Genomic DNA, 57,671 nt, shown 5'->3' with positions numbered 1-57,671 from the left:
TCTGGAACCCGGCGCAGGGTTGCGTGAAGTCATTCGCACCGACGCCACCGGGCGCCGTATCAGCACCTTTATCGGTGACCCGTCTGCGACGTGGGCTCCGTTCCAGGCAGTCAGCCGTAAGCTCGCTGGCATTAACCAGTAATCAACCGGAGAACAATAAACATGTCGAGCGTTCTGTCAGTAAACCCAATGCAGACCACAAATGCGCGCGGTACTTTCTACACGAAATCCGATGGTCTCATTCAGGGGGTTGCGCTGGATGATCCAGCTGCGCGCTATGCATTGGCGTCCGGTACCCTCTCCAGCGATGAAGTAAAACCTCTCTGGGGCGGTCTGGCTGTCAATGAACTGGTGCTGGGAGCATCTTCAGCACCACGAGGCAGCGTTATTAAGCGGGCAACCACTCTTTCTCAGTTGGTGGGGTTCTCTGTATTCAACCAGGCACACAATGGCCTGACCACTCCGCAATCGCCAGTACCCCTTTTCCTCAGCAACATGAGCGTGTCTTTCTATCGTCTTGGTTCCGGGATGCGTGTTCCGGTCAAGGCGTCTGATGCCGTGATCTCTCTGGCCAGCGCGGGGATTTCTGTTAATCAGCCGCTGGTGTGGAACTTTGCTGAGGACTGCCTCGATGTATTCAGCACAGTAGCGGCAGATGTGGCGACCACGGAAATCACATGGACTGCACCTACTGCCAATGCTGCAGGGTTCGCTACCGCGACGACTTCCAGCGCTCATGGGCTGAAAGTGGGCGGTTATGTGGATATTACTGGCGCGGCTCCGGCTGCATATAACGGCATCGTTCAGGTGCTCAGTGTTCCTACGGCAACCACATTCACCTTTACCCCGGTTTCAGTGCCTACGGGCAATGCAACCACTCAGGGAACGGTAGGGGCGGCAAAAGTGCAGGACGTCGCCCTTCCGGTAAAAATCATCGAAATGCAGATGGGTAACAGCAAAACCGTTTCTTACGATTCGGCGACGGGCTTTGCTACCTGGAACGACAGCGGAAACGCTGCGGTAATTCTGCTGTAATCAGGAGAGGCTAAGAGATGCCAGCTATTACACCCGCTTATCAAATTGTAAATCCGTCGTACATCATGCCGGAAATGATCCTGTCCTATCAGCAGGCATCCGGCGCGTTTTCCGTTATGGCCAGCGGTAACCCGCTGGTTCGTCTGTCTGACGGTGACCAGTACGTTTACATGAAACGCCTGGATATTCGTACTCAGGTTACCTCCAGCCAGTCTGGTAATGCCAACCAATTACCCTCCGTTGCACTGGATGCACGAATGGTTAGTACGCCAACGTATATGTTCCGCGCCCGCGCCATTTACGATCATCATGATATGGCCGCTGCGGGGAACTGGGGGATTGCATTGCCGGAAGCCCAGCGTCTCGGTACCCGCCAGGCAATTTTCCAGCAACTGCGAAATGCGCTGCTGTACGGTATGAACCCAGCAGGTGGTGAAGGGGTTCTGAATACCAACGGTGCGACCACTATTAGTCTTCCGGCAGACAGTGGCGGAAACACTACCGTCCTGACTTACGATCATGGCGAAATGGCTGTATTCCTGCTGGCACAGATTCAGGCAATCCGCACCCGCACTATGCAAATGGGCCGTCCATCGCGAATGGTTATTCTTGGCCCTCAGCGTACGCTGGGTACGATGGAGATGCAGCAGATTGTTCAGTTGACCAGCTACCAGCGTCCGGGCGGTGGTACGGCGACAGTTAAAGGTACCGTCGCTGGAGTTGCAGACGATGCAGACTGCGGCATTGACTGGGCGTACGACGATACATTAATCGGAGCCGGAGCAAATGGCACTGATGCAGTAATTATCGCCATGCCTGAAGTTGAACGGCCGGAGGTAAACGCGAAAATCAACACTAACGAATTCGCTAAACTCAGCCCGTCGCTGGAAGCGACATCACTAATGCTGTGTGACATGCCTGCACCGCGAGAAATCCCAACTCCGATTGCGGGCGGTGCGATCGACGTACTTTCCGAACTGCGCTCCACTTCCGGCTGGGTGCTTCGTCCTGAGGCACTGACCATCATTTCGATGAAATACAGCAATTAATTTCCCCTCGCAGATTTCCCTGCGTACCTGGTGGTGCGCGGGGATTTTTATACCCAGGAGTACACATGAAACTGTATATCGCTAATACCACCAAACAGCGTCACGATTTCGCCTATCGCAAACCTGAAACTGGTCGTCTCGTGTATCACCCGATTAATGCTGGTTCCCAGGCTGTCGTTATTGATGGAACACGCGCAGAGATCGACCTCATTATTCAGCAGCACGCTGAGTACGGCCTGATTGATGCGACAAAAATTGACCAGAACCGTATTTATATCGGGCTGTGTTACAGCATTGATAAACCCGTGGCGTCAAAAGTGATCGAAAAAGCCATGCGGGATAACGATAGTCATCTGAATCGTGCAGCTCATGACCGCCGGCAGGCGTCTGTACTGGCAACAGACAGCGCGCTCAGTGAACAAGACAACGGCTATCGGGGAGAGTTGGAGGTGAGCGCAGAGCAACGCCTGAACGCTACGGATGATAAAGATGAAACCGAATTCGTTGATGAAACACTGGCGGTGAGTGCGGGATCCAAAAAGAAAAATAAGTGAGGAACGCCATGCCTGATCTGGCCGGATTTATCCTGTTTATTCGCAATACGATGGGCGTAAATGTCGATGATTTACCCGATGATGCCCCCGCTATTTACCTTACCTGGTCAATGTCGCTGGACTGGGTGAACCGCCAGATTGCGTGTATCAGCCCAGTTCTTTATTCGCAGGCGGTTTATAACCTCGCGGCTTCCTTCCTGATTAACTTCGGTCCCGAGGATGTTTTCGGCCCTGTACGTGAAAAACTGGGTATTAATAATTTCACTGCCGGTGTTATCAGTGCTTCCGCTGATGAGTCAACCAGCCAGACCCGCGTAGTCAGCGACGCGCTAAAAAATCTTTCTCTTGCTGACCTCCAACAACTCAAAGATCCATACGGTCGTTGGTACCTGGCAATCGCTCAGCAATATGGTGATTTGTGGGGGCTTACATGAAACTTCACCTGGGCGTGATGGATATACCCTACGAAAACGAGAATACGACCACCGGAGATGTGGCCGAAATTCTTGAGGGAAAATATCACATTATGCAGACGTTCTTTGATCGGCATGGTGAGGAGATTGCTCAACTGATGAGTAATGACCTTGCTGCAGGCCTTGAGAACTTGCTGGCAGGTGCGCCGCCTCCCTCCGACCCTTTTGCGGAATCAATGTCGCAGGTTCATCACCTTTTTGTCGCTTTTCTCGATAACGCCGAAATGAATGGTACCGAAGGTGTCCCGACAGCCCGGGCGCTTGAAGGAATCAGCAAACGTTTCAAAAACAAGAAAGGGGAGCCGCGCCCCTCTTTCATCGATACGGGAATGTTTCAGGCCTCTATGCGGGCCTGGGTAAGCGGGGTGTTGAATGCCTTCCCTCAGTGAGCTATCTCAGGCAAAAACGGAGCTTAATGCTTCGCTGGTTCAGGGGCTGGAGGATTTAAGCCGTTCGGCCTCAGTGACCTTTACAAAATATGTTCGTAAGGTGTTGCCGTTAGATGGGTTCGTTTTCTGGGTTAAGGCTTCGATTCTTGCAAATGACCCTGGTAGCGAACCCGACCTTAAAGACGTCAAAGGTTACCTGCATCTGACGACGGAAAGCATCCAGGATGAGGAGCAGCTCTACGATAAAAATGTGGTCACGTTCACAGCTCAGGCTGACATTGATCCGTTCAACGATATCGGTTCTGAGGTGCTGTACATAGGTGAGTTTTACGGCATCAAGTTTGCGTTTTCCCGGCGCTCCGGGCTGAACGAACCTGCCAATATTTACCATTACACCGGGAATGCGATTTATCCCCACATGCTGTCACAGATAGTTGACTCGCCTGACGATATTGATCTTGCGGATGTGGTGGTTTCTAACTCGTTACCGATCTGGCTCACCCTGAGCCAATTCATGCCGATGTATCCGGCAAAACTATCTTTGCAGAACCTTTCCCCGCCGTATGCAACAGTGAAGTGCAGCAACACCACGCCGATCGCAGGGAGCTTTTATCTCGATGAGCGGCAGAACCAGTATCAGCTGGTTTCTGAGGATGTGACGATCTCCATCACTGGACTGCGTAATGCCAATGTTGAGGATTTTTTGCGTTACGTTCACGACTACACCATGAGCGATACCGCTGAAATGGGGGTGATGAATATCCCGGTTGTTCAGGATGAACGCGTAACGCAGAACGAGCTGAATATCATCGCCATGCGTAAAACCATCAAATTCAAAGTTAACTACTACCAGCAGCGGATGAGGAACGTCGCCCGTAAGCTGATCACGTCTGCAATTCCGTCCATTTACGTGGAGAAATAATGTAATGGCAATTGTTAATATTAAGGTGTCGGTGAAGAACCCGCCAAAGCCGTCGAACCTGCTTAAATCCGGTGCGCTGGTCTCTACCGGCGGCACGACGCTGACGCCTGGCAGTTTTCAGCTGCTGACCTCGAAAGACGATCTGAAATCGCTCATTTCCCCGGCTAAAACTATCTCAGCCATTGTCTGGGCAACCAATACCGTTACTGTCACGCTGGTCGAATCGCATGGTTGGACTGATGGCGATGAGATTCCTGTCATTATTGCCGGGGTTGCACCGACAGGTTACAACGGGGCGTTTACAGCTACGGTGACCGACGATAAAACCCTGACCTATGCGCTGAGCTCAGATCCGGGTACGGCTACCACAATGGGGACCGTCACCGCCGTTGCTGCGGGTGAAATCCAGCAGATGAATACCACGTACTGGGCCCAGGGAACCAACCGGGCGGTATATGTTCTGGAACTGGGGGAATTGAGCGTTCCTGCTGCCGTTGCGGCGCTGAGCAACTTCATTGATGAAGATATTGCCTTGGGCAATACGTACCAGAAAATCTTCTCGTACCTTGTGCCGCGTGAGTGGGGTGATGAACCCACATTTAAAACCCTGACCGGGCTTTATACCTCCCCTGAATCAATGGTGTATTTTTTCGTTACCACGACGATTGCAACCTATGACGACTGGGTGGCGACCAAAAACAAATCTGTTTTTGCCGGGGTGGAATCGCCGGATATTCCTGCCAGTGAGTTTGCCTTGGCGGCTCCATTCCAGTCATCGCTTTCGAATGATCCTGGGTCTTCAAGCATGGTTCCTCCGATGGCCTGGCGATTCATGTACGGCGTTACTGATTACCCACCAGCCGGAAACGGTACTTTACTGAAAAAGCTGCAGAACGACAGTGTGAACTATATCGGGACAGCGGCAGAGGGTGGACTCAGCAATAAAATGCTGGTGGCTGGGCACATGCTGGATGGCAAGCCGTTCAACTACTGGTATTCCGTAGCCTGGTGCGCCATTAACCTTGAGCTGGACTTGGCGAACGAGGTGATCAATGGCTCGAACACTACCGTGAATCCACTTTATTACGACCAGAAAGGTATCGAACGACTTCAGCGACGCGGCCTTAAAACGCTTCGTTCTGGTATCAGTTATGGACTGATCCTCGGGCAGGTTATTGATACAAATCTGACGCAGGACGCTTTCAATGAGGAGTATGAGAAGGGGACCTATTCGGGTAGTGCCGTCATTAACGCAGTTCCGTTCGATAACTATACCAGTCTTAATCCATCAGCCTACGATGAGGGGGATTATGGGGGCCTGAGCGCCGTCATTACGCCGAAACGCGGCTTTGAATCCATCACGTTTAATCTCACCGTAACCAATTTTGTGGGGGCGTAATAAATGCCAAATCCATTAGTACCACAGGGATTTCTCAACCGGGTTCGCGGGGCGGTGACCGTCACCGATAACCCGGCACTGAATGTCAGCGCGTCCTATCTCGGAAAAGAGGGGATCAGCATGCGGCCAGATACGGCCGCAACGGATATTTTACCCACGCTCACCGGGACCGTTGGCAGCCAGGCACCATATCAACAGGTAACACTGACAATTCATCTGCTGAAAACACAAGGGCTGGGAGCCAGCTATCAAAAGCAGTTTGCTACCGATACCGCGCTGGGCGAAGTGGTGGTGACGCCGGACACGACTACGTTCGGCAACTACACCGTGCTGAACTGCTATCTGGTCAATTTTAACGAGTTGCAGCTCAACGGTATGGATGCGGGCTACGTGGTTACGCTGTCCGGGTACCTGATCACCAACGATAAAATGTGGGATTAATTGCCGTGAAAATTGATAAAAAACTGAATTTCGTCAGCACGATCACTCGCGACGATGGCTCTATGGTTTACCTGCACGTGGTTCCGCTTCCTTATGAAGTGGTTGAGCAAAACTGCGTGCTGCTGGGCAACCTGTTCAATAACTTTTTCACCCTTGTTGGCTCGGTTGGTGCGCCGCGTGTGGCTGCAATGATGCTACGAAAAATCATCAAATCACAGCAGGAGAAAGGGGACATTGCACCCGGTGCGCCGACGATCATCGATGATATTCAGCGTCTGACTACGGTTATCTGGAATGATAACGGGGTGTGGAAAACCTCCCCGCTGGAAGCTGCCTTTAAAAACGACCTCATTACTCCGGACGAATACCGGGAGATCGAGGGTGAAATCGTTTTTTTTATGGTGAGCTCTGCTATTCAGAAAGCGAACCTTGTGGCGGGCACGATGGGGCACGCACTCAAAATGTACAGTGGGCAACTCGTCTCATTGGGCGCTACGGCGTATCGCGATTCTTTGCTGAAGTCGAAAACGGATACTGCTACCCCGACCCCGGAAGCCCCGCAGGAACTATCACACATACCCTCCTGACCTGGGCGTCCTGTGAAGGGTTCGCCGAACTCTGCCGGGAGCTGGACTGTGGCGACTACAAAAGCCCGCTCCACTTCCGGCAGCGGTTCATTCTCGAAGAGATAAGGAAAAAGGGCTATTTCAATGGTGGCTAAATCCGTTGTTGAAATTGATGTTCAGGATGAAAAATTTCAGTCATTTCTGGAAAAATTCAACGAATATCAAAAAGCGCTTGAGGAGTTACCCGAGCAGTGGCGCGGTGCCGTTCATGGACTGAGTGAAACAGCGAAGGAAACGGAACGTGTTCGTGGCAGTACCGAGGCGATAACGCAGGCCTTCACTGACGGTGTGGCCGCAATTGCCTCCGTCAATGATGGGCTGGACAGGCTGAACGGCAATCTGGAAAAGGCCAACAAATCCCAGACGGCGCTCAACAAAAAAACCAGCGGTGTTCGTAACTTCCTGAACAAAGCCAGCAAGGATGCTAAATCCCTCGCTGGTCACATCAAGGATGCCACCACCAGCCTGTTATCCTGGGGGACAGTGCTGGGGCTATTTACCGGGCTGGCTGGCGCCGGTGGGTTATGGGGGATGAATCGCCTTGCGGGTACTGCCTCTGCACAGCGGTTTACGGCTATGGGGCTGGGTACGACCGCTGGCGGTCTTAATTCTGCCGCCATCAATTATCAGAAGGTACTGGGTAATCCTGTCGGTACACTCGGTGCTATCCGGGATTCGCAACTGGACCTCAGCAAGCGCTGGCAGTTTAACGCGATGGGTGTTAACCCCAATCAGGATCCGGCAACGTTATTGCCTCAGATGATTAAGTCTGCCCGCGATATTTTTGTGCGCAATGGCAGTACTCAGCAAGGGGCCGAGGCCTACGGTCTAACCAACTACTTCACTCTCGACGATCTGAATCGCTTTAAAAACATGAGCGATGCAGAAATCGATGCGATGACAAAACAGGCCCAGAAGGATACTCAGAGGCTACAGATTACCGATCAACAGCTGAAGCAATGGCAGGATTTCAATGTTCAGCTTGACCGCAGCAAAGTCAGTATCGGCAATACCTTTATCCGGGGGCTCGCTCCTCTGGCGCCAGAGCTGGGAAAACTGTCGGATGCATTTTCAGGTGCGATCGAAACGGTTCTGAAATCCCCGGAACTGGGAAAATGGATTGATGGCCTGTCGGAGGGGATCCGTAGCTTTGGGAATTATCTCGCCTCACCCGAATTTAAAAATGATGTAGCGGCCTTTATGACAGGTGTTGAGCGGCTGGCGACGGTTATTGGGAAGGTTATCGACTGGATAGCCGGTAAATCCGATATTTCTGTTGATGATGTGAAATCTCACTCCTCAATACTCAGTAATGAGCCAGTAACAGACACTACAACCGGGAAAAGTTATGTGAAAGGCGGTCAGAACGATCCGGCCGTCTGGTCATGGCTGAAATCAGCCGGTCGTTCGCTCAATAAAATAACAGGAACGGCACCTTCAGAGTATGACGAGTATTTTGAAGAGGCTGCTAAAAAGTACAATCTTGACCCCAAAATACTTAAGGCCACAGCCGCGGCGGAGTCATCGTGGGATCAGAATGCTAAAGGTCCGGTAACCCGTTCCGGACAACAGGCTCAGGGGTTGATGCAGGTTATGCCGGCTAATTTCCAGCCAGGAGAAAACCCATGGGATCCACGCGATAACATAATGGCTGGTGCGCGTGTTATGTCCTGGGCTAAAAGTCAGGCTGGAGGTGATACAGAAGAAATGTTGCGCTGGTACAACGGCGGCAAAAACAGGGGCAGCAAAGAGAATCGCGAATATGCAGGCCGGGTTAACGAACAATACCGGAAAATTTACGGTACTGAGATGCCAGGCTCCAGCCAGAACACTCCGGCAGCTCAGGGTATGCCTCCTCAGCGAAACGCAGAAGATACGCAGCTTTTGCGACAAATAGCAGAAAACCAGCGGCGCGGTAATTCTCAGGGGGTAGTGATTTACAACAATACGGGAGGTAGTGCCGTGGTTTCCAGCACGCAACTCGGAGGATTTGGCTGATGGCATTTACTCGCGAACTCTACAAACTCGGTTTTGAAATTTCCCCGGTGATCCTCTGTGACGGTATTGCGCAGAGCATTCCCGGAGGGATGCTACCGATTGTGGCGCTGACCCAGAGTGCCAGTTTTGTTACCGGGTTGCTGGGCGGCGCAATGGATCTCACCGACCTGGATAAGTATTTTTGCCACTGGCGAGCGGCGCAAGGTGCGACGATGATTGATTATGATATCGGTCGCTATCCTTTCGCTAACCAGGCCGTTGCCGCGAACGCGCTGCTTGCTCAGCCGCTACGCGTTACTATGTTGATGGATGCGCCCGTGAACGATAATACGGGCGCTATGACTAAACTGGTCACGCTCAGCGCGCTACAGGCTGTACTGCAGGCGCATGCGAACCTTGGCGGGACGTACATAGTTGCAACGCCAGCCATTATTTACAACAGTTGCATACTGAAGACTGTGCGAGATGTGACCGGATCTAATGATCCGTTGCCACAGCGGCAATGGTTGTGGGATTTCGAGCAACCGCTTATCACCGAAACAGGCGCAGATCAGGCTATCAACAGCTACCTGAGCAAGATTGATAATGGTGATAAAACGACGGAAAGCGCCTGGACGAATACCCTTTCTGCAATCGGTAACACTTCACTCGGTAGCAGTGTATCCGGGGCAGTCATCGGACTGATCGGTAAATTAAGTGGGGCATTTGGCCTATGAGTACAGCAATCTATCCTTTCTCAGGTAATGAGCAAAAGAGCATGATTTTTACGCCTGTGCTTGATGGTGAGGTTTATAACTGCCAGACGAAATGGAATATAGCAGCCCAGCGTTGGTATCTGAATATTACTGATAACTCTGGAAACAGACAGTTGACCATTCCTATCGTAGCGTCTCCGGTTGGGTACGATATTAATCTGCTTGTCGGAGCGTTCAATATTTCAAAAATGGTCTGGCGATACTCAAAGGGGCAAATAGAGGTCATTAACTGATGCGTTATTATGATATCCAGATTTTTACCCCTCCTGATGCAAACGGTACCCCCGGAAAACTCTTCAAACAATATTCCAGTCTGAAAAACGGTGTTTTCAACCCCGGTAATTTAATGATTGAGTTTGACCTGCTGCGGTTTGGTGAATCTACACCAAAAGGCCAGAGCACAATCACCATCTGGGGAATAAGCCCGCAGGATATGCAGCAGGCCAGGCAGAATATGTTTGGCATGACGATCAAAATGTGGGTGGGTATGTCGAAAGGGCTCCCACTGGCTAAACCGGGGCAAAAGGGACTGGTGCTTGAGGGAACCATCTGGCAGGTTCTGGGCAACTGGCAGGGAACTGAGTTGCGAATGGATCTTATCGTTACTGCGGGTGCGGTTTCGAGTGTAACGCCTGAACCGCTTGCGCCGATTAATTTAACACTTCCATGGAATAAGGGGATAAAACTCTCGGTAGCGCTTACTCAGTGTTTTCAGAATATGGGTGGGGATTATCGTTTTTCTATCAGCGTTAGCGACAGGTTAATAAATAACTACGATAGTGGAATGTTTTGTGGAAGTCTGTCTGAGCTCGCGCAGCGGTTAAATACGCTGAGTAAAAGCATTATCAAAGACAGCAATTATTCAGGTGTGGAAATTACCATGGTGAATGGTAAAGAGATCCGCGTGTTCGATAATGATTTTGACAACCACCAGGATAAAGACTCAAACAAAAGTGCATCGTACAGAAGCAAAAACCCTACACAAATAGTATTTACCGATCTGGTCGGCCAGCCGACGTGGGTGCAATTCGGTACGGTCTCCATTCCCTGTGTTATGCGTAGCGATATTCAGGTAGGGGATTACATCCGGATGCCGCCGAAAATGCGGCCGATGATCCAGGCGTCATCATATTCTCAGTTTCGCGATGATTCCGCCTTTACTGGCGACTTTCTGGTGTCATCGGTCCGTTTAATTGGAAACAGCAGGCAACCGGACGCTAACAGTTGGATCACGTTGCTCGAAGCTCACCCTACTGGAGGAGTTGCCGCATCATGAGCGTAAATCAAAAAATGAACTTTGGCGGAAATATGAATAATTTCGCCGAAAGTAAAATTGCCAATGCGATGCAGATGGCAGGTAAGGTGTTACCGGCAACCGTGGTAGCTCGGGATGGACACATGATCACCGTCTCCTTTCTTCTGCGAAACATCCCCTATGTTCTGCCTCAGCTAACGATCCCTTTGTTTGGACCAGAATATATTCGTTATCCAATGCGCAAGGGTAGCAAAGGTATCGTTATTCCTGCTGATACCTATCTGGGTGGGGCCAGTGGTCTCGGCGGTGGAACAGCTGACCTGACACCTCCGGCAAACCTCAGCGCATTGGTATTTTTGCCCATCAGCAATACGGAGTGGCAGGACGTTGATTACGACGTTCTGACTCTTTACGGACCCGAGGGGGTCACGCTTCGGGATTCTGGCAGTAACACGACTTTTCTGCTCACCCCCGAGAGCATCACCATTGTTACTCCTACACAATTTAAGGTAACGGTCGGAGGAACTGTGCTGACTCTGACAGATGGTATGTGGAGCCTGACTGGTCAGACAGGGAAGTTGCAGGATGGAGCAGCCAGCACAAGCCCGGCGATCATGCATGAGGGCTGGAAACAACTTCTGCAATGGTTGAATTCACACCGACACTCCAACGGCAACAACGGGCAGAACACCGGAGGGCCAACGTCACAATTCAACGGGAGTATTACCGAATGAGGACATACGGACGAGATAAAGACGGGAAGTGGATTACGGTCACGACAGACGAAAACGGGTTCAACGATTCGGTGTATCTCACGACGCTGGTGCAGAACCTGAGGCTGGCGCCGCAGGAGTCTCCATTCTTCGCTAATCACGGTATACCGGCTAACGGTTCAGTTATTCAGCAGATACTGCCGACCTTCTACGTTAACCGACTACAGCAGCAGTTCAGCCCGTATTTTTCCTCTCTGCAGATCGCGCTGACGGAAACCGATCCTCCGGTATACAGCATTTCTGCGATTACCAACTCAGGCTCTAAAATTGTCACGCAGGTATATGTATGAGCGATTTACCCGTTAGTTACACCATTTCTGGCCCGGTGCCTCAGACGACTGATGCGCTACGTCAGCAGGTTATCAATACGGCCACCGCACTATCGCCGGGGATAACCACAGATTTACCCGGTTCTTTGATTGATGACATGGTGGGTACCAGCGTCGGTGCGCTGGTGGTTTGTGACCAGGCTCGCGTTGATTTGATTAACTCCTGCAGTCCGTACAGCGCCAATATTCACCTGCTGGCACAGCTGGGGGCGATTTACGGCATTCCACGCGGAGAGGGTACCAATACTTCCGTTTACGTTGTCTTTATGGGGCCACCGGGGTTTCCGATCCCAAAGGGGTTCACTGTCGGCGATGGAAGTTACACCTACACGGTGCAGCGTGATACGGTGATCCCTGAGAGCGGCCAGACAGCCCCTGTGTATTGCCTGGCAACCATGGAGGGAACCTGGGCTGTTCCTGCTGGCTCCGTTAACCAGATTAAAACCTCGGTGCCGAGTGGCTACGAGGTAACCTGTACCAATCTCACTGCGGGGCTACCCGGAGCGGCAGAGCAAAACTACGCATCATATCGCGCGCAGGTTATGCAGGCTGGGATGTTCGGCGTACAGGGAACTCCAGACTGTTATCGTACCGAGCTGAAGCTGGTCTATGGTGTGCAGGAAAACCTGCTCTCGTACAGACAGGCAACCTTAGGGCGCTGGGTTGCGGTTGTCGGCGGTGGTGACCCCTATGAAGTGGCCTACGCCATTTACAAGGCAGTGCCGGATATCTCCATTCTGACCAATGATGTTTCGAACCCATCCGGCGCGCCGGTGGAGAAGAAGACCATCGCGATCACTGTTTATCCGGACGTGTATCAGGTGCCGTTTGTGGTTCCTTCCTCGCAGAACGCGACAATCCTGATCACCTGGAACACTGCCTCCACTACCTACATCGATCCGGATGGAATAGCAAAAGCGGTACAACAAAACATCGCTGACTATATCAATGCAATTGCAGTAGGACAGCCTATAAATATTTTCGAGGTTCAGGATATCTTCCTTAGTTCGGTGTCGGGTCTGGTTGCGCCTTCCCTGGTATCGATGATCGATGTTCAGGTCGGCATCAATGGCGTCATCAAGCCGCCTAGTGCAGGTTCAAGCCTTGTTTACGGTGACACGTACGCCTATTTCTCCACTTCAGCTGCTCAAATTCAGGTTAAGCAATATGCAGGCTCTAATTGAAAAGATTATTCCAGCTTATCCTTACACTCAGTATAACGACGACCCCAACATTACCGCCTTCTTTGATGCCTTTAATTCACTGGCTCAGGCCAATCTTGATTATCTGAATGCGCTAAATCTTCCGTGCTGGACCTCGCCGAGCATTACCGACGATCTGCTGGACTGGATTGCGCTGGGGATTTACGGGGAAAGTCGACCTTTACTCCAGATCTCAGAGGATGCGATTGCGCGCGGGGCGTATAACACGATTGAGTATAACGGCATCACTTATGCAGGCCTTAAAAATTACGTACCCGGTTCTGCTTCATATGTCCCTGACGATTACTTTAAGCGGATCCTGACCTGGAATTTTTACAAAGGTGACGGCTCGCATTTTTGTATTGAATGGTTGAAAAGGCGTCTTGCGCGGTTCATACACGGAGCCAACGGGATTGACCCTCCAGTTCAGGAAACTTTCGATATCAGTGTGACGCCAGATAAGGGCGTTTTTTCTATCACTATTCCGGATTACGGCGATGGTGTTGGTTATTTCCTAAAGGATGCGATCACCCAGCAACTGGTGAAACTGCCATTTATTTACACATTTACAGTAACGGTGGTTCAAAAATGATTACTGGATTCGGTAATAACGTCATTTCATCTCTGGCAGCAGATATTACTGCCGGGCAGACAACGATTCAGGTGATGCCCGGTACCGGGGCGAAATTTGCAGGCCTACTTAATTACGATTACGCCAATGCTTCTAACCCTTTGCAAACGTATGCCAAAATCACTCTGACGGATGCAAAAGAAACGGTTTTCGAAATCTGCCATCTGATTTCGGTCAATAATGATGTGTTGACGGTGGTGCGCGGGCAAGAGGGCACCACAGCGAAAGGGTGGGCACTGAATGACGTGATCGCCAACTTTGCTACCCGTGGCTCAGAAAACCAGTTCGTTCAGATTGAGCAGCTTCAGAGCGGGCATTATATTTCCGGAGTTGCAGGCGGTACCGCTAATGCGCTGACGCTGGAACTTCCGGCCACATACTTTGTGAATGGCTCTACTGACTGGACGTTGCGTACACCGATTGTCGTTTATCCAAACCAGAACAATACCGGCGCTGCAACCTTGCAACTGACGATGGGCGGGCGCGTTCTCGGTACGTTTAAGCTCTACAAAGGGAATAAAGCGGAACTGGTAGCGAACGACATCCTAAAAGATGTCGCTCTGGTGTGTTTACTGGACAATACCAAATCGTTTTTTAACGTATCAAATCCCGGTGCAATTTATGCGGGGCTGGGAACGGCGGCTTTTTGTGATGTAACGACATCAACAACGGACAAAACTCCTGGTCGTGTCCTGACTGTGGGTTATCAGGGTATAGGCGGTAATGCTGCCCCACTGATAAATGGCGATTTTAATCAACTATCCCCATCAGGATTTATTAATGGACAGACTAACGGCCCCAGTAACCCGACTCTGTATATGGGGTTTAACGTTCGTCATGCAAATGCATACCAATTTACCCTGGTTGGGCGGCAACAGCGTTATTTTGCACAATGTTGTGAAGCTGGAGTATTTAAAGGTTGGGACGAGTTCTATACAACTGCACATAAACCAACTGCTGCTGATGTCGGGGCACTGCCAATAACAGGAGGGAATTTACTCGGAGCGCTGCGCTTTTTATCCCCGGATGCAAGACCCAATACTAACTGCATGATAGCCAACGATGACGCCAGCGGCATTCTGGCCTGTCAGTACGGCTATTATCAGGACAGATTTGATATTCATTTTTATGATGAAAAAGGTGCGTTGGAATCAAATCCTGTATCCATAGGGCGTAATGGTAATACGACAGTTCTCGGGAATTTGTCAGGCCGCGCTGTTTATGAAGGTAACACTCGCGTTTATTCACCCAACAACCCGCAGCCCATAAATTTATCAGGTTATGCAACACAAAGCTGGGTGTTACAGAACTTCGTACAGAGTATCGACCTTACAGCACCTACTGAAATCGGGTTCCGGGATGGAAATGGATATACGCGAGCAACAGATGGTGCAGCCATGTACAACTTTAAAATGGTTGGTGGGAGCAGTAACGTTGGTAATTATATTATTCGCTATACAAGAAGACTTGTGAATAACGTCTGGTATGTACTTAATTAATTCAACAGGATATAAACATGCAGAGTTTTGGAAAATTCACTCCTTACACACCTGAGACAACGGAAAGACCAAGGTATATAGACGGTGAAAGCGTAATGTTTTTACATGACGAAAAAGGCAATGACTGGTATGACGTCAGAGAATTATTTGACGAATCCACCACGCTTAAAATTGGTTATGACGATGACGGAAGGGTGAAAACATTCACGACAAATATTCATGCGTTTTTTCCGGCCAATCTGAGCGCGGTGGAACTTCCTGCTACGAAGGCCAATTTATCCGTAACGCTGGGTGATGACTGGTTTTACAAGGACGGGAAATTACAGCAAATACGTGACTACCAGGCTATTGCTGTAGCAGAACGTGACAGTCGTATGACTGAGGCCACAAAACGCATCAATTGGTTGGAGGCAGCGCAGGAGGATGGCGATATCACGTCTGAGGAGGAAACTGAACTGACAGCCTTACGGACTTATCGATCTGAGCTACGCCGGCTTGATTTGAGTCATATCACCGACATAGAGTCATACGATGGAATTGAATGGCCGAAGAAACCTGAATAGCCGCACACCTTGCAGGTTTATTTGAGGCGCAGTAGTGATGGTGTACACTGCGCTTATCGGTGCATATGCTTAGGAATGAAAAATGAATAAAATTGGTATAGTGGTTTTGTTGTCATTTTTTATGATCGGTTGTAGTGCTTGGGATAAAGGTAGAGCAAAAACAGTTGAGCAAAAGCGGGATTATCTATTGGAGTATGGCCCGCAGTACGTGCCAGGTTTTTTAGTTCCTCCATCATTGGTACATCAGCCTCCTCTAAGCGTTACTGTGTTACGAACTAAACTAGTTGATAATGGCGGGGAGACAAGTGAATTTCTCCACCGATTGGTTGATAAGTGCTTTGAATCTTCAGATAGGTATTGCACTGTTAGTCTGTATTATTCTGAGAACGAAAAGATAGAGAGTAAACGGCAGAAAATAGCTAATAAAAATAAACAAACATCAGTAAAAAAAGGAGACCTTTTCTTCTGTCGAATGAGGTTCAATCAGGCTAGTGGGCCAGTTGATACAAGTCGCATGAGAGTTCGAGTAAAGGACAACGTTGATTCCGTTGGTTTCCTTTTTCCTGACGATAAGCAGATTATCTCACCAAAATTAGAAGTTATTGATTCTGACTCAGGTGAGCGATATGGACGGGCAGCTGATGGCTCCATAACCGTATCGGCTAGTTATGATGGCCATGCTTACGCAATTCAAATATTTAATACTTTACCTGTAAGTCAATTTAACGGGGCGGTGGTAACACACACTTCGGCACTCGATTTTGCAGGCAGTATTGATGTATTTGATTGTAAAAAGGTTAAATAAAGCACATCTCAATATGATCAGAACCATAGAAATATATAGACATAAATGGTGCACATTGGCCTATATTACAATGATGTTGGTTCAGTGATAACAGAGCGAGAAACAGTTATGGATGAGGAAAAACAAGCCGTTTTTGACGATGTATGCAGGGTTATTGGACGTGCAGTCGTCATGCTAAAAGAAACTAATCAGCCAGTTACCAAAAACAGCATAAACCTGATGTTGCAAGTACACTCGGATCAGAGTGATGATGCGTATCTGTCAAGAATCTATGCTGTTGCAAAAGATGTAATGGAATAGGGTAATCTGTCCGTTTTTACTGGATTAGGTTTCCTGAGCGGCGTTCTATCCCCGCATTCATGTAGTCGATAGCCTTTTGAAGCTCTTCTATGAGTGCAACCGCCCGCGTACGAGAGATACAGATAAACTGGTCAGGAAACTCTTTAATTGGCCAGTTTGGTATACAGGCCATGTTATCTGTAAATGAAGCTGACAAGTAAACTTCATTAGTAAGAAGGGAATAGCCTACTTCAAAACTGGTGAGCTCGGGTAAGCTGCTAACGTTGGATTCTCTGTTTTTCATAGAGGGCCTCGATACTGTTTTTTTATACAGTCATTATGTTGAGTAGCAGATCATCAGTCAAGAAATTGTGCATAATTCAGAAGAATATCGATGGTTGTGTTATGTATAACATATTGTTTTTCATATGATTAATGTAATGCTGTTATTCTTTTTTATTGTGTTATCGCATTGATTTTAAAAAGTTATTTTTCGGTCTTGAAAACCGGCGACCCGAAAGGGTTCTAGAGTTCGAATCTCTACGCTTCCGCCAAATACGAAACCCAAGTCGTTATGCGACTTGGGTTTTTTCTTTTCTGCCAGTATCCAGTATGCCATTACCGTCTGGCTTGCGCTGGCTCAGTTGAGCAGGCATCGGACAGGTCACACCCCTTTCATCTTGCCGCCAGAGCTCCCGGATAGTGCCGGGCGATAATGTCGTTCAGCTTATCAACCAGTTCTGCTCGTCTGAACGTAATATGAGCCGTCCCCTTCTGAAAGTATTTGATTGAAAACATCTCGTCTTCGTAACGGTTGCTGTGCCGGTTTTCATGGATATGGTCGCTCAGCCGACGGGTAACGTCAGCGCGATTGTCGGGGACAGGCTGACCATCCATAAGCATCAGCATCCGCTCAAGATCAGCTAACCGAGCGCACTGCCGGCCCCAGTTAAGCCCAAATCCTCACCGGTCAAATTTGACCAGCCCCGTCACGATGATCTTCTTCCCAAATTTACATGGGCTATTGGTCTTAAAATCCCACGATAAGCCTTTGAACACATTTATCACACCGCGCTCAAACACCTCGCCTTTATTCAGATGTAGTTGCTCAAACGTGCTCAGGATATTCTCAGCGCTATCACCGATGAGCGACTGGTCCTTATCCATCAGGAAAATCAGGGGGTGTATGCCGCGCGTAACGCCGCACTGGCGATTCACAGTGGCGAATGGGGGGTGTTCCTGGATGCCGATGATCGGATAGCCGATGGTTTTCTGCGAGAACGGTTGCACACTGCCCGGGAAGCCCATGCTGATGTCGCCGTGTTCAATGGCTGGTGTGCCGACAGCACGGGTCAGCATCACGCCCCCGTGCACCGCAGACAGCCTTGCGGCCAGTCGCTCAACGGCTGGCAGTGGATACGTCATTGAAGGGTTACTGGCACTGGGGCGCAACAAAGGCCTGGCTGCTGGTTTACTTAACTGCGTGGAATACCTGTGAACCGGACCGGTACCTGCTCAGTCTGATTTGTACCGGTTGACGTACGCAATTGAACAGCTTAAATCGCAGGGCTGGATCACTGCGGTGGTGAGTGACGGGGAGTGGGATAATGACGCTCTTCTGGTTCAGGAATACAGCGATACGGATGCTCTGCTGGTAAGGAAGTCGGCGCTGACCGCTGGATTTTCGGCTGAGGGCAAGCTGATTGCACCGATTGAATTTCTTGTGACTGGCGATTTGTCATCGTGTATGGCGGTTTCCCAGGCCCGTGCACTCCTGGCCGTCATGCTGAAGCCTGACAGGATCGCCATACAGCCCTGACATTAAATGAAACACTCTCTTTCGGGACATAAAACCGATTATGTTCCTGACGCTTTCCTTATGGCTATTGCAGTGTTTCCCACATGAAGCAAGGCTATGACTTACTGCCCCCTTTTATTTCTTTCTGATCTAAAACCATTTCCTTGAAAGCGCATTGGTGTTTTTAACTTTCTTATATTGATGTAGATCAATTCAAGATCCATTTATCAATGATTATCCGTTCATTTTAACTACTGCGACATAAATGTTTGTTTTGTGTGTTGGTAATAGTCCATTTTACTGACATTTCAGCACTATTCACTATTAACATTTAGAGGAAAATTCCTAAGAATTTACTTAAAATAGATTAAAGATCTGTAAGTTTGATATATTGTCGATCATTGTTCTATTATCGCATGTAGAGAACTTTCGTTTGAAAGATGCACGCAGCGATAAACCGAGGGATGATGAGATGGCTGATAGTTTCCAGAATGAAGTGCCAAAGGCACGTATTAATCTAAAGCTTGACCTGCATACAGGGGGAGCCAGCAAGAAAACTGAGCTCCCTCTGAAATTACTGGTGGCGGGTGACTTCAGTAATGGTCAGGAATCTGCACCACTGTCTGAGCGCAAAAAAGTTAACTTGAACAAAAATAATTTCGACTCAGTTCTTTCCGAATATTCCCCAAAAGTCAATCTGACCGTTAAAAACACGCTCGCCAGTGATGGTAGCGAAGACAATATCAGTCTGATATTCCAGAGCATGAAAGATTTCACCCCGGAGCAGGTTTCCCGACAGATCCCTCAGCTGAAGGCAATGCTTTCCATGCGTAACCTGCTTCGCGATTTAAAAGCGAACCTGCTGGACAATCAGGCTTTCCGAAAGGAGCTGGAAAAAATTCTGCTCGACCCGGCGTTAAGCGCAGAACTCCGCTCAGAGCTGTCTGCTCTGGCACCTAAACAGCCATAACGGTCACGATGATTTAACGGATTAAAAAGGAAGATGCTGATGTCTGTAAAAAATGAGAATGCGACTGGTGGCGAAAGCGTGGTGCTGGAACGTCCTGCTGCGGGCGGGGTTTATGCGTCCCTGTTTGAAAAAATCAACCTGAACCCGGTCTCTGAGCTGAGTGCGCTGGATATCTGGCAGGACGCGCAGGCGATGTCGGATGCGACTGCAGATGAACGTTTAACGGCGGGGATGCAGGTATTTCTCGAATGCCTGACGAAAGCGGGCTCAAAAGTTGAAAAACTCGATAAAAACCTTATTGACCACCATATCGCAGAGCTGGACTACCAGATTAGCCGTCAGCTGGATGCGGTAATGCATAGCGAAGAATTCCAGGCGGTGGAGAGCCTGTGGCGCGGCGTGAAATCCCTGGTCGACAAAACTGATTTCCGTCAGAACGTGAAGGTTGAACTGCTGGATATGTCCAAAGAAGACCTGCGTCAGGACTTCGAAGACAGCCCGGAAATCATCCAGAGTGGACTGTATAAACATACATACATTGATGAGTATGACACCCCGGGCGGTGAACCGATTGCCGCGCTGATTTCTGCCTACGAGTTTGATGCGTCTGCGCAGGATGTCGCTCTGCTGCGCAATATTTCAAAAGTGTCTGCCGCAGCGCATATGCCGTTTATCGGCTCTGCCGGCCCGAAATTTTTCCTCAAGGATTCAATGGAGGAAGTGGCGGCCATCAAAGATATTGGTAACTACTTTGACCGTGCGGAGTACATCAAGTGGAAATCCTTCCGCGAGACGGACGATGCCCGCTATATCGGTCTGGTGATGCCGCGTGTACTGGGTCGTCTGCCTTATGGTCCGGACACCGTGCCAGTGCGCAGCTTCAACTATGTGGAAGAAGTGAAAGGTCCGGATCACGACAAATACCTGTGGACTAACGCCTCGTTTGCGTTCGCTTCTAATATGGTTCGCAGCTTCATCAACAACGGCTGGTGTGTGCAAATCCGTGGCCCGCAGGCCGGTGGTGCCGTGCAGGATCTGCCTATTCATCTGTACGATCTGGGCACCGGCAATCAGGTCAAGATCCCGTCAGAAGTGATGATCCCGGAAACCCGCGAATTTGAATTCGCCAATCTGGGCTTCATTCCGCTGTCGTACTACAAGAACCGCGACTACAGCTGCTTCTTCTCCGCCAACTCCACCCAAAAGCCAGCGATTTACGACACCGCGGATGCGACCGCCAACAGCCGTATCAATGCCCGTCTGCCGTACATTTTCCTGCTGTCGCGTATTGCACACTACCTGAAGCTTATCCAGCGCGAAAACATCGGCACTACCAAAGATCGTCGTCTGCTGGAGCTGGAGCTCAACACCTGGGTGCGCAGTCTGGTGACCGAAATGACCGATCCGGGCGACGAGCTGCAGGCCTCTCACCCGCTGCGTGATGCAAAAGTGGTGGTGGAAGACATCGAAGACAACCCGGGCTTCTTCCGCGTGAAGCTGTACGCCGTGCCGCACTTCCAGGTGGAAGGGATGGACGTCAACCTGTCACTGGTTTCCCAGATGCCGAAAGCCAAATCGTAAGGCGAGGGGAAATCAGGGATGAAAATTTACCGCCCGCTTTGGGAGGATGGGGCCGTTCTGGCTCCGCAACAGTTCCAGCAGCAGGCCCGCTGGAGTGAACACGTTGCCGACATGGTCGCCCGGATGGGTATTTCTCATCCTTGGGGCGTGGTGGCTGCAGAATTTGATGATGCTGCACTGGCGCTCTCACGCCTGAACGCCACCCGTCTGGTGGTACGCTTTCAGGACGGTACCCTCGTGGATACCGACCTGGCTGACACGCTTCCTCCGGTCTGTGATTTGTCTGTTGCCGCCGGCAGTGAAGCTGTTAACGTGGTTGTCGCGCTGCCGCTGCTGAGCGCCAGCGGTGGCAACCTCGATAACGGTCAGGACAGCGAGCGGCCGCGTCGCTGGAAAGCTGAGCGTGTCGTTGTGCAGGAACTGGCCGGCCATGAAAGCGGGGAACTCGCGATCCTGCGCCATGCGCTGACCCTGCGTCTGTCCAGCCAGGAAAACACGGCCTGGCTGACCTGTCCGGTCGCCCGTCTGGTGCGTAATGCTCAGGGGCTGTGGAGCAGGGACCCGGCTTTTATCCCACCGATGATGTCCGTTGGGGCCAGTCCGTGGCTTACCACCGAACTGGGTGACCTGCTGGTTCGTCTGCAGGCCCGTCGGCGTCGCCTGATGGCCATGCGCCGTGAAAGCAATGAGCGGATGGCTGACTTTGCGGTCGCGGATGTCTCCCTGTTCTGGCTGCTCAATGCCCTGAACAGTGCCGAGCCGGTGCTGACGGAACTGCTTCAGACGCCTGAGCGTCACCCGGAACTGCTGTACCGCGAACTGACCCGTCTGGCCGGCAGCCTGCTGACCTTCTCACTGGAGCACGACGCCGGCGATATTCCTGCTTATCAGCACGATGCACCGGAGCGGGTATTCCCGCCGCTGCTGGCACTGCTCGACAAGCTGCTGGAGGCGAGCCTGCCGTCGCGGGTGGTGAGTATCCACCTGGAGCACCAGGATCAGATCTGGAAAGGTGCCCTGCACGATGCGCGCCTGCGCGAAGGGGCAGACTTCTATCTCTCCGTACGCTCCTCCATGCCGAACCATGAACTTCAGACGAAATTCCCGCAGTTGTGTAAAGCGGGCAGCTTTGATGACGTCTCTGATGTGGTGAACGTGGCCCTGAGCGGAATGGTTATCAAACCGCTGACCCATGTTCCGGCCGCTATCCCGTTGCGCCTTGAGAACCAGTATTTCTCGCTGGATCTGAGTACTGAGGCGGCTCGCGCAATGCTTGAGATGGGCAGCAGCACCTTCTACACCCCGCGCTCACTGGGGGATGTGAATCTTGAACTCTTTGCGGTGCTGCGCTCATGAAGAAATCCGAACTCAGCCAGATAGAACGTATTTTCTACCCGGGCTGGCTGATGGCCAGCCAGCTGCGCGGCGGCCAGGAAGTCCGGGACGGGGAAGGGCTCTATCGCCGGGCCTGCCGTCTGGTGCAGGAGGCGAAAGCGGCGCTCACGGAGGCAGGTTACAGCGACATCAGTCGTGACCATATGGTGTATGCCCTGTGTGCACTGCTTGATGAGAGCGTGATGAACCGAGGAACCACCGATGATGGTTACCTGACCTGGCGTCGTGACCCGCTGCAGGCACACTTCTTTGGCACCCTCAATGCGGGTGAGGAGCTGTGGGAACGGATCCGTAACCTGCTGAAAGAAACCGCTCCTGACGCTGCTGTCCTGACCTGCATGTACCGGACCTTGCAACTGGGGTTCGTCGGTCAGTATCGCGCCCAGGATGATGAGCGCCGGGAAGATATCGTTCGCGCGCTCGCGGAACGGGTGCCGGCTTTCACGCTGGCACAGGACGCCCCCATTGTTGCCCGGGCATCACGCCTGCGCAGTGGTCGTCGCTGGTACTGGCTGACCTGGGTTGTGGCCGCTGTCGCCCTGGTGGCGCTCTGGTTCTTCCTTTCGTCTTCGCTTACCGAGCTGGTAAGCCAGACCGTCAGGCCGGGGTAAGCGATGCGGGATGCGTACCGAAGTCTGTTAACTGCCCTGGGTGCCGTACTGGCGCTGTGGCTCATTCTGGGATTCTGGCCACTATCGACAGGCAGCCGTGTGGCTCTCAGCCTGCTGATTGTTCTGGTGTCCGGAGTGATGTTCTGGCGTCAGCGTCGGGCTGCGCAGGCGCGGGCGAGCGCTGTCCGGGAAATTGTGGATGAAAACCTGCCGCCGGAAGATTTTCAGGGGGCGGTTATCCTCGTCTGTGGTGACAACGCCCCGCTGTTTGTGTCCGGTTCCCGTCACCGGGAAACCCGGCAGGGCTGGTATCTGTGGGTGAAGGATGCGGAACAACTGCCACTTCTGGCACAGCACCTGAGCCTGGTGCGCCCGGCCCTGGTGTCACAAATCTCCGTCATGCTGGCGGTGGTACCTGAACAGCACACCTCCTGCGATGATTTTACCCAGAATCTTCGGGGCTGGCAGCGGGCTGTCGTCCAGTGCAGTGCGGCATTTGGCACTCTCCCCCCGCTGTGGACTGTGACCTGGGTATCGCCTCCTGTGGCCTGCGTGGAGGCAGAGCCCGTCTGGTTTACCACGGTCAGCCAACGGAGCGGTATTCAGGTATATCAGCCCGGTCAGGGCAATGTGTCACTGACGGGGTGGACCCGGGAGACCGACTCAGACGGGCGTCTTTCGCGTCTGAGTCAGGGCCTGTGGCTGGACAGTCTGCTTACCTGGCAGAACAGCGCGGTGACTGACCTGCTGTCGGTACGACAGGGTGAGCTGCCGGTGATGAAACCCTGTGTGCAGGGCATGTGCATGGTGCCGGTGAGCGGTATCGCGGGCAATCTCTGGCAACAGCACATCACTTCCGTGACGGCGCTGCCACCGGATGCCGTTGTCACCACAGAGCCACTGCCGCTGCCTGAACTGCTGCTGCCGGCGTTGCCACGCCGGCGTGGTGTCAGCCGCAGAATGGTGTTCTGGGGCTATGCCGGATTACTGGGCGGGATTTTTCTGGCACTTGCCATGCTCGCGTCCTGGATGAACAACCAGCGCCTTATCCGTAATGTTGGCGATCACCTTGCATTGTATCACCAACTGACGGGTGAGCCTGTTGCACCGAAATTGCGAGCACAGCAGCGGCTGCGGGCTGATGGCGCATTGCTGGACGACTGGCAGCGCCGCGGGGAGCCACTGCGCTACCGCCTGGGTCTGTATCAGGGGCTGCGCCTGGTTCCGTCCGTTGAGGCCGCCGTCAGTGACTGGGCACCTCCGACACCGCCTCCACCGATCATTAAGAAAATCATTCAGGGTCCGAAAACCCTTCGTCTCGACAGCATGTCGCTGTTCGATTCCGGTAAATCCGACCTCAAGCCGGGCTCCACCAAAATGCTGGTGACCTCCCTGGTTGGCATCAAAGCTAAACCGGGCTGGCTGATTGTGGTGTCAGGTCACACCGACAACACCGGCAACCCGAAACTGAACCAGACGCTTTCATTGAAACGTGCCGAAGCGGTACGCAACTGGATGCGTGACACCGGCGATGTGCCGGAGAGCTGTTTTGCGGTGCAGGGCTATGGCGAAAGCCGCCCGATCGCAACGAACGACACCCCGGAAGGGCGCGCACTTAACCGTCGTGTCGAAATCAGTCTGGTACCGCAGGCCGATGCCTGTCAGATACCGGGCAATCCCCAGGCGTCATCGGATGATGGCGCAGATAAAACTGTAATGGAGTAAATCACATGGCAATTCCTGTTTATCTTTGGCTGAAAGACGACGGCGGCGCGGACATTAAAGGTTCTGTGGACGTTCAGGATCGTGAAGGCAGCATCGAGGTTGTCGCTCAGGAGCATAACCTGTACATCCCGACCGACAACAACACCGGCAAGCTGACCGGTACCCGTATCCACACCCCGTTCCTGTTCACCAAGGAAATCGACTCGTCCAGCCCGTACCTGTACAAGGCTGTGACCACCGGTCAGACCCTCAAGTCTGCGGAATTCAAGTGGTACAAAATCAACGACGCGGGTCAGGAAGTGGAGTACTTCAACACCAAACTGGAAAACGTGAAAGTGGTGAAAGTGAATCCTGAAATGTATGACATCAAGGATCCTTCTAAAGAGAAGCACAACCACCTTGAGCGCATTGAACTGCGCTACGAAAAAATCACCTGGACCTACAAAGACGGCAACATCATTCATTCCGATTCCTGGAACGAACGCGCCACCGCGTAAGCCTGATGCGGACAGGGTTTCCTGTCCGCATTTTTTTTGCTGAGAGCCTGTCTGAAACGGGTTTTCAGCAAAGAAACCACAAACTGCCAGCCTGACCGTATGCGCTTTGGTCCCCTTCACGGAAAACAGCGATGGGCGGTAGCGTGTCCAGGAACCGACAAAGAGAGAGATTCATGGAAAATCCAGCCATCCTGTTACGACGTCTGAACCCTTACTGTGCCCGTGCGATGGAAGGGGCGGCTTCGCTCTGTCAGACCCGCGCCCATGCAGAAATTCTGCCTGAGCACTGGCTGCTGAAACTGCTGGAGCAGGGCGAGGGCGACCTGACGGTGCTGGCGCGCCGTTATGAGTGGGATATGGATGCACTGTGGCAGGCGTTGCTCGGCTGGCTGGATAATCAACCGCGTTCGGTTCGCAGCCGCCCGCAGCTATCCGCGGATATTCAGAAACTGCTGCAGGAAGCCTGGCTACTGGCCTCCCTCGCTGGCGAAGAACACATCCGCAGCGTGCATCTGCTGATGGCGCTGACGGAAAATCCACGACTTGCTCACTGCGACGGTCTGTGGCCATTGCTGACCCTGGGGCAGAGCCAACTGGAACGCCTGCGCCCGCTGCTCGACGCGCAGTCCGATGAACGCCCGGAAGTACAGCAGGAAGCCGAACTGGCACAGAGCCATGGTGGAGAAGTGGAGTTCGTCGGGCGTCCTGTCGGCGCGAAGGTAAAAGAGGGGGAACTGACCCCGGCGCTGCAGAGCGCGCTGGATAAATTCACGCTCGACGTCACTGCCAAAGCGAAAGAGGGCAAGATTGACCCGGTGTTCGGCCGTGACACGGAAATCCGCCAGATGGTGGATATTCTCTCGCGGCGCCGCAAAAACAATCCGATCCTGGTCGGTGAACCGGGCGTCGGCAAAACCGCGCTGGTTGAAGGCCTGGCGCTGCGTATTGCAGAGGGCAACGTGCCTGAATCGCTCAAGCCAGTCATCCTGCGTACCCTTGACCTCGGCCTGCTGCAGGAGGGGGCGGGTGTGAAAGGTGAATTTGAACAACGTCTGAAAAATGTGATTGATGCGGTGCAGCATTCGCCCGTACCCATTCTGCTGTTTATCGATGAAGCACACACCATTATCGGCGCGGGCAACCAGGCGGGCGGCGCGGATGCGGCCAACCTGCTGAAACCGGCACTGGCCCGCGGTGAACTGCGCACCATCGCCGCCACTACCTGGTCTGAATACAAACAATATTTTGAACGTGATGCGGCTCTTGAGCGCCGCTTCCAGATGGTGAAAGTCGACGAGCCGGATGACGATACGGCCTGCCTGATGCTGCGTGGCCTGAAATCCCGTTATGCCGAACACCATGGCGTGCATATTACTGACGATGCGGTACGCGCCGCCGTCACGCTGTCCCGTCGTTACCTGACCGGACGCCAGCTACCGGACAAGGCCGTCGATTTACTCGATACGGCCAGCGCCCGCGTGCGCATGAGCCTCGACACCGTGCCGGAGCCGCTGACCCGTATTCGCGCGCTGATGACCTCGCTGGACATAGAGAAGCAGGCGCTGCTGGAAGATATCGCAGTCGGCAATCAGAGCCACGGCGAACGCCTGACCGCCATTGAGCAGGAAGAGAAGGACCTTATCGCTGAACTTGACGAACTGGAAGCCCGGTACGGCGAGGAGCTGAAACTCACCGAACAACTGCTGGAAAGCCGCCAGGACATCTCCCGCCAGAGTGAGACGCACGCGCTGCAACAGGCGCTGAACGGCATACAGCACAGCAACCCGCTGCTGTCGGTGGATGTGGACGTCCGCACCGTCGCCAATGTGATTGCCGACTGGACCGGCGTGCCGCTCTCTTCCCTGATGAAGGACGAGCAGACCGAACTGCTGACCCTGGAAAACGAAATTGGCAAACGTGTGGTGGGTCAGGATGTTTCTCTTAATGCCATTGCACAGCGTCTGCGTGCCGCCAAAACGGGCCTGACGTCAGAAAACGGTCCGCAGGGTGTGTTCCTGCTGGTCGGTCCAAGTGGTGTCGGCAAGACCGAAACCGCACTGGCGCTGGCGGATGTGCTGTACGGTGGCGAGAAGTCACTCATCACCATCAACCTGTCCGAGTACCAGGAGCCGCACACGGTGTCCCAGCTGAAAGGCTCGCCGCCGGGCTACGTCGGCTACGGTCAGGGCGGCATTCTGACCGAAGCGGTCCGCAAGCGCCCGTACAGCGTGGTGCTGCTCGATGAAGTGGAAAAGGCGCACCGCGACGTGATGAACCTGTTCTACCAGGTCTTCGACCGTGGCTTTATGCGCGACGGCGAAGGGCGCGAAATCGACTTCCGCAACACGGTTATTCTGATGACCTCGAACCTCGGCAGCGACCACATCATGCAGTTGCTGGACGAACAGCCGGAGGCCAGCGAAGGCGACCTGCAGGAACTGCTGCGCCCGACTCTGCGCAACCACTTCCAGCCGGCACTGCTGGCCCGTTTCCAGACGGTAATTTACCGTCCGCTGAATAAGGCCGCCATGCGCACCATAGTGGAAATGAAGCTGGCGCAGGTGAGCAAACGCCTCAACCGTCACTACGGCCTGACCACGAATATTGAAGAGAGTCTCTACGACGCGCTGACCGCCGCCTGCCTGCTGCCGGATACCGGGGCGCGTAACGTCGACAGCCTGCTCAATCAACAAATTCTGCCGGTGCTGAGCCAGCAACTGCTAAGCCATATGGCGGCAAAACAGAAACCACACTCCCTGACCCTCGGCTGTGGTGAGGAAGAAGGGATTGGGCTTGAATTTTCAGGCGCGGCTGAACGCTAACCCGGAGGCAGGGAATGACCATTTATGACCCCAATTCAGTCAGAAAACTGACCTCAGGGGAAATCGCCTTAGCCAGAACGGTATTTGGTAACCGGATCAATTACGAAAAGGTAAAAATCCATCGCGGTAGCTATCTGCCATTTGGGTTACAGGATGAACATACAGCCATGACGCCTAATGGTGAAATATATTTCAGGTATTGGTATCGCGATGACTTTTCAGAAAGCTTACCATTTTTGCGGCATTTATTTATTCACGAAATGAGTCATGTTTGGCATAGAGAGCGGGGAATGAACGTCATTGCCAGAGGCTTGATAAGCTGGCTGGTGAGCTATCGGTATACGCTCGATGGACGACTGTTGAGCGAATATTCAATGGAGCAGCAAGCACAAATCATTGCTGATAATTTTGCTTTGCAAAGTGAAGGGTATTATGGCTGGTTAAAACTGAGGATTGACCATAGTATAACTTTGGATGGTGATATTTCTGAATCTGTCATTAAGCAAGGATATAAAAACGCGTTAAGAGGTTTTCCATGGTAACTACGAACATTTTTCGGGTTCTGCGTGCAAGCCTGCTTGCTGTTATATGTTTGCAAACTTTAACAGGATGTCCGGGGCCTGGCGACAGACTGCTGCCAGATGAAGAGGGGCATATCATTGTTAATGATGGGAGTGTTTGCTTCTCTGTCAATGGTGGCGATGACTATGTATTAAAGTACATATCTATTAACCCTCGGGGAACAAAATCAAAAGATGAAAAAATAATATTTAGCCCACAGTTACGGATAAGTAATGAATTACTTTGCATTCCACCATCTTTTTATAATTTTAATAAAGATGGTCAGTATTTCATTCAAGCAAGCTTTGCCTCATTAAGGCATGAGGACCGTCCTCGACGTATTGTTTCAGCACTTGAAGTGAGTAAAGGGGGGGTTCATAACATACGACCCAACGATATGGAGATCCTAAGGCCGTATGATGAAATGATAAAGAATTGATGAATGCCAGTCTCGGGAAGTAAGTAATTTTCTTTAGCATGAACAATTTTGTAATGCCTGAATAATTGATTAGAGCCCTCGTTGCGCTGTTGGGGCTGGAATTGTAATAACTTTTTCGTACTCGCTGAGTACCCCTGATTAAATCTGCTACTTGCCCTTCGTCAAGAAAGTCATAAACAGCAGGTTATCCCATGGAGTCGATATCATGAGTCTGACCGATACGTTCAAGAACACCCTGTCGGCCCTAACTGAAGATGGGCTCAACCGTTACCGTCTGGATATACCGTCCTGTACTGCAGCACTGGATGTGGAAGAATTTAACGGTAATGAGTTCATGAGCGAGCTTTATACCTATACCATCATATTTACCAGCAGCGATCAGAATATCCGTTCAGAGCAACTGCTGACCAAGCCGGCTACGCTGACCATGGGGACAGGGCCGCTGATGGGGCTGACCGGGCAGAAAGTAGTACATGGCGTGGTGACGCATTTTAAGCGTATCAGTGGCTCACGTGATCAGGCGACGTATCAGATTATTATTGAGCCGTTCTTGTCTTTGCTGCGCAAGCAATTCCGTACCCATCGCTTTTTCGTTAATAAGTCGGTACCGGAAGTTGTCGCCGAAGTTTTGCAGGAACATGGCCTGAAAGGCTGGGAGTATGAGTTCACCCTCAAAGCCGACTATCCGAAGCGTGAACAGATTAATCAGTACAAAGAAAATGACCTCGCGTTCATTGAGCGTCTTCTGGCCGAAGTGGGGATTTTCTACTTTTTCACTCTGCAGCCGGACACGCAAACCGAAGTGGTGCATTTCGCAGACAAGCAGAGCGCATGGACGTTCGGTAAGTCTCTGCCGCTCAGCAGCCCGTCAGGGATGAATGATAATGCTACTGACTCGGTGTGGGGCGTTAACGTCCGACAGAACGTGGTTGAGCGTTCTGTTACCGCCAGTGATTACAATCACCGTGAAGCACAGAATATCCTGATTTCTGTACCGGCGGACATGACTCGTGGCGACGGTGACGGTGTGACCTACGGTGAGGTTTATCACTACCTGCCGCGTCATCTTGAACGTGGTGACAAAATCGCACCTTCAGCGGAAACCGGCAACTTCTGGGCACGCCTTGAACATGAGCGTTTTCTGTCCGGACAGACGACTATCAGCGGCTGCAGTAATGATGCCCTGCTTTCTCCGGCCCAGGTACTGACCATCAGTGAACGTGTAGTACCGCCGACACTGCCATCAGAAGCGGACAACGGTATCATCATTACCCGCACGGGCTATATAGCCAGTCGTAAAGATGCCCTTATCGTAATGTGGGAGGGGATGCCGTACTACGAGAACCGCTGCTGGCGTCCTGCCGCGAAAAAACGCCCGGAGGTGAGTGGCACGCTGACGGCCCGCGTGACCAGCGCCAAAGAGAACGACATCTACGCCTGGCAGGATGCGTCGGGCATGTACCGGGTGAAATTTGATGCCGACCGCGACGACAAGCGTCAGGGCATGGAAAGTATGCCGGTGCGTTTTGCCAAGCCTTACGGCGGTGATAAATACGGCTTCCACTTCCCGCTGATACAGGGCACCGAAGTTGCTATTGCGTTCCACGAAGGTGACCCGGACCGGCCGTACATAGCCCATGCCCTGCACGATTCCCGCCACGTTGACCACGTCACTGAAGCCAACAGTACACGCAATGTCATCCGTACCGCTGGCCTGAACAAGCTGCGGATGGAGGACAAGCGGGGTGAAGAGCACGTTAAGCTGAGTACCGAGTACGGGGGCAAGACCCAGCTTAATTTAGGGCATAACGTCAACGCGAGCAGGGTTCTTCGCGGTGAGGGCGCTGAGTTGCGTACGAATGACTGGGTAAGCGTTCGCGGTGGGAAGGGGGTGTTACTTACCGCAGATGCGCAACCTGATGTCGGCAGTAAAATGCTTGAAATGGACAGTGCTATTGAACAGCTTGAACAGGCTCTCACGCTGGCAAGAAGCTTGCAGGCTGCGGTGAAAGACGCGAAGGCAACGGTATCTGATATCGACAGCCAGAAGACGCTAAACCGTTCACTGAAATATTTAAAAATGCCAGGAATGCTGGTCAGTGCGCCAGCCGGAATCGGCATTCTTAGTCCTGAGGCTGTTCGTCTTGCTTCAGGCGGAGCAAGTATTGGCCTGATGTCAGGTAAAAACACGGATATCAGTGCCGGGCGGTCTTTCACTGTTGCTGCCAGCGAGGCTGTAAGCCTGTTTGCACAGGCTGCAGGAATGAAAATGTATGCTGGGGCAGGGAAAGTTGATATTCAGGCACAAGGGGATGCCATGAATGTCTCTGCACTACAGGACATCACCATCACCAGTGGTCAGGGAAGCGTGAAGGTAAATGCCAGCCAGGAGCTGGTTTTAAGTTGTGGGGGCGCTTATATAAAGCTTAGCGGCGGGAATATTGAGCTGGGATGCCCGGGGAATATTTTGCTAAAAGCCGCCAATGTTAACCAGACGGGGCCTGCAACACTTGATACTCCACCTCTTACTTTCCCTAAGGGGTATGGCGGAACGTTTACTGTAACCGATCCTGAATCAGGGGATATCAAACCATTCACCAGTTATAGAGTAACCTCTCCAGATGGCGAGGTGCTTGAAGGAATATCTGACTCGTCAGGAAAGACTGCACCGTTTTACTCATCGACACCTGGTAATGTAAAAATTGAGTTTCCACGTGAGCAAAAGGATGAAGGACCTGGGCATTGGATTACTGTAGAACATGATTATCATGGTTTGAAAAATGCTGCCATCATGTCTATCAATCGACTTACATCGATGGGTGATTCTGGAAGAGCATTTTTTACTGAAGGTAAAGATTTTATGCACACAAAACGGGATAAAATTCAAGAATGGAATCCTTTGCCTTCTGATGCTGATGAAAATACGATAAATAATTCGGCGGTTCATCGTTATGGAGAGCAGAGACGGATAACGCAAACATTTCTTGAGGGGGATGATGCATGGCAAGTTAGTGGGACATCATGGCACTGGATGCCAGTTGTAGCAGATGAACTCTATGAGACCAAGGATAGCAAATGAAACTAAAATTCAGTAAAGTCTGTTTATTCTGGGGAGGGATGGATGTTTTTTATGTCATCCGTTTTATTTGGTTAAACATAGAACAGGGACGTATTCCTTTTGTTGATGATATTGTAAATTTCAACCAGATTTACTCCGAGTATGGCGGTGGAGGCTGGGTTTTATTAATGTTTGCTTTATCAATGATGTTGAACATATCTATAGTGATGTCTGCTATTCTTCTTATGATAAATTGGGGTAAAATACGGTTTTTAGTGTTTTTGCAAATACCATTTAGATTGCTATTGATTGTCCCATCTATTTCCGTTATCCCTTGGCTATTGAAACAGTCCCATTTTAATAGCATAGTGTTTATTATTATTTTACTTGTGTTCTCTGAATTCACTAAGTTTTTATCTTTTATGCTAACCAAGAATATAAAAAAGAAAGGGGGGGCTCATGTCGAATAATTCTTTGGTCACCTCTATTACTCATAGTAACGCTGTCGCGGTGTCTGGAAGGCAGAAACCGTATTGGGTCGAAATCCAACTGGTCGATGAGCAGGGCGCTCCTGTAGTGAATATGCCATGGACTGTGGAAAGTACTCATCCTGTTTCCGGGCCGGTAGAGGGATTCACTTATTCTGGTCAGAGCGATGCTGACGGGCTAATCAGGGTCGACATGCCGCACGGTCTGGAGCTGAGGCTGATGTTAGATGGCAATAAGCTGGCTACGGAAATGGAAAAGCGAGCCTTGCGTGTTAGCAGGGATGCGGAAAATGATTCTGTTGTGCGTCCTGAAGCTGAAGAAAAAGGGTATATCTGGCATTATGCCGTTATCGGTGAACTTTGCCGGACGCTTCCTTCTGTTGAGTTAAGAGAGGGGGAAGTCTGGCCGCCATTCCATTTCCCTCAACAGAAAATTATGAAAGGGATGATTATAAGAACCAATGAGCTTGAAAAGCGACACGTTATTGAAATATGTCCCTTCAGAGCCTGGGAGCTTGTTCTGCATCATCAAAAGGACTATTCCATTGCAAATGGCATTAACCTTGGAGCGGCAGCAACGCTTGCCTATGCCGATGACAGTACTCTGGACACGGTATCAATTACGCGCTTTTTTATTAACCAGTGTCAGGAGCTTTCCCGCTTACCCCAGCTTTATAAAGACGGCTCTGCATGGAATATGCTGGTGCAGGATGTTCCCTATAGTAAGCGGTATCATCCCCCGGTATTTATGGACACCTCAAAAGATACTTCGCCTAAGGTAGACAAGAATAAAGTTCAGATAGATGTCGATACTGCTGCAACAAAGGCAGACGGTGATACGCAGCTTTATTATGTCTATAACGCAGATAAGATGATCGTTGCCTGGCGTGGAACGGCCAGTGTGTTTGATGTGGGGACGGATCTTGCGTTCAGACCAGTAAATTCTGAAGTTTGTGATATCGATAAAACACAATGTACTAGGGAAGGTGCGAACAAGTTCCTGATATGAGATCATCATATTCATCCGGAGCGCATCCCAGAGGGACATCATGAGCCATCAACTCACCTTCGCCGATAGTGAATTCAGCACTAAGCGCCGTCAGACCCGAAAAGAGATTTTCCTCTCCCGCATGGAGCAGATTCTGCCATGGCAGAATATGACCGCTGTCATCGAGCCGTTTTATCCCAAGGCGGGCAATGGCCGACGGCCCTATCCGCTGGAGACCATGCTGCGTATTCACTGCATGCAGCATTGGTACAACCTGAGCGACGGTGCCATGGAAGATGCCCTGTACGAAATCGCCTCCATGCGCCTGTTTGCCCGATTATCCCTGGATAGCGCCCTGCCGGATCGCACCACCATCATGAATTTCCGCCACCTGCTCGAGCAGCATCAACTGGCCCGTCAATTGTTCAAGACCATCAATCGCTGGCTGGCCGAAGCAGGCGTCATGATGACCCAAGGCACTTTGGTGGATGCCACCATCATTGAGGCACCCAGCTCGACCAAGAACAAAGAGCAGCAACGCGATCCGGAGATGCATCAGACCAAGAAAGGCAATCAGTGGCACTTTGGCATGAAGGCCCACATTGGTGTCGATGCCAAGAGTGGCCTGACCCACAGCCTGGTCACCACCGCGGCCAACGAGCATGACCTCAATCAGCTGGGTAATCTGCTTCATGGAGAGGAGCAATTTGTCTCAGCCGATGCCGGCTACCAAGGAGCGCCACAGCGCGAGGAGCTGGCCGAGGTGGATGTGGACTGGCTGATCGCCGAGCGTCCCGGCAAGGTAAAAACCTTGAAGCAGCATCCGCGCAAGAACAAAACGGCCATCAACATCGAATACATGAAAGCCAGCATCCGTGCCAGGGTGGAGCACCCGTTTCGCATCATCAAGCGGCAGTTCGGCTTCGTGAAAGCCAGATACAAGGGGCTGCTGAAAAACGATAACCAACTGGCGATGTTATTCACCCTGGCCAACCTGTTTCGGGTGGACCAAATGATACGTCAGTGGGAGAGATCTCAGTAAAAACCGGAAATAACGCCAGAAATGGTGGAAAAAATAGCCTAAATAGGCTGATTCGATGTGTTTGCGGGAAAAAAATCGGCCCAGATCCGCGAAATTTTAATCAGCGAGTCAGCTTGGGAAGAAATGACCTGCTTATTCGCACCTTCCCTAGCTTACTGCCTGCTGGAAAAGTACATACCGGGTTCTGGAGTGGATATAACCGAGTTGAAAAAAAATTTAGTAAAGAAATTTCAAGATTTGAACAATTGGCAGGTGGGCGTGAGTTATTTATTTGCGGTCATAGCTTAGGGGGCGCGCTGGCATTAATTCATACGGTAAAATTAATGAATGTTAATCCAGTTCTTCATACCTATGGAATGCCACGAACCTTTACACGCGATGCCGTAATGCAGCTATCGGAGATTACCCATTTCCGCCATGTTAATGATAACGACCCGATTCCTGCGGTCCCGGCAGAAGCCAACCTGGATAATGAGCTATACAAACTCTGGGGATGGTTTGGCGGTACTCTGGGCTTTTTCTGGTCAGTGGGTGAACTTCTCGCTTACCAGATGGTTGCGTGGGGAGACTGCTTCTGGCACCACGGTAATACGGTGGCCTTTCTCACTGCCACCCAGAGTCGGGAATGGAATGAGTGCAAGAGAGACCTGCCAACGCCGGCAGGGTGTATTACCATCAGAAAATCACTTCCCCTTAAAGCTAAACTTTACCTGGTGCCTGGGCTGGCGGAACAAGATATGCAGCAGGCTGGTCAGAAGCAGAAAGAGTTTAAAGCGTCGTTAACGCAGGCAGATCTAACTGACTTTTTCCCCAAAGGCAGTAATCCGGACAGAGGCGTTAATTTAAATCTGTTTGATCACTTTATGACCTCTTATATGCCCTATATGTATAACAAGGTGTTAGAGCTGATTGATAATGCCGGGATAGTGGAAAAGCATACCTTTACTGAGCATCGGTATAACATTGATTTATTCAGGGAGCAGATGGAAGAAAATAAAAATGACATACCGGAGAAAGAGTTAGCAAGGAATAATATCTTTCTGAATATAGAAGGTCTGCTTGGCGTATCGCTTTCCCCTACGTTGTCTAAGCCGTCTGGCAACGATACGCTTTTGCGGTTTGCTCAATACGGAGAAGAGGTAATGGAAAATGTATAATCAATCAAAAATCATTCTGCTTTCATTGGTGTTGTTTTCATCATCAGGGTGCAGCATAAGTAGAGCTGTTAACAAAACGTTATCTCCACCGGCGGATACAAAATGGGTCAATATTGAAGTGAAAAACCCGTCTCAGTATACGAAACCGTTTCCGCTCGAAGTCAGATACATCTCGTATGAATGCAAGAAAAAGAGAATCAGCGGGTTTGATGGCTCAGTGATCACAGAACCCAGCTATAACGTTATTGGGATCCCCATGCAGCAAGAGAGCGGGGATATCTGGAAAGCAAAAGTTGCTATGACTGGCGGAGGCTCGTGTAAATGGACGTTGAGTGCGGTCAATTTAGGTATCGAGTATATTGATGCGACACATCTTGGTAAGGATCTTGTACCCGGTACTGCGGTAGGGGTGTCGCTCGCTTTTGATGGTGATGCTTCTCGAAATGGACAATATAGAATTGTGAAAGGGGATTTGAATTTATCACCAAAATATTACCCATATATAATAGAGTGGAAATTAATACGCAACAGGAATGACTTAACTCTTTTAGGTAGGCATGACTTTATTTTGTATCAGGTTGCTAATGCAAACAACATAAAATTTGAACCGTTATTAGATGAAAGTAAAATAATTAGATATATTGAACCCGGAAAAAAAATAAAGGGTGTTCACGCTAAATTAATATATCCAGATGGCAGTGTTACATCCGATGGTACTGTATTTCCTGATTTTGATAAAGTTGATAAAATGAAGATTGAAAAATAAAAATGATACAGGTTTTCCCCTGTTAAATTTATCAGGCCAATTAATTATTATAACTGCATACCTGTAACACGCTTTTATGATTGACTCAAAATGGAGAAGAGGTGATGGAAAATGTCTAACCAGTCAAAAATTATTCTGCTTTCGCTGGTGTTGTTTACTGTGGCGGGTTGCAGTATGAGCCGGGCTGTAAACAAAACCTTATCTCCGCCAGCGGATACAAAATGGGTGAATGTTGAAGTAAAAAATCCGTCTCAGCATACGAAGCCATTCCCGCTCGAAGTCAGATACATCTCGTATGAATGCAAGAAAAAGAGAATCAGCGGGTTTGATGGCTCAGTTATCACGGAGCCCAGCTATAACGTTATCGGGATCCCTATGCAGCAAGAAAGCGGGGACGTCTGGAAAGCAAAAGTTGCTATGACCGGTGGTGGCTCATGTAAATGGACCTTAAGTGCGGTCAATTTAGGTATCGAGTATATTGATGCGACACATCTTGGTAAGGATCTTGTACCCGGTACTGCGGTAGGGGTGTCGCTCGCTTTTGATGGTGATGCTTCTCGAAATGGACAATATAGAATTGTGAAAGGGGATTTGAATTTATCACCAAAATATTACCCATATATATCTGAATGGAATCTAGGCGAAAAAAAGAAAGAGTTGTCTCTTTTGGGTAAGAAAAATTTTCTATCTTTAAGTGTTTATAATTTAAATGAAATTAGATTTTCACCTGTAATAGATGAAAGCAAAGTTGTAAAGTACATCGGGGTAGAAAAGAAAATAAAAGGTGTTCACTCTAAAATAATATATCAAGATGGCAGTGTTATATCCGATGGGACTGTATTCCCTGATTTTGATAAAGTCGACATAATGAAAATCAATTAATTATTTTAATTCTGAAAGCCGAGGATTCAGTATGACAAAAGGTTTGGTTTTACTTGGTGATAAAACTTCACATGGCGGTAAAGTCATTTCCGCTTCTTCCAGTATTACAGTCAACGGAAAAGCGGTTGCTTTAGTTGGTGACAGAGTGAGTTGTCCGGTTCCAGGGCATGGCACGAATCAGATTATTGAAGGCTCCCCTCAACGCACATTTAACGGTCGAGCGGTTGTTGTCGATGGCTGTAAGTGCCAGTGTGGTTGCACCGTAATTTCAAGTGCGATGAACAGTACAGTAGGATAATCAATGGGCTGGGAAAGGTCGAAGGCCACAATCACGGAATTACCGCCTGAGCCATCTCTTATTATGTGGCTTATTGCGGGAGGCGCTGCTGTTGTTGCTGGCGTACTGCTGTTTATTCTGCATGCTTCTGGCATGGTTAAGGCGTTAGGTACATTCAACATCTGGTGGCTGGCATCCAGCCCTGTTCTTGGCTGGTTTTTTCTCTTTTGCCTCCGGGGGTGGCTTTGGGGCAGAACCGTTAATGAGCATCAGTTTTTACAAAAGGAAGCCGAACATGGGCAGCGGCAATGGGAGGCATGGGCAGGCCGATATCTGGCGGTGCTGGGCAACAGCATACTGTTACCTTCTGGTGTGACCGCCGACGCTGTTGCGAAATCTGAGGCATCAGGCGCGGCCCAACTGCTTTCTTTGACCCGCCATTTTGATGCTCAATCCGTAACGACACATTCTCTCATGGAACTCGGGCTTGCCGGTGTGCAGAGCGCAATAGCGACACTGCCTGCCACCGTACCGCTGAATATCACCATTGTCAGCGACACCCTGTCTGCGGAATCAGAGCCACTGTTTCGTAAAGTCTGGGGGAACATGTACTCCGAACGAGCCACACCGGGTTCCGTTTCATTTTGTGAGGCCCTTTCTTTTACCTGGGTTGAAGAGCGCCTTAAAAAGCCCGTTCTGGATATCGATTTTATTCTGATATTACAAAGTAACGGTGTCGATCGTTATTCAGATGCACTGGCGAGTGTGATCCTGACCAGCGATGATGTCGCTGAAAAATATCAACTCCCCCATGCGGCCCGCATTTTGAGACCGATGTCACTCGATTTGGCTAATTTCAAATCAGAGATGGGATTGTTTCTGGAAACTCAGACGATCGCCTGCCAGACATCAAAAGTCTTTTGCGACAACAGGCACTGGAATGAATATTTTGCTGATGTCATGACTGCAGCCGAACAACACCAGACCCCGTGGATGCCCCAGGAGATTGACGTCCTTGAAAAATACAACGGTATCCCCGGAGCTGGCAGCGCCTGGCTGTTGGCCGCATTAGTCTCTGACATTGTGGCTATCAGTAAAGCACCCGTTCTGGGGCTGTTTACCTCAGGCGCTGACCATTTTGTCAGTACTGTTACGACAGGGAGTGAAAATAATGATGCGGGGTAGCTCATGGGGAAGGGGAGGGCTTGCAGGTATTGTCGCCTTTATTTCGTTATTAATTCTGGGCCTGCTCCTTCATTTTGGCCCCCGTTACGGTGTTGATACGCATCTGAAACAGGCGCTGGCATTTGCAGCGATCTGGGTTGTAGTGCTTTTTTGCCGCTATATCCCCTTCATGTACCGGTTTATGAAGGAAAAATATCATCGCTGGCAGGAGCAGAAGAAGAATGCGTTGCCTTCTGATGAGTCAAGGGTTGCCCGGACCCCGCCACGCAACTTCACCGTCGACACCATCCGCCTCGCCATGCGTAACCTCTACGGTCGTCGCTGGGGCCGTAAAACGCGCATTCTGCTGATAACTGGTACAGTCGCTGAAGTGGAGCAACTGACCCCAGGCCTGACGGGCCAGCTCTGGCAGGAAGACCGCGGCACACTGTTGCTGTGGGGCGGTGACCTCAACACCCCTGCGGACAGTGCCTGGCTGACCGCGCTGCGTAAACTGCGTCGCCGTCCGGTGGATGGGCTGGTGTGGGTTACTTCAGCATTTGATCAGCTCTCTGCTCCAGGGCTGGAACAGCCATTACCGGTACCGTCTGAAAGCACCATGGATTCCCTGTCTCATGCCATAAGCGCCCGTATGGAAACGCTTGGCTGGAAACTCCCGCTTTATGTCTGGTCACTGCACCCACGTGCCGGTCAGCCGGATGGTCGCATTGTACAGGCCACTGGCTGTCTGCTGCCTGCCGGTTGCGGTCCTGAAGATCTGGCTGAACAGCTTTCAGCCCTGACGCCGGAACTGACTTCTCAGGGTTTGTTGCAAACCTGCGATGAAGTCAAACACAGCTTCCTGCTGACGCTTGCCGACCAGCTCATCCGTGAGCCACAGAGCGTGACCGCGCCATTGTCGGTGATGCTCAATCCGTATCGTCCGCTGCCGCTGGCTGGCGTGGTGTTCAGCCAGCCTTCTGCCGGTGCTGAACGTGCCGTGCCGCATCACTGGGGCATGGACAAGCGCTGGGGTGTTCTGCCTGAATCTGTCCGGATGCTTCCTGCTGTGCTGCGCCCCGTTAAACCTGGCATTCCGTGGCGCAGGGTGATGGCGTCTGCTGCTGCGCTTACGATAGTGGGCTGGGCTGTGTGGATGAGCATCGCGTATGTCACCAACCGCAACCAGATTGCTGGTGCAAATGCACAGGCTTCGCTTGCCGCCCGGCAGAATATGCCGCTGGAACAGCGTCTGCATGCCCTGTCTGAACTACAGAAGATCCTGGCTCGTCTGCAGTACCGCGCTGAGCATGGTGTGCCGTGGTATGAACGTGCCGGGCTGAGTCAGAATGATGCGCTGCTGGCAGCACTCTGGCCACGTTACCAGGACAGCGCGGTGCCGCTGTTGCGGGATGCGACAGCTGACCATTTACAGATCCGGCTGAATGCCTTTAATGCGCTGCCACCGGGTAGTCCACTGCGCGAGCAGATGGCAAAAAACACTTATGACCAACTCAAACTCTACCTCATGCTGGCGCGTCCGGAGCATATGGATGCGGCATGGTTCAGCTCTGCTTTGCTGAAAGACTGGCCGAATCGTAACGGTGTGAAAGACGGCGTCTGGCACGGGATGGCTCCCTCTATGTTGGCGTTCTGGGGCGCGCAGCTGATTGCGCACCCGGAGTGGAAACTCCGTGCCGATGAGGGCATGGTCAGCCAGGCGCGTTCTCTGCTGGTTCGCCTGATGGGTGTGCGCAACAGCGAATCGACCTTGTATCAAAAGATGCTCTCACAGATGTCACATCTGTACGTTGATATGCGCCTTGAAGATATGACCGGTGATACCGACGCTTCCCGTCTGTTCAGTACCACCGAAATCATGCCGGGGATGTTTACCCGCCAGGCCTGGGAGCAGGCGGTACAGCCCGCCATTGAAAAAGTGGTGAAGGCCCGCCGGGACGAACTTGACTGGGTGCTCACGGAGAGTAAGCGTCAGGTGAATAAGCAGGATGAAACCTCACCGGAAACGCTGAAAAAGCGCCTTACGGAGCGTTATTTTGCAGACTTCGGCGGGGCGTGGCTGGATTTTCTGAACAGTCTGCGCTGGAACCAGGCCGCGACGCTGTCGGATTCCATTGACCAGCTGACCCTGATGGCCGACGTGCGTCAGTCTCCGCTGGTGGCACTGATGAACACCCTCAATGTGCAGGGGCGTACCGGGCAAACTGGCGAAGCCATTTCTGACTCCCTGGTCAAATCGGCCAAAAACCTGCTCGGCGGTAATAACAAGGATGCCATTGACCAAAGTGCCGGCGTTCATGGTCCACTGGATGAAACCTTTGGTCCGGTACTGACGCTGATGGACAAGAACCGGACAGGTGCACAGGAACTGAGCCTGCAGTCTTACCTGACTCGGGTGACGCAGGTGCGTCTGCGTCTACAGCAGGTGACTAATGCTGCCGACCCGCAGGCCATGACTCAGACCATTGCTCAGACCGTATTCCAGGGCAAGGCCGTGGACCTGACCGAAACCCGCGACTACGGAAGCCTCATTGCCGCCGGTCTGGGGCAGGAGTGGAGCGGCTTTGGGCTTACGGTGTTTGTGAATCCGATGGAGCAGGCCTGGCAGCAGGTGCTGACCCCGGCGGCCGACAGCCTCAATGCCCAGTGGCAGCAGGCGGTGGTGGCAGAGTGGAACAGTGCCTTTGGTGGCCGTTATCCGTTCAACAACTCCAGCAGCGATGTTTCACTGCCGCTGCTCGCTAAATACCTCAACGCGGATTCCGGGCGTATCGCGCAGTTCCTGCAAACCCGCCTCAAAGGCGTGCTGCATAAAGAGGGCAATCACTGGGTACCGGACAGCATCAACTCACAGGGCCTGACGTTTAACCCGGCGTTCCTTAACGCCATCAACACCCTGAGTCATATCTCGGATGTGGCCTTCACCGAAGGCAACGCTGGCATGAGCTTCGAACTGCGCCCGGGCACCGCCGATGGGGTGATGCAGACCGACATGATTATCGACAGCCAGAAGCTGACCTATATGAACCAGCTGCCGGCGTGGAAGCGCTTCACCTGGCCTGCGGATACCGAAGCACCCGGCGCGAACCTGAGCTGGATTAGCACGCAGGTCGGGACCCGTCAGTACGCAGATATTCCGGGTAGCTGGGGCCTGATACGCCTGCTTGATAAAGCCAGCGTGAAAGCATATCCGGGTGTGGGAAGCAGTTACAGCCTGAGCTGGAAGGCACCGGACGGTCGCATGCTCAATTATACCCTGCGTACCGAAGCGGGTGAGGGGCCGCTGGCGTTGCTGAAATTGCGTAAATTCCAGCTACCGGAAACTATCTTCAGCACGACCGGCGCTGTGGCATCAGGCCAGGTCGCCAGCGATGCAGAGGAGGTCTACTGATGAGCATGCTGAACACGTTACTGAGTGCCTGTCAGGCAGAACAGGAACCTACTACTGCTGGGCGAAGCTGCACCGCGAAGGTGAGCAGGGGCTGGCCGAAGGACTCGAGTTGCTGGCCGGTCTGCTGGAGCGCTTTGGACAACAGTTGCACCCGCAGCGTGATCGCAGCCGTAAGGCGGCACTGGAATGGCTGGCCGGATCGCGTATGACCGACTCGCTTTCCCTGTATCCGGAAGTGGTCAGGAACGATGCGATGCGAACCACCGGGGCACTGTTGCTGATAGCACAGCTTATTGAGAATGAGCCGGATGAAACCCGTCCCGAACTCAATGTGCTGTACGGCGCGCTGGAGAATCGTCTGCAGAAAGCGGGGGGGCGTGGATGCGGTGGTACCGCAGAACGCCAGTACCAGTGAAACCCCGTCGTCTGCCAGTCACAGCGATGCCCCGGCCATCGGGCGGATCACCTCCGGTCAGGATTTGCTGGCCCAGGCCCGCACCCTCACCGAATACCTGCGCGAGCAGCCAGATGGCTGGCTGTCAGCACACCATCTGATGAAGAGCCTGCGTCACGACACCCTGCGGGCCATCCCGGCCCCGGATGCGCAGGGGCGTACACGCATCGAGCCGCCAAGGGCGGATCAACGCGCGTTACTCAAACGTCTCTACCTGCAGCAGAACTGGGCTGAAATGCTGGAAACGGCCGACAGCACCTTTTCCCGCGGTGCCAATCACCTGTGGCTGGATTTGCAGTGGTACATCCACCAGGCGTTGACGAAATCCGGCAAGGAGACGCTGGCTGACATTATTGCTGCCGATCTGAAAGGGCTGTTGTCGCGCCTGTCCGGGCTGGAGACGCTGGCGTTTAGTGACGGCACGCCGTTTGCGGACGATGTGACCCTGAACTGGATCCAGCAGAGCGTGCTGGACACCGTTGGTGGGTGGGACAATGACACACCATCAGCCCCGGTTACCTCTGGTAACGATGACATTCTGACGCTGGAACCGGAAGCCGTGGCACTGGCCGACAGTGAAGGCCCGGATGTCGCACTGGGCTGGTTGCAGGCCCGTCCCGACATCACCACCGTACGCCAGCAGTGGCTGCTGCGCCTGCTGATGGGGCGTATCGCGGAGCAGTACGGCAAAAATGAGCTGGCGGTGCATCTGTTTGCGGAGCTGGGCGAGCGGGCCGGTGAACTCACCCTTACGAACTGGGAACCTGAGCTATTGTTTGAGGTACAGACCCGTCATCTGAAACTCCTGCGGCTGAAAGCCAGTCGCAGTGAGGCTGATAAGACCCGCCTTACACCGGTAATGGACCAGTTACTTGCCGGGCTGCTCGCAGTTGATCCTGCCCGTGCCGCCGTGCTTTGCGGATGATAATTAGTCATACCTTTAGGAAAGAAATCAGAATCAAGGGAAATTAAAAAATGAAACGTCTTAGAATATTTACTTGTTTAGGTGTGATGTTCTTGCTTTCAGGTTGTACAGCACTGCTGTGGGGAGGAAATAAGGTCGCCGAGCCAAAAACAGAGAGACATATTCAGATTCAGGACAGTGTAACCGGTGTATTTCAGTATAAAAACCTTGCTGTTTCTGTTGTTCAGGGAAGCAAAAAAACTACTGTTAACGTTCCCTCTGAAGGTGTTGCCTTTGTAGGTGAAAAAAATATATACATTCTGACCCGGGGGGCTGATGAACTTCTGTTCCTTAATAAACTTGCAACTCAAATTCCCCTGATATCAGGTCGGGAAGAGAATACCCTTAAGTTTCGGATAAACAAACCATCAGGCAGCGATAGCGTGCTTCAGTTCAGCGATGCTCTTCCTGTCGAAGTCAATAAATCCTCCAGGATGCTTTCAACAGAAGAGTTAAAGACTGTTCAGCATGCAGGCTTCCGGAGCAACGGTGTCCGGTATGTCAGGGACGTATATATCACGGGAGTGATTATTCCCAAAGTGAGCCTTAATTATACTTTTGATAAGACTGAATCTTTGGGGAGAACGTACAGCGTTCAGTTTTATTCGCTGGAGTCTGGAACCAATTTTCACCCCGTAAATCTGGCGACCAATATTGTCGTTACCCCGTTAGCACTCACTGCTGATATTGTTTTTTTCCCGATATCATTAAGTCTGCTTCAGCTCATTAATGGCCCTTCACCATTCGGACATTAATCAAACAGGTGTTTTATGGAAGATTTAACCCTGCGCTATTTTGATGCAGAAATGCGCTACCTGCGTGAAGCCGCGAAAGAGTTCGCGCAAACCCATCCCGATCGTGCAGCGATGCTCGACCTGGATAAGGCCGGCACACCCGATCCCTATGTCGAGCGCCTGCTTGAAGGGTTTGCCTTCTCAATGGGGCGGCTGCGCGAAAAAATTGACGACGACCTGCCGGAACTGACGGAAGGCCTGGTCAGCATGCTCTGGCCGCACTACCTGCGCACCATTCCATCCCTCTCTGTGGTGGCGCTCACTCCGGCGTTGCATGCCATGAAAATGGCGGAAGTGGTACCTGCAGGTCTTGAGGTATATTCCCGTCCGGTAGGGCCGAAGAACACGGTCTGTCGTTATCGTACCACCCAGGATGTGATGCTCAATCCCCTGAGCGTTTCGGGTATTACCATGACCACTGAGCCTGACGGTCGTTCGCTGTTGCGGATGCGCTTTGCCTGCAGCAGCCAGGCAGACTGGTCCGGTGCTGACCTCAGCCGTCTGAGCCTGTATCTCGGGGCGGATGCCCCGGTCAGTAGCCAGCTGCACCTGATGCTGACCAAACGCCAGGCCGCACTCTATATGCGTCTGCCCGGGCAGACTGACCGTATCCGGCTTGACGGGTACTTCTCACCCGGGGGATTTGCTGAAGAGGACGGTCTGTGGCCGAAAGGTGATACCGCGTTCAGTGGCTATCAGTTGCTGCTGGAATACTTCACCTTCCGCGACAAGTTTATGTTTGTCCACCTTAACGGGCTTGAGGGCATCACGCCGCCAGCCGGGGCCGAATATTTTGATATTGAAGTGGTGTTCAGTACGCAATGGGCGTCTGACCTGCCGGTCACCGATGAGGCGATTCGTCTGCACTGCGTGCCAGTGATTAACCTGTTCACGCTGGAGGCTGACCCGCTCAGCATCACCGGGCTTGAAAGCGAGTACCTGCTGCGTCCTAAACGGCTGCAGGACGGACATACCGAGATTTATTCGGTGAATTCGGTCACCGGTTCAAACCGCACCGGTGATGCCGAGTACGTGCCGTTCAGCAGCTTCCGCCATAAGGGGGGGATGATGCGCCGTCACGCACCGCCACGGTATTACCACACCCGCGTTAAGCGGGGGGTCACCGGACTGTATGACACCTGGCTTATCCTCGGCGGCCACCAGTGGGAAGATGACTGCCTGTTTGAGCGTGAGGCTGTATCGCTGCAAATCACCGGCACCAACGGTCAGTTACCACGCCGGGCATTACAAAGCACGCTGCTTGACCGCTGTGAACAGGTGGTCAGTACACCGCTTTCAGTACGCAACCTCTGCAAACCAACGCTGCCAGTCTATCCGCCATCCGAAGACCGTTTCCACTGGCGGGTTTTGAGTCACCTTGGGTCTGGCTTCCTGAACATGATGAGTACCGCCGAAGTGCTGCGTGGCACCCTTGCCCTGTATAACTGGCAGGAAGATGAAATGAACACCCGGCGTCTGGAAGCGATTCAGCAGGTGGAGCACCACCGCCTGCAGCGTTTTGAACAGGGCTACCTGCTTCGGGGGCTGGATATCGAAGTGACCCTCGACAGCAACGGCTTCACCGGTGAGGGCGATATTCACCTGTTCGGTGAAATGCTCAACCGGTTCTTTGCGCTGTATGCCGATATGAACCAGTTTAATCAGCTCACCCTCATTGTTCAGCCAGAAGGAAAATGCATCCGGTGGAAAGAGAATCACAGTCCGCGTCTGCCCGGCTGATAGCGCAACTGGGGGACCGGCTGCCCTATATCAACTTTTACCGCTTCTGCCAGTTGCTGGAGCAGAGCCAGCCGGACAAACCGGTTACGGGCAGTACCTGGCATGTACGTCATGAACCGGTACGTTTTCGGTCACACTCGGGGATGGGCTTTCCGGCATCTGAAGTCAAAGGGATTGAGCAGTCTGAGCATTCGCATTTGCCGCCAACGGTACGCATCACCTTTATGGGGCTCTACGGCGTGGAGTCCCCGCTGCCGACGCACTATATCGATGACATTACCCAGCGACGGGAAGGGTATGAGTCCACTGCGGATTTCCTCGATATCTTCAACCACCGGCTGATTGCCCAGTACTACCGTATCTGGCGTAAATACTCATACCCGGCGACTTTCGAAGATGGCGGTAAGGACAACACCTCGCAGTGCTTGCTGGGACTGGCCGGGCTCGGGATTAACGGCTGCACGGACAATATCGCGACCCCAGCTTCGCGCTTTCTGGCACTGCTGCCGGTCATGTTGCTGCCGGGGCGTACCGCAGAAGGCATGGCCTCGCTGGTGCGCCTGCTGGCACCCAACACGCAGGCGAAAGTGTGGCACCACGACAAACACCGTGTGCCGCTGAAGAAGCCCCTGACCATGAGCGTGCGCCAGCCTGTCACCCTGACAAACCGACCGGTGATGGGCAACTATGCCACCGACGTAAACAGTCAGGTGCTGATGCGTCTGACCACCACTGACCCGGCAGAAGTGCAGGGCTGGTTACCGGGCGGGGAGCTTCACACAGATTTAATGGCGCTGCTGCATGTCTATCTTGGCTCGCGTCTCGATGTGCGTCTGCAGTTGTGTGTCGACCGTAGCCTGCTGCCGGATGCGACAATGAGCACTAAACCCAACGCCGGGGCGGTGCAATTGGGCCGTACCACCGTGATGCGGCCGCTGAATGGGGCGAACACCGTCACGCATCCCAAAACTATAACCATCAATCTGGGCCGCTATGAGCGGGTACAGGAAAATATTCACCGCAGGGAGACCGATGAAGATGGCGATTACCGCTGGTAAATTTCCTCTGGCTGCGCTGGCCGCTGGTATCACCTTGATGCTGGCGGGCTGCGGGCTGACTCAAAAAATGACAGACGGCACCGTTGCTGTGACCAAATCGATTTTTTATAAGCAGATAAAGACCCTGCATCTGGATATTCGCGCCCGTGAGGCCGTCAACAGCAATGCAGGCGGCGTGGCATTGTCGACGGTGGTGCGTATTTACCAGCTTAAAGACCGCAAAACCTTTGACAGCACGGACTATCCGTCATTGTTCAAAGACGACAGTCAGGCCATCAAGGCAGACCTGATGGCGGAGAAAGATATCCGCCTGCAGCCGGGCGGGGCGGCGACGGTTGATATGCCGATGGAAGAGAGTGCGCAGTATGTCGCAGTGGCAGGCATGTTTATGTCGCCGGACCAGGTGAACAACACCTGGCGGGTGGTGCTGAGCCGTGATGATCTCGATCCGGATAAAGCCCGGGTGATTGAGGCCGGTAACAACCGCCTGACCCTGCAGGTGCTGAAAGATGAGTGAGTCATCCCGTCCTTCACTGTATGAAACTCTTTATGGCAACTTCACCGGAGGCCTCGACCTGCATCAGGTCAGCGAGCAGAACCAGGTTATTCTGTCCGTACTCGACAATATGCAGCGTATCCTCAACAGCCGATCGGGAACGTTGGCGCATCTGCCAGATTATGGTCTGCCGGATATGACCAAAATTCTGCAGGGGATGCCGGGAACGGCGCATGAGCTGATGGGCGCATTGTCTGCCGTACTGCTCAAATATGAACCGCGGCTCAAAAAAATCAATGTCATCCTCCTCGGGCAGGACATCCCCGGTGAACTGCGCTATGCCATCGATGCTGAGCTCAAAGGCGTGGGTCTGGTGCGTTACGGAACCGAGTTTATGCCCGAGGGGCGGGTTCTCCTGCGACATCTTAAGCAACAGCAGTATCTCGACACGACAACCCATCTGTAAGGCCAGATAACACTATGTCAGTAAAATCACAGTTCCTCAAAAAACTACAGGCCAGACAGTCAGCCCCGGTCTCGTTTACCAGCAAGACTCAGGCCGATATCGCAGAATTTCGCCTGCGAATAACACAACTTCAGGAGCAGATGGACGCGTGGCTGGTGGATACCGGGCTCAATGTGGAGTCGTTCACGGTATCCGTTACGGACCTGCTGGTGGAGGGGGGCGCTTTTGAAATTACCGGTATTGTTCTGTGTTACGACGACCGGGCCGTAAAGTTTGTGCCGGTATTTTTGTACGGCCAGGGCGTGACCGGGTGTGTGGAGACGACTTTTCATAATGGAGAACGAGTGACTTCACTGGGGCGTTTATTTATGCGGTCAGGTACCGTGAGTGACTGGACCTTTTCTCCGCCTGGAGCTTTATCCCGTCCTGGGCAGGATTTTGATGAGAGCGCGTTTTTTGGTTTGATTTTATCGCTCCTTCCATAGCGGGAGCGGAAAATGAATCATTATTTTTTTGCTTTGAATCATTGCACGTTTTCCTGACGAAACGGTTAATAGCTTTCGGATTACTTAGCCCTAAAGTAACGAAATAAATCACGGATATGTAAATGAGAAAATTAATCTTCCTTCTGGTATCAGGAATACTGTTTACGGCACAGGCCGATGCTGCGCGTGGAAGGCAGCCCTGCTCAGGTTCAAAAGGCGGTATAGCGCACTGCACATCGGATGGACGCTTTGTCTGTAATGACGGGAGCCTGAGTCAGTCGAAGCGATTCTGTTCCGGGTATGGTTCCTCAGATGCCAGCAATCAGACAAAACCGTCCACTTCCGCCCGCAAAACGCAGACGAAAAAGGGGACAACGGCGAAAAAGCAGAGCCTGCAGCGCGTGGCAGAAAACGACGAACCGGTCAGTACCCAACCCCGACAGCCCACATGCGCTCCCCTCTATATGGCTAGCAAGCCCGGATACACTCATTTACCGATTTGCTCAGGGAACCAGTATTAATTTGATATGGCAAAGATTCTCTTCCCGCTATTCAGATTAAATTGTCAGGATAAAACTAAGAAAGGAAAGAAATAAAACATGGCACGAAGAAAAAAAGATGACAATGCTACGGGTATTATCCTGGTTATTCTTGGCGTCATTGCCTGGGGTATTTATGTCGCGGTAAGAGCATTAATAAACCTTAATGAACAATTTATTGAATATGTTTCTAATCCGGCAGGAATCATCGGTCTGTTCTTTGGTTTACTGATAGCCGTTGCGCTGATAATACGGGTTTTCATTTACCGGGGATTCCGGAAGAAAACAGCTGAGCTTGAACAGGCCGCGTCGGACCTGGCACAGAAAGAGAAAGCCTTTGACGAAACCGTCAGTACTGAAGTGGCTCGCGGCCTGTATCAGGAAAAGAAACAGCTTTCCGGTCAGTGGGATGACTTTCACAATGCCAGAAATAAAGCCTCCCGGGCACTGCAGCGTATTGTGGACTCCGCGTATAAATTCAAAGTCAAAACACTGCTTTCCGGCACTACGGTGAATAACTGGCAAAGCAAGTACGACCAGCTCAGAAAAGAGAGAGACGCTTATGCTGCTATAAGCGAGAAAATCACCTTTCTGGAACTTGAAGATAATGCCGACTGGGAAAGCGTAAAACAGCAATTTCTGGATAAGGTCGCCCTGCTGGAAAAAGCGCAGGAAGAAAAAGAATATCAGGCAGAGCTCAAGCGTCAGATGCGGGAAGAAAAACAGCGTCAGGACGAACTGGAGCAGCAGCAGCGCGAAGCGGAAGAGGAGGAGCAACGCCTTGCTGAGCAGCAGCGCTTACTGGGGGAGGCTCTGCTCGCTGCTGAAGGTGCTCACAGGGAAGCGCTGGAACGACAGCGTCTGGAGCTGGAGCAAAAAATCCAGGACGTGCATCAGCAGTATGAGCGCGCCAAATCCATGGCCCAGCTCACGAAGCAGGGCCATGTGTATGTGATTTCGAATATCGGCTCCTTCGGTGAAAACGTTTTTAAAATTGGTATGACCCGACGGCTGGAGCCTATGGAGCGCGTGAAAGAGTTAAGTGGCGCAGCCGTGCCGTTTGATTTTGACGTCCACGCCATGATTTCCTGCGATGACGCTCCTGCGCTTGAAAAGACACTGCATGACCATCTGGAAAGCTACCGGATTAACCGCATCAACCTGCGTAAGGAGTTTTTCCGGGTCGAGCTCAGCAGAATTATCGATGAGGTGGAGCGTCACCACGGGCAGGTTGAATATATTGCTGACCCTGTGGCGCTACAGTATCTGCAGAGTCTCGAATATGCAGAAAGCGAAGCCGCATAAACAATGACTTTCAATAGCTGCTTATACGTCAAATGGACAACGGGTCATGAATGACATCTCACCACGTAAAATAAAAACCGGTATCCGTGCTCACTGCACCAATCACGAAAACTCGAACAAATCCATGTGCTGTTGCAACCCGGCCTGGAACATCGCTTTTAGCTTTGACTCTGCGAAGAAAAGCTGTCAGTACCATATCTGATAAAACGATCTGTTTACGTGGAGAAGGGAAAACGAGCTCTGTATGCAGGCCCCGTATATTTTCAATTATCGCCATTGCCTGTTTTGACAGTGGTACACGGTGCATCTGACTGGCTTTCATTTTTTCTGCAGAATAGTCCAGACAGCATTTTTAAAGTTAACTTCAGACCATTTCATGGCTAGAGCTTCCCCTGAACGACAAGCCGTGAGTATGACAATACTCAGCAACGCTTTGCTGACATTGTAAGGTTCACCATGCTGGATGTGGGTTGCCAGAAAAAGAGGGTTACTCTTCCATGGCATAGCTGGCTGATGGACCCATTTTTGCTTATAAGGAAAATTTGAAACCTGTTGCTGTGAGAGTTAGTGCTGTTACGTTGCCTGAAATTGGCAAAGGAATGGAATTACCGGGCAACTATCAGACTCACCACTTCAGCCCTGGCGAGCTCTGGGTAACTTCTTTTTCGCTGGATATGATTGGTGCTGACTCTTCGAAAATAAAGCCCTCAGCATTAAGTGCGAGGGCTGGAAATAATTAATTGCTATATTTCCCTAAAAACACGATGGCGTTATTGTCCGAAATGAATAATGTATAATATTCATTTGACGAGACCGGTTTAATACCTTTTTTTATGATATCAGATAGTTTGTTTTTATTTTCTTGCTCATCCCCATAACCATGAAGGGTTTGCGTGAACCCTTTGTTGACCAATTGATATGACGCTAAAAACTCAGTAGCTGGAAAAACGAAATGGCCTATAAGTGGTTTGTTATCTATTAATAACCTTGCTCTTTCATTTTTATTCAACTGGCCTACAGTACCAATGGATACAATGTCTTTATGAGTGGCAATGTCTTGCGCAATCATGCTAAAAACAAAATTTTCATATTCTTGTTGTGACTTCATAGCGTTGCTTAGTTGAGCACTAAAAGCAAGCGAAGCAATGACTGGGATCAGTGCGGCGTATTTAAAACGAGGAGCGAAACGCATAATCGGGATAGCAATTATAACCAATATAACTGAAAATGAGACTAAAGTACGGGGAAGTACTGGTGCGTCCTGAAGTAATAATGTTGGCCCCATAAGTGAAATAATGAATATTAAAAAGGAGACAGCTCCGTACAAAATAAATGATGCTATTTGTTTTATATTAGTACGGTAAGCAATGAGCATAAACACGCAACTTATAAGTATTGGGATTGCGAAGTAAATGTAAACCGGATGATATAGATAAGAAAGAACCATTTCTTTTAAGGCAATTAATGTTTTGGCCAGATGCTCTAATCCCTCTTGGTCTAGATGTATTAATTCTGCTCGAGAGTTATTTTTAGGCGAGAAGAAAAGCATATAGATAAGAAAAAATGATACGAATAAAATTGTTTTTTTGAATAAGAAAATTATTGATTCCTTGACCTTTACATCTTTTTTTGTTGCGATGATGATTACATCAATTGCAAGCAAACCAATAAAAATATTGGCACATGGTTGATATAAAGTTAAAGATAATACGCCAGCGATTAATTTTGTCGCAACCTCTATCGTCAGATTTTTATTTTTATAAGTATATGCAACCACCGCAAGGAAAAAGGCAATCGACATTCCGAGACTATCATATCTGTACGCAATATTTTGCAAAATGAATGGGTTGAATATTAAAAGTGCGGCAACCATGTTTGCGTTCGGAATATCTGATTTAATCAGGTGTTTACTGAGCGCAAGCGCAGATGCGCCTAAGAAAATACATGATGCGAGCATGGTATAAGGAAATAGGTCCAGGTTATAGTGCCCACTGGCAGAAAAAAATCTGGTTAAAATATCTGCAAAAGGTCGACCTAAACCACGCCAGCCGTAATATCCAGTTATAGACCTGTCTAAATCATCTCTGTAATATATGCCTGCCTGGATTAACGGGTAAATAAACAACAGGGCTAATCCTGAGTAAATAAACAATGCTTTTTTATCGTATCTGGAGAACATTTTAAATCCCGTCTTGTTTTTTAACTATATAACGTGGCCGTTGTTTGGTTTCGATGTAGATTCTACCTATGTACTCACCAAGCACACCGATACCAATTAACTGAATCCCACCAAGGAAAAGGATTGAAACAATAATAGATGGATATCCCGCGACCGGATTTCCCCAAAAAATCTTGTCTATAATCATCCATGCACCGAACAAAAAGGATACAGCGGCTACAAAAAAACCAATGTAGGTCCATATTCGCAATGGGAACGTTGAAAAACTGGTAATACCCTCCAGAGCAAGATTCCACAATTTCCAGCCATTAAATTTTGATTTACCAGCAATGCGTCCTGCGCGTGTGTACTCAACAACATCAGTATTGCCACCTACCCAGCTAAGCACACCTTTCATAAAGAGATTACGTTCCGGCATGAGTTTGATGTTATCAACTACATCGCGGGACATAAGTCTAAAGTCACCAACATTTTCTTCGATCTTTGGATCGCTTATTTTATTGTGTAATTTATAGAACCATTCAGCGGTTTTGCGCTTCAGTTTTCCATCCGTGGAGCGGTCTGCGCGCTTTGCCAGCACAATATCTGCACCCGCAAGCCACTTATCGACCATCAATGGAATTATTTCGATTGGATCCTGTAGGTCAACATCGATCGGAATAACTGCTTCACCAGAGGAACGCTCAAGGCCGGCAAAGATTGCTGGTTCTTTTCCAAAGTTGCGCGTAAATGATATGGGGACGACGAGCTTATCAGATACGGCGAGAGCATTAATGATTGATTCTGTAGCGTCTTTGCTACCGTCGTTGATAAACACAATTTCAACATCATATTTTTTTAGTTCTTCATGTCCACGCACCGTGTTGTAGAAAATAGGTATTGTATCTTCTTCATTGAACACCGGCACAATCAGAGAAATTTTCATTTCGGATCCCTAAAAACAATGAACCTGGAGTATAAGAAGCCGCATACCAAGCTGATGGAGGAGAACTCTATCAACGTTATGAGAGGGGAAATGTTGTAGTGATCAGATACCTGACCAGAGATAAAGCTTAGTAGCCCCATAAATCCAACAAATAGCACATACCCTCGGCCGGTGGCTTTTGCGCTAAATGTAAATTTTGCGTTTGCAAAAAATGAAAATGTCACAGCTATCAAAAACGCCACCACGTTGCTCACGGCCTGGTCATTTTTCATGATGTATACCATGATGCCGAACACCGCCCAATGTAATGCCGTGTTTACAATCCCTACGGAAATGTAGCGTGAAAGTAGCTTTATCATAATTAAGAAAGGTTTAATAGAAAGTGTGCGAGTTTAACATTGATACAAAACGAGATCGACACTTCGACTTTTACCTTTCGCAGAGACTTGTTTTGCGATACATCCGAGCGACTCTGCCGGGAGCGCAGTTTTCCGCTGGGCCACAAGCCCGCAACACTAACTCTCAGAAATGAGAGGCCGATCCTCTGAGCAGGACTTTTGTCCTCAATCCTCTGCAATCCGCTGGTTACAATCCCTGCATATCTTCAATACCCATAATTCAGGAATTGTTATGACTGCACATATTAATGCCAAAGCGGGTGATTTTGCGCCAACCGTTATTATGCCGGGCGATCCGCTTCGCGCTAAGTTTATTGCCGAAAATTATCTAATGGATTACCGCGAAGTCACCAATGTACGCAATATGCTGGGCTATACCGGTCTTTATTTTGGGCAACCTGTTTCGGTGATGGGACATGGCATGGGTATTCCGTCAATGACGCTTTATGCTCATGAACTGGTACATGACTTCGGTGTACAGCGAATTATTCGTGTCGGCAGTCTGGGGGCAACACAACATCATGTCAAAATGCGAGATATTATTCTTGCCGTCGCCGCCGGAACGGATTCCGTCACAAATTTAAAACGTAGCGCGGGCTACACGATGGCGACATCTGCCCATTTCCCATTATTGCAGCAGGCGTGGGCATTGGCGCAGAAGGCCGGTATTGACGTTAAAGTCGGCAATGTCTTCAGTGGCGATCTTTATTACGATCCTGACGAAAATTTAATACCTGCACTGGAAAAGTTTGGTGTGCTGGGTGTGGATATGGAAGTGGCAGGGTTATACGCTTTAGCGCATCAGTTTAATATTGAAGCGTTGGCTATATTAACCGTATCCGATCATTGCCTGACAGGAGAAGAAACAACGGCGGAAGAACGGCAGTTAACCTTTAAAAATATGATAGAGCTGGCGCTAAATACAGCTGTTACGGCTTAGCATCAGCATTTAAATGAACCAATCAGAGATGGCATTATATGAAGAATAAAATAGCACTTACGCTGATTAGTTTTCTGGCAAATTTTATTATGGCAGGATTTGCCAGTCAGTTTGGCATGCTGATTGAACCGATTGCAGTACGCTACAGTGCCGATGTGAATACCGTCGCCTCGATATTTTCGTTGCTTAACGGTGGGGCTTTAGCCGGGACCATCGCCGCCTTTTTCCTGATTGAGAAAATCGGCGTTAAGCGTATGACGCTCATTATCTATTCGATAGTGTTCCTCTGCGCTCTCGCAATGCACTTAAGCCCTGGCTTATGGCCGGTGATGGTCGCCATGACCCTGGTGGGTTTCTGCGGCGGGATTGGTCTGTGCGTGGCGGGAACGATCGTGGTTTCGGTTTGGCAGGATCGCATTCAAAGTACGATGCTGGTGGTGCAGGACGCCACCTTTAACGTCGCGGGCGTAGTTTTCCCGCTGATTACCACCTTCGCCCTGACGCACAATATGTCGTGGAGTTACAGCTATCTGAGCGTAGGCATAGTGGCCTTACTCACGCTGGGCGTTGTGGCTCTCACCCGCTTTACCGCCTGTGAAACGGCTCCTGCAGCGGATAGCGCAGACCCGGTGAAATCCGAGTGGAATCCAGGGATTATCAGCGGAGGCATTGGCCTGTTCTTAGGTATGTTGGCGCTGTATACCTTCCTGACCTGGGCACCATTATTTGTGAAGAACAAATTTGGTATTCCCTTCGAAGAAGCAGGTAATATTATTACGCAATACTGGGGTGCTGCGCTGGTCGGCGCGTTAGTCTCAACCGTTATTGTTTCCCGCGTAAAGATACATTATTTCTTGCTTAGCATTATTTTGTTAGCTTGCGTTATTACCACCATCATTGTCACGAAGGAAAATATCTCCGGGCTTGATTATCTGGCCTATAGTTACGGGTTTGTCTGCGCAGCGCTGTATAACTCCTTTATTGCCTACGGGGTTTCTTTCGTGAAGCGCGCGAGTAGCCAGAACGTTTCTTATATTTTAATTAGCGGTAGTGCTGGCGCCATGTTTAGTCCGGCGATCAGTGCGCTAATGGAAAAAACTATGGGGTTGCAGAAAATCATGTACGCAATACCGGTGTTGTATTTAATTATCTTTATTATGTTGATGGGTACATTAAAACTCAAACGTAATTAAAAAGTGTAATAACGCTTACCTCTTTAATTAGAAAGCCCGCCGTCACGCCATTTATCTGGTGGGGCGACACTCAACCTTGCTCAAAGGAATTGAAAATGCTGAAGAAAAATAAATCAATGATGAAAAAAACAGTTCTGGGTGCGGTAATTGCGATGTGCTGTACGCAAGCGCTTGCGGCTGATTATGCCGATGGCAACATCCGCAAAAATGATTTTAACTGGATGCAGATGAACTTAATGCAAAGTGTGGATGCGAAAGTGCCTTATGGTATTCGTAATGACACCTATCTTGAGCTGGAGTTTGGCGCACGATCCGGGATTATCGATCTGTATGGTTATGTGGATTTCTTTGATATTTTGGATCGCGAGCAGGACGATCGTCACGGGGGGGATAACTTCTTTGCCAAGATATCTCCACGTTTTTCCCTCGACGCCATTTTTAATAAAGATTTATCCGTTGGGCCATTTAACGAATTCTATATCGCAACGGTAAATAACATTGGCGACCGGGAATTATTCGAGCATTACGTTGGTCTCGGCACGGATGTTAAAGTGCCGTGGTTTGGTCTGGTGGGAATGAACATTTATGCGCACTATGTACGTGAAAATTACGGTGCGGATAACGAAGGCAAGTGGGATGGTTACATGTTCTCGACCAACTGGTCGACGCCGTTCTATACATTCGCCAACGGCAGTTATTTGAACTATCAGGGTTACTTTGACTACCAGTTCGCCGCGAACAAGATTGCTAACCAGCCGTTATATAGCAATAACGCGATTGAATGGTATAACGGCATCTACTGGCATTCAGAGCATTATGCAGTAGGTTATGGCTTAAAATATTTCCGCAACATGGCATTGATGGAAAACCACGGTGGAGCAGGGCGTACCACCGGACTGGGTCACTATTTCAACCTCACCTATAAGTTCTGATTGCGCTGAAATGACACACCAATGCTCCGTTTGCCAGGGTTGGTGTGTCAGTCAATGATGTCATTGCCGAGAAATTTACGCAGCCCATCCAGATCCTTAATTTCCAGTCCTTGCTTCGTGCGCGTTACCAGTCCGGCATCCGTCAGCGCTTTCACCGCCCGCCGATAGACCCGGTCGGTGGTGCCGAATCGCT

58 protein-coding genes and 3 pseudogenes (2 of these 61 running past the window's edge) are annotated in these 57,671 nt (G+C 50.8%); 54 read left to right on the top strand and 7 right to left on the bottom strand.

Annotated features, from left to right (window positions below; genetic code table 11):
• The 22 genes from HV229_RS15925 to HV229_RS15820 form a co-directional block, all read left to right on the top strand.
• Positions 1-142: the final stretch of an NUDIX domain-containing protein gene (locus HV229_RS15925; RefSeq protein ID WP_181545864.1), read on the top strand. Its footprint begins 1,433 nt before the window's first position; the window shows 142 of its 1,575 coding nt (coding positions 1,434-1,575); its start codon lies off the left edge, out of view; the stop codon is at positions 140-142.
• A 20-nt stretch (positions 143-162) separates the two neighbouring features.
• Positions 163-1,035: a hypothetical protein gene (locus HV229_RS15920; RefSeq protein WP_249417761.1), complete on the top strand. Its 873-nt coding sequence runs from the start codon at positions 163-165 to the stop codon at positions 1,033-1,035.
• 17 nt (positions 1,036-1,052) lie between these two features.
• Complete coding sequence (locus HV229_RS15915; protein WP_181545862.1) at positions 1,053-2,084, top strand: major capsid family protein; 1,032 nt, start codon at positions 1,053-1,055, stop codon at positions 2,082-2,084.
• A 65-nt stretch (positions 2,085-2,149) separates the two neighbouring features.
• On the top strand, positions 2,150-2,638 hold the full coding sequence (locus tag HV229_RS15910) for a hypothetical protein (protein WP_048241266.1): 489 nt from the start codon (positions 2,150-2,152) through the stop codon (positions 2,636-2,638).
• An 8-nt stretch (positions 2,639-2,646) separates the two neighbouring features.
• Complete coding sequence (locus HV229_RS15905; protein ID WP_181545860.1) at positions 2,647-3,072, top strand: hypothetical protein; 426 nt, start codon at positions 2,647-2,649, stop codon at positions 3,070-3,072.
• A complete protein-coding gene (locus HV229_RS15900) occupies positions 3,069-3,500 on the top strand; it encodes a hypothetical protein (RefSeq protein WP_001650750.1) in 432 nt (143 codons plus the stop codon). The genes HV229_RS15905 and HV229_RS15900 overlap by 4 nt, the downstream gene beginning before the upstream one ends.
• Complete coding sequence (locus HV229_RS15895; protein ID WP_181545858.1) at positions 3,484-4,422, top strand: hypothetical protein; 939 nt, start codon at positions 3,484-3,486, stop codon at positions 4,420-4,422. The genes HV229_RS15900 and HV229_RS15895 overlap by 17 nt, the downstream gene beginning before the upstream one ends.
• Before the next feature lie 4 nt (positions 4,423-4,426).
• Positions 4,427-5,821: a hypothetical protein gene (locus tag HV229_RS15890; protein ID WP_181545856.1), complete on the top strand. Its 1,395-nt coding sequence runs from the start codon at positions 4,427-4,429 to the stop codon at positions 5,819-5,821.
• Between the two features lie 3 nt (positions 5,822-5,824).
• Positions 5,825-6,262, top strand: a complete 438-nt coding sequence (locus tag HV229_RS15885; RefSeq protein ID WP_181545854.1) for a hypothetical protein — start codon at positions 5,825-5,827, stop codon at positions 6,260-6,262.
• Entirely contained in the window at positions 6,262-6,849 is a 588-nt protein-coding gene (locus HV229_RS15880) for a hypothetical protein (protein ID WP_249417801.1), read from the top strand. The genes HV229_RS15885 and HV229_RS15880 overlap by 1 nt, the downstream gene beginning before the upstream one ends.
• A gap of 123 nt (positions 6,850-6,972) precedes the next feature.
• The gene (locus HV229_RS15875) at positions 6,973-8,886 is read left to right on the top strand and encodes a lytic transglycosylase domain-containing protein (protein WP_181545850.1); all 1,914 of its coding nucleotides are present in this window, start codon (positions 6,973-6,975) and stop codon (positions 8,884-8,886) included.
• Positions 8,886-9,602, top strand: coding sequence for a hypothetical protein (locus tag HV229_RS15870; protein ID WP_048241252.1), 717 nt, complete (start codon positions 8,886-8,888; stop codon positions 9,600-9,602). The genes HV229_RS15875 and HV229_RS15870 overlap by 1 nt, the downstream gene beginning before the upstream one ends.
• Positions 9,599-9,874, top strand: coding sequence for a hypothetical protein (locus tag HV229_RS15865; protein WP_149911950.1), 276 nt, complete (start codon positions 9,599-9,601; stop codon positions 9,872-9,874). The genes HV229_RS15870 and HV229_RS15865 overlap by 4 nt, the downstream gene beginning before the upstream one ends.
• Positions 9,874-10,917 (top strand): hypothetical protein, encoded by a 1,044-nt coding sequence (locus tag HV229_RS15860; protein ID WP_048241249.1) that lies wholly within the window; start codon positions 9,874-9,876, stop codon positions 10,915-10,917. The genes HV229_RS15865 and HV229_RS15860 overlap by 1 nt, the downstream gene beginning before the upstream one ends.
• The gene (locus HV229_RS15855) at positions 10,914-11,630 is read left to right on the top strand and encodes a hypothetical protein (RefSeq protein ID WP_181545848.1); all 717 of its coding nucleotides are present in this window, start codon (positions 10,914-10,916) and stop codon (positions 11,628-11,630) included. The genes HV229_RS15860 and HV229_RS15855 overlap by 4 nt, the downstream gene beginning before the upstream one ends.
• Entirely contained in the window at positions 11,627-11,959 is a 333-nt protein-coding gene (locus HV229_RS15850) for a hypothetical protein (protein ID WP_171862304.1), read from the top strand. The genes HV229_RS15855 and HV229_RS15850 overlap by 4 nt, the downstream gene beginning before the upstream one ends.
• Complete coding sequence (locus HV229_RS15845) at positions 11,956-13,182, top strand: baseplate J/gp47 family protein (RefSeq protein ID WP_181545846.1); 1,227 nt, start codon at positions 11,956-11,958, stop codon at positions 13,180-13,182. Before HV229_RS15850 ends, HV229_RS15845 begins: the two co-directional genes overlap by 4 nt.
• Positions 13,166-13,792, top strand: a complete 627-nt coding sequence (locus tag HV229_RS15840) for a hypothetical protein (protein ID WP_181545844.1) — start codon at positions 13,166-13,168, stop codon at positions 13,790-13,792. Before HV229_RS15845 ends, HV229_RS15840 begins: the two co-directional genes overlap by 17 nt.
• Positions 13,789-15,330, top strand: coding sequence for a hypothetical protein (locus tag HV229_RS26340; protein ID WP_249417760.1), 1,542 nt, complete (start codon positions 13,789-13,791; stop codon positions 15,328-15,330). Before HV229_RS15840 ends, HV229_RS26340 begins: the two co-directional genes overlap by 4 nt.
• A 17-nt stretch (positions 15,331-15,347) precedes the next feature.
• Entirely contained in the window at positions 15,348-15,893 is a 546-nt protein-coding gene (locus HV229_RS15830; RefSeq protein ID WP_181545842.1) for a tail fiber assembly protein, read from the top strand.
• Positions 15,894-15,975: 82 nt separating this feature from the next.
• Positions 15,976-16,698, top strand: coding sequence for a hypothetical protein (locus HV229_RS26335; protein ID WP_249417759.1), 723 nt, complete (start codon positions 15,976-15,978; stop codon positions 16,696-16,698).
• Positions 16,699-16,806: 108 nt separating this feature from the next.
• On the top strand, positions 16,807-16,998 hold the full coding sequence (locus HV229_RS15820; RefSeq protein WP_139754456.1) for a DUF2767 family protein: 192 nt from the start codon (positions 16,807-16,809) through the stop codon (positions 16,996-16,998).
• A 16-nt stretch (positions 16,999-17,014) separates the two neighbouring features.
• Here the strand turns inward: HV229_RS15820 and HV229_RS15815 are convergent, their stop codons facing one another.
• Positions 17,015-17,281, bottom strand: a complete 267-nt coding sequence (locus tag HV229_RS15815) for a hypothetical protein (RefSeq protein WP_071828911.1) — start codon at positions 17,279-17,281, stop codon at positions 17,015-17,017.
• A gap of 371 nt (positions 17,282-17,652) precedes the next feature.
• Positions 17,653-18,105: pseudogene (locus HV229_RS15810) on the bottom strand (DUF4942 domain-containing protein); the annotation flags it as partial.
• Between HV229_RS15810 and HV229_RS15805 the strand changes: the two are divergent.
• The 29 genes and pseudogenes from HV229_RS15805 (at position 18,082) to HV229_RS15660 (ending at position 50,911) form a co-directional block, all read left to right on the top strand.
• Entirely contained in the window at positions 18,082-18,405 is a 324-nt protein-coding gene (locus HV229_RS15805) for a glycosyltransferase (RefSeq protein ID WP_181545840.1), read from the top strand. The pseudogene HV229_RS15810 and the gene HV229_RS15805 overlap by 24 nt on opposite strands.
• Positions 18,406-18,511: 106 nt before the next feature.
• Entirely contained in the window at positions 18,512-18,796 is a 285-nt protein-coding gene (locus HV229_RS26330) for a DUF2913 family protein (RefSeq protein WP_249417758.1), read from the top strand.
• A 451-nt stretch (positions 18,797-19,247) separates the two neighbouring features.
• Entirely contained in the window at positions 19,248-19,745 is a 498-nt protein-coding gene (tssB, locus tag HV229_RS15795; protein ID WP_016154481.1) for a type VI secretion system contractile sheath small subunit, read from the top strand.
• A 33-nt stretch (positions 19,746-19,778) separates the two neighbouring features.
• Positions 19,779-21,326 carry a type VI secretion system contractile sheath large subunit gene (gene tssC / locus HV229_RS15790; RefSeq protein WP_103928598.1) on the top strand — a complete coding sequence of 516 codons (1,548 nt, stop codon included), beginning with the start codon at positions 19,779-19,781 and terminating at the stop codon, positions 21,324-21,326.
• An 18-nt stretch (positions 21,327-21,344) separates the two neighbouring features.
• The gene (tssK, locus tag HV229_RS15785) at positions 21,345-22,682 is read left to right on the top strand and encodes a type VI secretion system baseplate subunit TssK (protein WP_181545838.1); all 1,338 of its coding nucleotides are present in this window, start codon (positions 21,345-21,347) and stop codon (positions 22,680-22,682) included.
• On the top strand, positions 22,679-23,332 hold the full coding sequence (gene tssL / locus HV229_RS15780) for a type VI secretion system protein TssL, short form (RefSeq protein WP_169329782.1): 654 nt from the start codon (positions 22,679-22,681) through the stop codon (positions 23,330-23,332). The genes tssK and tssL overlap by 4 nt, the downstream gene beginning before the upstream one ends.
• A 3-nt stretch (positions 23,333-23,335) precedes the next feature.
• Complete coding sequence (locus tag HV229_RS15775; protein ID WP_181545836.1) at positions 23,336-25,057, top strand: OmpA family protein; 1,722 nt, start codon at positions 23,336-23,338, stop codon at positions 25,055-25,057.
• A gap of 5 nt (positions 25,058-25,062) precedes the next feature.
• Complete coding sequence (gene hcp, locus HV229_RS15770) at positions 25,063-25,554, top strand: type VI secretion system effector Hcp (protein ID WP_024558534.1); 492 nt, start codon at positions 25,063-25,065, stop codon at positions 25,552-25,554.
• A 173-nt stretch (positions 25,555-25,727) separates the two neighbouring features.
• A complete protein-coding gene (tssH, locus tag HV229_RS15765) occupies positions 25,728-28,376 on the top strand; it encodes a type VI secretion system ATPase TssH (RefSeq protein WP_181545834.1) in 2,649 nt (882 codons plus the stop codon).
• Between the two features lie 14 nt (positions 28,377-28,390).
• Complete coding sequence (locus tag HV229_RS15760) at positions 28,391-28,918, top strand: type IV secretion protein Rhs (protein WP_094762129.1); 528 nt, start codon at positions 28,391-28,393, stop codon at positions 28,916-28,918.
• Positions 28,912-29,376 (top strand): putative T6SS immunity periplasmic lipoprotein, encoded by a 465-nt coding sequence (locus tag HV229_RS15755; RefSeq protein ID WP_181545832.1) that lies wholly within the window; start codon positions 28,912-28,914, stop codon positions 29,374-29,376. Before HV229_RS15760 ends, HV229_RS15755 begins: the two co-directional genes overlap by 7 nt.
• Positions 29,377-29,581: 205 nt before the next feature.
• Positions 29,582-32,455 carry a type VI secretion system Vgr family protein gene (gene vgrG / locus HV229_RS15750; RefSeq protein ID WP_249417757.1) on the top strand — a complete coding sequence of 958 codons (2,874 nt, stop codon included), beginning with the start codon at positions 29,582-29,584 and terminating at the stop codon, positions 32,453-32,455.
• Positions 32,452-32,904, top strand: a complete 453-nt coding sequence (locus HV229_RS15745; protein ID WP_181545830.1) for a hypothetical protein — start codon at positions 32,452-32,454, stop codon at positions 32,902-32,904. The genes vgrG and HV229_RS15745 overlap by 4 nt, the downstream gene beginning before the upstream one ends.
• Positions 32,894-33,931, top strand: coding sequence for a hypothetical protein (locus tag HV229_RS15740; RefSeq protein ID WP_249417756.1), 1,038 nt, complete (start codon positions 32,894-32,896; stop codon positions 33,929-33,931). The genes HV229_RS15745 and HV229_RS15740 overlap by 11 nt, the downstream gene beginning before the upstream one ends.
• Before the next feature lie 40 nt (positions 33,932-33,971).
• Positions 33,972-34,952, top strand: a complete 981-nt coding sequence (locus tag HV229_RS15735) for an IS5-like element ISKpn26 family transposase (protein ID WP_000019445.1) — start codon at positions 33,972-33,974, stop codon at positions 34,950-34,952.
• The gene (locus tag HV229_RS15730) at positions 34,934-36,109 is read left to right on the top strand and encodes a lipase family protein (RefSeq protein WP_249417755.1); all 1,176 of its coding nucleotides are present in this window, start codon (positions 34,934-34,936) and stop codon (positions 36,107-36,109) included. Before HV229_RS15735 ends, HV229_RS15730 begins: the two co-directional genes overlap by 19 nt.
• The gene (locus tag HV229_RS15725; protein WP_181545828.1) at positions 36,102-36,875 is read left to right on the top strand and encodes a hypothetical protein; all 774 of its coding nucleotides are present in this window, start codon (positions 36,102-36,104) and stop codon (positions 36,873-36,875) included. The genes HV229_RS15730 and HV229_RS15725 overlap by 8 nt, the downstream gene beginning before the upstream one ends.
• Positions 36,876-36,986: 111 nt before the next feature.
• A complete protein-coding gene (locus HV229_RS15720; RefSeq protein WP_181545826.1) occupies positions 36,987-37,757 on the top strand; it encodes a hypothetical protein in 771 nt (256 codons plus the stop codon).
• 31 nt (positions 37,758-37,788) lie between these two features.
• Positions 37,789-38,055: a PAAR domain-containing protein gene (locus HV229_RS15715; RefSeq protein ID WP_094762136.1), complete on the top strand. Its 267-nt coding sequence runs from the start codon at positions 37,789-37,791 to the stop codon at positions 38,053-38,055.
• Positions 38,056-38,058: 3 nt separating this feature from the next.
• A complete protein-coding gene (locus HV229_RS15710) occupies positions 38,059-39,219 on the top strand; it encodes a hypothetical protein (protein ID WP_181545824.1) in 1,161 nt (386 codons plus the stop codon).
• Entirely contained in the window at positions 39,206-42,610 is a 3,405-nt protein-coding gene (locus HV229_RS15705; RefSeq protein ID WP_181545822.1) for an ImcF-related family protein, read from the top strand. The genes HV229_RS15710 and HV229_RS15705 overlap by 14 nt, the downstream gene beginning before the upstream one ends.
• A gap of 46 nt (positions 42,611-42,656) precedes the next feature.
• Positions 42,657-43,989: pseudogene (tssA, locus tag HV229_RS15700) on the top strand (type VI secretion system protein TssA); the annotation flags it as partial.
• Positions 43,990-44,039: 50 nt separating this feature from the next.
• Entirely contained in the window at positions 44,040-44,783 is a 744-nt protein-coding gene (locus tag HV229_RS15695) for a hypothetical protein (protein ID WP_181545820.1), read from the top strand.
• A gap of 15 nt (positions 44,784-44,798) precedes the next feature.
• On the top strand, positions 44,799-46,562 hold the full coding sequence (gene tssF / locus HV229_RS15690) for a type VI secretion system baseplate subunit TssF (RefSeq protein ID WP_181545818.1): 1,764 nt from the start codon (positions 44,799-44,801) through the stop codon (positions 46,560-46,562).
• Positions 46,517-47,620 (top strand): type VI secretion system baseplate subunit TssG, encoded by a 1,104-nt coding sequence (gene tssG / locus HV229_RS15685; RefSeq protein ID WP_181545816.1) that lies wholly within the window; start codon positions 46,517-46,519, stop codon positions 47,618-47,620. Before tssF ends, tssG begins: the two co-directional genes overlap by 46 nt.
• The gene (tssJ, locus tag HV229_RS15680; RefSeq protein WP_181547713.1) at positions 47,601-48,137 is read left to right on the top strand and encodes a type VI secretion system lipoprotein TssJ; all 537 of its coding nucleotides are present in this window, start codon (positions 47,601-47,603) and stop codon (positions 48,135-48,137) included. The genes tssG and tssJ overlap by 20 nt, the downstream gene beginning before the upstream one ends.
• Positions 48,130-48,582 (top strand): type VI secretion system baseplate subunit TssE, encoded by a 453-nt coding sequence (gene tssE / locus HV229_RS15675; RefSeq protein WP_065554521.1) that lies wholly within the window; start codon positions 48,130-48,132, stop codon positions 48,580-48,582. The genes tssJ and tssE overlap by 8 nt, the downstream gene beginning before the upstream one ends.
• A 14-nt stretch (positions 48,583-48,596) precedes the next feature.
• Positions 48,597-49,067, top strand: coding sequence for a hypothetical protein (locus tag HV229_RS15670; RefSeq protein WP_181545814.1), 471 nt, complete (start codon positions 48,597-48,599; stop codon positions 49,065-49,067).
• Between the two features lie 599 nt (positions 49,068-49,666).
• On the top strand, positions 49,667-50,911 hold the full coding sequence (locus HV229_RS15660; RefSeq protein WP_181545810.1) for a GIY-YIG nuclease family protein: 1,245 nt from the start codon (positions 49,667-49,669) through the stop codon (positions 50,909-50,911).
• Between the two features lie 80 nt (positions 50,912-50,991).
• Here HV229_RS15660 and HV229_RS26325 read toward each other — a convergent pair.
• From HV229_RS26325 to HV229_RS15640, 4 genes and pseudogenes are all read right to left on the bottom strand, one after another.
• Positions 50,992-51,427, bottom strand: a pseudogene (locus HV229_RS26325) (tyrosine-type recombinase/integrase); the annotation flags it as partial.
• Positions 51,428-51,647: 220 nt separating this feature from the next.
• Entirely contained in the window at positions 51,648-53,090 is a 1,443-nt protein-coding gene (locus HV229_RS15650; RefSeq protein WP_181545808.1) for a glucosyltransferase domain-containing protein, read from the bottom strand.
• Position 53,091: 1 nt separating this feature from the next.
• Positions 53,092-54,015 (bottom strand): glycosyltransferase family 2 protein, encoded by a 924-nt coding sequence (locus HV229_RS15645; protein ID WP_046274452.1) that lies wholly within the window; start codon positions 54,013-54,015, stop codon positions 53,092-53,094.
• Entirely contained in the window at positions 54,012-54,374 is a 363-nt protein-coding gene (locus tag HV229_RS15640; RefSeq protein ID WP_046274453.1) for a GtrA family protein, read from the bottom strand. Before HV229_RS15640 ends, HV229_RS15645 begins: the two co-directional genes overlap by 4 nt.
• Positions 54,375-54,645: 271 nt before the next feature.
• On the opposite strand from HV229_RS15640, the gene deoD reads away from it, so the two are divergent.
• The 3 genes from deoD (at position 54,646) to HV229_RS15625 (ending at position 57,478) form a co-directional block, all read left to right on the top strand.
• Positions 54,646-55,353, top strand: a complete 708-nt coding sequence (gene deoD, locus HV229_RS15635; protein WP_016152566.1) for a purine-nucleoside phosphorylase — start codon at positions 54,646-54,648, stop codon at positions 55,351-55,353.
• 38 nt (positions 55,354-55,391) lie between these two features.
• Entirely contained in the window at positions 55,392-56,546 is a 1,155-nt protein-coding gene (tsgA, locus tag HV229_RS15630; protein ID WP_016156155.1) for an MFS transporter TsgA, read from the top strand.
• Between the two features lie 95 nt (positions 56,547-56,641).
• Complete coding sequence (locus HV229_RS15625; RefSeq protein ID WP_016152568.1) at positions 56,642-57,478, top strand: outer membrane protein OmpK; 837 nt, start codon at positions 56,642-56,644, stop codon at positions 57,476-57,478.
• 47 nt (positions 57,479-57,525) lie between these two features.
• Here HV229_RS15625 and HV229_RS15620 read toward each other — a convergent pair whose 3' ends face one another.
• A protein-coding gene (locus HV229_RS15620; RefSeq protein ID WP_065554518.1) for a Crp/Fnr family transcriptional regulator crosses the window boundary here: on the bottom strand, positions 57,526-57,671 show its final stretch. Its footprint extends 541 nt past the window's final position; only the last 146 of its 687 coding nucleotides appear in the window; its start codon lies beyond the right edge, outside the window — the gene reads right to left on this strand; the stop codon is at positions 57,526-57,528.

It is taken from the genome of Citrobacter sp. RHBSTW-00524, from assembly GCF_013747755.1.
GTDB lineage: Bacteria > Pseudomonadota > Gammaproteobacteria > Enterobacterales > Enterobacteriaceae > Citrobacter > Citrobacter braakii.
This window is presented reverse-complemented; position numbering and strand designations above follow the sequence as displayed.

Excerpts from the sequence above, each read along its gene's own strand:
- HV229_RS15745 (WP_181545830.1), top strand. The coding sequence starts at position 32,452 with ATGAAACTAAAATTCAGTAAAGTCTGTTTATTCTGGGGAGGGATGGAT.
- HV229_RS15915 (WP_181545862.1), top strand. The coding sequence starts at position 1,053 with ATGCCAGCTATTACACCCGCTTATCAAATTGTAAATCCGTCGTACATC.
- tssC (WP_103928598.1), top strand. The coding sequence starts at position 19,779 with ATGCTGATGTCTGTAAAAAATGAGAATGCGACTGGTGGCGAAAGCGTG.
- HV229_RS15725 (WP_181545828.1), top strand. The coding sequence starts at position 36,102 with ATGTATAATCAATCAAAAATCATTCTGCTTTCATTGGTGTTGTTTTCA.
- HV229_RS15895 (WP_181545858.1), top strand. The coding sequence starts at position 3,484 with ATGCCTTCCCTCAGTGAGCTATCTCAGGCAAAAACGGAGCTTAATGCT.
- HV229_RS15660 (WP_181545810.1), top strand. The coding sequence starts at position 49,667 with ATGGCACGAAGAAAAAAAGATGACAATGCTACGGGTATTATCCTGGTT.
- HV229_RS15755 (WP_181545832.1), top strand. The coding sequence starts at position 28,912 with ATGGTAACTACGAACATTTTTCGGGTTCTGCGTGCAAGCCTGCTTGCT.
- deoD (WP_016152566.1), top strand. The coding sequence starts at position 54,646 with ATGACTGCACATATTAATGCCAAAGCGGGTGATTTTGCGCCAACCGTT.
- HV229_RS15705 (WP_181545822.1), top strand. The coding sequence starts at position 39,206 with ATGATGCGGGGTAGCTCATGGGGAAGGGGAGGGCTTGCAGGTATTGTC.
- tssE (WP_065554521.1), top strand. The coding sequence starts at position 48,130 with ATGAGTGAGTCATCCCGTCCTTCACTGTATGAAACTCTTTATGGCAAC.
- HV229_RS15720 (WP_181545826.1), top strand. The coding sequence starts at position 36,987 with ATGTCTAACCAGTCAAAAATTATTCTGCTTTCGCTGGTGTTGTTTACT.
- tssK (WP_181545838.1), top strand. The coding sequence starts at position 21,345 with ATGAAAATTTACCGCCCGCTTTGGGAGGATGGGGCCGTTCTGGCTCCG.
- HV229_RS15830 (WP_181545842.1), top strand. The coding sequence starts at position 15,348 with ATGCAGAGTTTTGGAAAATTCACTCCTTACACACCTGAGACAACGGAA.
- tsgA (WP_016156155.1), top strand. The coding sequence starts at position 55,392 with ATGAAGAATAAAATAGCACTTACGCTGATTAGTTTTCTGGCAAATTTT.
- HV229_RS26335 (WP_249417759.1), top strand. The coding sequence starts at position 15,976 with ATGAATAAAATTGGTATAGTGGTTTTGTTGTCATTTTTTATGATCGGT.
- HV229_RS15840 (WP_181545844.1), top strand. The coding sequence starts at position 13,166 with ATGCAGGCTCTAATTGAAAAGATTATTCCAGCTTATCCTTACACTCAG.
- tssB (WP_016154481.1), top strand. The coding sequence starts at position 19,248 with ATGGCTGATAGTTTCCAGAATGAAGTGCCAAAGGCACGTATTAATCTA.
- HV229_RS15920 (WP_249417761.1), top strand. The coding sequence starts at position 163 with ATGTCGAGCGTTCTGTCAGTAAACCCAATGCAGACCACAAATGCGCGC.
- HV229_RS15820 (WP_139754456.1), top strand. The coding sequence starts at position 16,807 with ATGGATGAGGAAAAACAAGCCGTTTTTGACGATGTATGCAGGGTTATT.
- HV229_RS15625 (WP_016152568.1), top strand. The coding sequence starts at position 56,642 with ATGCTGAAGAAAAATAAATCAATGATGAAAAAAACAGTTCTGGGTGCG.
- HV229_RS15910 (WP_048241266.1), top strand. The coding sequence starts at position 2,150 with ATGAAACTGTATATCGCTAATACCACCAAACAGCGTCACGATTTCGCC.
- HV229_RS15650 (WP_181545808.1), bottom strand. The coding sequence starts at position 53,090 with ATGTTCTCCAGATACGATAAAAAAGCATTGTTTATTTACTCAGGATTA.
- tssL (WP_169329782.1), top strand. The coding sequence starts at position 22,679 with ATGAAGAAATCCGAACTCAGCCAGATAGAACGTATTTTCTACCCGGGC.
- tssG (WP_181545816.1), top strand. The coding sequence starts at position 46,517 with ATGCATCCGGTGGAAAGAGAATCACAGTCCGCGTCTGCCCGGCTGATA.
- HV229_RS15905 (WP_181545860.1), top strand. The coding sequence starts at position 2,647 with ATGCCTGATCTGGCCGGATTTATCCTGTTTATTCGCAATACGATGGGC.
- HV229_RS15855 (WP_181545848.1), top strand. The coding sequence starts at position 10,914 with ATGAGCGTAAATCAAAAAATGAACTTTGGCGGAAATATGAATAATTTC.
- HV229_RS15670 (WP_181545814.1), top strand. The coding sequence starts at position 48,597 with ATGTCAGTAAAATCACAGTTCCTCAAAAAACTACAGGCCAGACAGTCA.
- HV229_RS15865 (WP_149911950.1), top strand. The coding sequence starts at position 9,599 with ATGAGTACAGCAATCTATCCTTTCTCAGGTAATGAGCAAAAGAGCATG.
- HV229_RS15875 (WP_181545850.1), top strand. The coding sequence starts at position 6,973 with ATGGTGGCTAAATCCGTTGTTGAAATTGATGTTCAGGATGAAAAATTT.
- HV229_RS15775 (WP_181545836.1), top strand. The coding sequence starts at position 23,336 with ATGCGGGATGCGTACCGAAGTCTGTTAACTGCCCTGGGTGCCGTACTG.
- HV229_RS15735 (WP_000019445.1), top strand. The coding sequence starts at position 33,972 with ATGAGCCATCAACTCACCTTCGCCGATAGTGAATTCAGCACTAAGCGC.
- HV229_RS15845 (WP_181545846.1), top strand. The coding sequence starts at position 11,956 with ATGAGCGATTTACCCGTTAGTTACACCATTTCTGGCCCGGTGCCTCAG.
- HV229_RS15710 (WP_181545824.1), top strand. The coding sequence starts at position 38,059 with ATGGGCTGGGAAAGGTCGAAGGCCACAATCACGGAATTACCGCCTGAG.
- HV229_RS15695 (WP_181545820.1), top strand. The coding sequence starts at position 44,040 with ATGAAACGTCTTAGAATATTTACTTGTTTAGGTGTGATGTTCTTGCTT.
- HV229_RS15760 (WP_094762129.1), top strand. The coding sequence starts at position 28,391 with ATGACCATTTATGACCCCAATTCAGTCAGAAAACTGACCTCAGGGGAA.
- HV229_RS15850 (WP_171862304.1), top strand. The coding sequence starts at position 11,627 with ATGAGGACATACGGACGAGATAAAGACGGGAAGTGGATTACGGTCACG.
- hcp (WP_024558534.1), top strand. The coding sequence starts at position 25,063 with ATGGCAATTCCTGTTTATCTTTGGCTGAAAGACGACGGCGGCGCGGAC.
- HV229_RS15715 (WP_094762136.1), top strand. The coding sequence starts at position 37,789 with ATGACAAAAGGTTTGGTTTTACTTGGTGATAAAACTTCACATGGCGGT.
- tssJ (WP_181547713.1), top strand. The coding sequence starts at position 47,601 with ATGGCGATTACCGCTGGTAAATTTCCTCTGGCTGCGCTGGCCGCTGGT.
- HV229_RS26340 (WP_249417760.1), top strand. The coding sequence starts at position 13,789 with ATGATTACTGGATTCGGTAATAACGTCATTTCATCTCTGGCAGCAGAT.
- tssF (WP_181545818.1), top strand. The coding sequence starts at position 44,799 with ATGGAAGATTTAACCCTGCGCTATTTTGATGCAGAAATGCGCTACCTG.
- HV229_RS15885 (WP_181545854.1), top strand. The coding sequence starts at position 5,825 with ATGCCAAATCCATTAGTACCACAGGGATTTCTCAACCGGGTTCGCGGG.
- HV229_RS15815 (WP_071828911.1), bottom strand. The coding sequence starts at position 17,281 with ATGAAAAACAGAGAATCCAACGTTAGCAGCTTACCCGAGCTCACCAGT.
- HV229_RS15740 (WP_249417756.1), top strand. The coding sequence starts at position 32,894 with ATGTCGAATAATTCTTTGGTCACCTCTATTACTCATAGTAACGCTGTC.
- HV229_RS15640 (WP_046274453.1), bottom strand. The coding sequence starts at position 54,374 with ATGATAAAGCTACTTTCACGCTACATTTCCGTAGGGATTGTAAACACG.
- HV229_RS15645 (WP_046274452.1), bottom strand. The coding sequence starts at position 54,015 with ATGAAAATTTCTCTGATTGTGCCGGTGTTCAATGAAGAAGATACAATA.
- HV229_RS15860 (WP_048241249.1), top strand. The coding sequence starts at position 9,874 with ATGCGTTATTATGATATCCAGATTTTTACCCCTCCTGATGCAAACGGT.
- HV229_RS15890 (WP_181545856.1), top strand. The coding sequence starts at position 4,427 with ATGGCAATTGTTAATATTAAGGTGTCGGTGAAGAACCCGCCAAAGCCG.
- HV229_RS15870 (WP_048241252.1), top strand. The coding sequence starts at position 8,886 with ATGGCATTTACTCGCGAACTCTACAAACTCGGTTTTGAAATTTCCCCG.
- vgrG (WP_249417757.1), top strand. The coding sequence starts at position 29,582 with ATGAGTCTGACCGATACGTTCAAGAACACCCTGTCGGCCCTAACTGAA.
- tssH (WP_181545834.1), top strand. The coding sequence starts at position 25,728 with ATGGAAAATCCAGCCATCCTGTTACGACGTCTGAACCCTTACTGTGCC.
- HV229_RS15900 (WP_001650750.1), top strand. The coding sequence starts at position 3,069 with ATGAAACTTCACCTGGGCGTGATGGATATACCCTACGAAAACGAGAAT.